The organism is Cohnella sp. LGH (genome assembly GCF_017671885.1).
Taxonomy (GTDB): Bacteria; Bacillota; Bacilli; order Paenibacillales; family Paenibacillaceae; genus Cohnella; species Cohnella phaseoli.
In genome coordinates, this window is the sequence record NZ_CP072117.1 from 3,914,848 (window position 1) to 3,972,518 (window position 57,671).

Here is a 57,671-nt window from a genome sequence, read left to right on the forward strand (position 1 = left end):
ACTGCAGCCATTGCGCCCGCTACCGGCTGCGGCTTGCCGTCCGTCCGCTTGATGCCGTATTGATCGTAGGCGGCAACCGAGGCTCCCTCTGCCGCTGTATAAGCGACGAAGGAGAGCGTATCCTGAGCTACCGATACATCGGTAAACATCTTTTTCCGCGGCTGCGTGTTGATCGCGGCGAAATAATCGTTATAACCCGGATATTTCTCATAAAACTTGTTGCCGAGAGAGTTGGACATCAGATAGATGGTCCCTTTCGGATTGACCGCATTGCCGCTAGCATCGTACGTGATTGAAGATGTCGGGACGACCTGATCGTTATACATCTGGTACGACCTCATATACATATGGTCATGCGCTTCGAACACCATATCGATGCCCATCTCGTCGAAGGCGGTAACTAAATATTTCTTATAAAATTTTACCCGACTGTCTTCATATTGCCCTGAATTGTCCCCTGCCGAATAAGGACCTTTGTGGAACGTCACGAACTTCCACTTCTTGTCGCTTCTGGCCACGGTGTTTTTCATCCACTGCACCTGATCCCAAAATTGCGGATCGACATTAGTGGCGCTGCCGTTGCTGCTCAATTTCCCTTCGAATTGCGAGTTAAAAACGAGGAGCAGCGCATCGCCGTATTCGAACGAATAGACGGAACCGTCATGCGTATTCGCGATCGTCTGCCGCGGCAAATTGAAATGGTTGTAAAAATTATTGTTCGCCGTTGTCGTATCTCCCTGATAATCCAGAACTTCATGCCCGCCGAGCACAGGTACGATCGGTACTTGCAGCAACGAGTTTTGCGCCACACCCAACATCCACTGCCACTGCTCCTCCAGATCGCCGTTGTCGACCAAATCTCCGGCATTAATCAGAAACTTGGGAGATCCGATCGTATTGATCGCTTTAGTGAAAGTGTCCGCCCAGGGCATAAAGCTGGACTCGCTGGAAGCCTGGGAGTCGGAACCGGCGATAAAATGAAACGGTTGATTCACGGCGTGATCCGTCGTGAAGGAACCGATCGGCCCCCATCCGTCCGCGGCACCGTTGCCTACTTGGAACTTATAAGCGGTTCCAGGCGTCAATTGATCCGCAATGACCTTATGACTGACAAAGCTCTTTTTGTTGTTGGAGCTGCGATCGGATTTTGTGACATAGGTTTGAATCGTTTCCGCCGTGCCCTGATAGGTCAACGTTCCCTGCGCCGGAAAAACGTTGCCGACCACTGCCGCAGCTTCCACCACCCGAACGACCGACCCCGTCATCAGATTCGTATACCAGGCGAAGGCAACACTCGTCCGGGGGTCGCCGTTAAACGTCATATTGATCAGCTTAGGCGCGGTGCCGACCGGGCTGTTCGGAAGCGTTGTTGCGCTTATCGAGCTGCTGGCCGCCGAGACGTTGCCTGCCGCATCCTTGGCTTTCACAGTGAACGAATACGACGTGCCGGCAGTTAATCCGCTAACCGTCGCGCTCGTTCCGGCCACGCTTGCGGCCAGCGTAGAGCCGCGGTATACCTCGTATCCCGTTACACCGACGTTGTCGCTCGAAGCGCTCCAGGACAGCGATACGGTAGAAGATGAAGTACCTGTTACGGCGAGATTGCCGGGCACTGTCGGAGCGGTCGTATCGGCCGGCGCGTTTCCTGAAGGCCATACCTCGAATTCGAACAGGGAATAGCCGTAGGACGTGCCTCTCTTCGTGGCGGAAATTCTGACGTGACGCGCGTCTCTTGCCGCAAACGTAATTTCGTCCGTTCCGCCATCGCCGGATGTCGTGCTATAAGCATCCGACCAAGAGCTTCCGTTCGTCGAAGTTTGAATCTTATAGCTCTTGCCGTACGCAGCTTCCCATAAGAGCTTTACCTTGCCGATGCTGTGCACAGCGCCTAGGTCGACCGCGAACCATTGCGTATCTGACCCTTCCACGCTCGCCCAACGAGTCGTACCGTTGCCGTCCACCGCTTTGGCCGCTTCAAACCCCGAGCCTTCGATCGAGCTGGCGGTAGCCGTTTTTCCGAGCGCAAGGTTCACATAAGATGAGCCTTGCAGCGTGGTCGCACTGGCGGCAGCGCTGGCCGTCGATTGATTGTTGGCGGCATCATAAGCGGATACCGCGTAGCTGTAGCTGGTCTGCGGAACAAGCCCGGTATCGCTGAAAGTCGTACCTGTTGCCGTTCCTACCTGCGTCCCATTACGTAAAATTTTGTAGCCGGTCACTCCGACATTGTCTGTCGACGCCGTCCAGCTCAGATTAATCTGCGTACCGGATGCGGCTATCGCCGTCAGCCCGGTCGGCTGCGTCGGCGCCTGGGTATCCGGCGCGCTTGCCGCAATCGGATTCCACCAGTTGCCGGACATGAACAGCATCGTCATCAGATTGTAGGAATCGCTGTAGTAGCCGTCCGTCTGATTGATCATCCAACTCCAACCGGTATTCACCCACGCCTGGTTGCTGCTGCTGGCAGTTCCCGCAGCAATGAACGGAGCTGCGAATACGGCTGCCGGATAACTGGCCGAGCCGGTCACCGTGCCGTTAAGCTTGTAGCCGTCCTTCACATTGTTCGGGTTGCTGCTTGTTTTTCCTTTGATCCACGTAGCAATTTTGTCGACAATCGCCTTCCCGCGCGCGTCTCCGGACACGGCATAATCCATCACGATGCGCAAAGGCATCCGACAGGCGTTGTAGTTGTATTCGTTCGTTTCCAGAAATTCGCCCAAGTAGTCGGACGGAGCCGGCTGCGGCGGGTTCCCGACGACGAAATCCGATATTAGGCCGGTAGTAGAAGAATAGCTGCTGCTGAAGTCGCTATAGACCGTGTACAAGTTGTTGATGACGTTCAGCCAAGTCTGATCGCCCGTCACGGCGTAGAACGCTCGCATATGACCCAGCATCCAGTCCGAAGGCCGAGTATTGAGCGCGGTTTTCGAATCCCAATCGCCCAGATTCAATCGGTTGCCTGTCGTGACATTGCTGGCTTTGATTCCGTTCGTAATCATATTTTGCGCTTCGGCCAAATAATTGATCGTGCCGCTTGAACCCCACTGCCGATCGGCCAAAATCAGCGAGTAAGCAATGTCCATATCTCCGTCCGTTGCCGAAGAATAGTGACCCTGTGCGCCGGCGGCATCCGCGACGATCCAGCCCATCAGATTGGCATTTCTCTTGCTGTGGTACGCTCTGGCCGTCTTGAACAAACCGTCATAAATCGTCTGAGCATTCGGATCGTGTCCGGCCATAAGCACGGTAATAATCATGCCGTAACCTTGCCCCTCCGACGATCCCAGCGCATTGTAGCCTTCCGTAGGTCCCGTTACCCCGCCTTTGACATAATAGCCGCCCGGCAGAGAGCTCAGATTGTTCTTCAAGTAACTGGATTTCCAACTGTTATAATACGATGCGACCGAGGCATTCATTGCCGCCTGCGTCACATTGTTCGGTTTTGTAATGCCCGGATAGTTCACCGCCTGCGGGAAGGGCCGCGACGGGGCCGCCGCGTAGGCCGTATTGGCAGGTGCGAGCGGAGTCAAGCCCAATACGGACACGAACATGGCGAATACCAGCAATGACGATACGATAGACGAGTACTTCCTTTTAGAATTCATCCAAATCTCCTCCCGATTAATTAGATTTGAACATAACGAAACGTAATCGCGGCCTCCTTTCGGAATAATCGTTAAACCGCTCCATCTATAATTAAAGCGCTTTAACCTATAAAAAATGAGCTGCCTCTGCCTGTGCCATCCTGGGACGACCAAATTTCTTCTGCAGGGCAACTCCGCTGATCGCCGCACTCAATCCGTTGCACGCTGTGGATAAAAGGTTGGACAGACGAGTCTCTTAAAATCATCACATAGTTTAATCGCTTTAACTTTATGTCTAAAAAAATATGAAGATTCTTGTATACAACAGAAATAAACCGACGATTACTTTCCAAAAGTTAAAGCACTTTAACTTTCTTTATTATATTGGAAGCATTGTATGGAATGCAACACATTTTTTCTACGGCTGACCAACTGACTTACACATAGCTGACTATATAAGTTGGATTATTGAAGGTGAGTCTATCTCAATCCAAAAGGGATGGTTTTGCCGACTTCTGGCAAAGGTCGAACGTCCGAAAGGGCGCGTAAGGGTCCCGCAGACCGTCCAGCGGTTCAAATCCGATCGCGTAACGGCCTCTCAGACCGCTAGAGGGCGGCATCCGCTCGATTTCGATCATGTAACGGTCTCTCAGACCGTTAGAGGCGCCCATCTGCTCGATTTCGATCGCGTAACGGCCTCTCAGACCGTTAGAGGCGCCCATCTGCTCGATTTCGATCGCGTAACGGCCTCTCAGACCGTAAGAGACGTCCAATTGCTCAAATCCGATCGCGTAACGGCCTCTCAGACCGTTAGAGACGTCCAATTGCTGAAATCCGATCGCGAACGGCCTCTCAGACCGGTTAGAGGCGCCCATCTGCTCGATTTCGATCGCGTAACGGTCTACCAGGCCGTTAGAAGCAGTTAGTTCGAATGGCGTTACATGTTTTTTCGGAAAGCTCGCCTTGCGAATGTTTCCTTGCAAGCGGGGCCTGCACATGAATTGGTCCGTCATAGTTTTTTCACTCTATGCCCTGGCTCATAAAAAAATCCCCGACGGGGTACCCCGCGGAGATTGGATGATCGTATTCTTTGATCGTTAGCGTTGCTTTAGGATTACATCTGCATCTCTTCCGGCTTTTCGAATGTAATCCGACCGAGCTTGCCTGAGCGCAAGTCACGCAGCAGCACCGTTGCCGCCTTCTCGTAATCGACATGGCCGCCGCTGACAATGCAGCCTCTGCGCCTGCCGATGCTTTCCAGCACCTCAACGGCCGCCTGCATATCCGGCAGCTCGGAAGGCAGATCCGTCAAACCGTAGCGCTCTCCGAGTACCTGTCCATATTGCTCGACCAGCACTTTTAGCACAAAACAAGCGACCTCGTCCAGATGAAGAATATCTTCCTTGATCGCTCCCGTCGCGGCCAATCGGTTGCCGACGACAGGATCCTCGAACCTCGGCCACAAAATTCCCGGCGTATCGAGCAGCTCCAGTTCGCCCCCGAAACGAATCCACTGCTGCCCCTTTGTCACCCCGGGCCGGTCTCCGGTTACGGCAATGTTGCGTCCGGCCAGCCGGTTGATCAGCGTTGATTTGCCGACATTCGGAATGCCGACGATCAGGGCGCGAATCGGGCGCGGCTTCATCCCCTTGGCGATCTGACGATCGATCTTCTCCTTCAGCAGCTCTTTCGCCTTACTGGCCAACTCCTTGACTCCCGCCCCCGCATTCGCGTCGATCGCATGCACGGCCAAGCCTTGCTCGCGAAAAAAACGGCTCCATTCCGTCGTTTTCTCAGGATCCGCCAAGTCCGCTTTATTAAGCAGCACGAGTCTTGGCTTCTCGCCTATAATCTCGTCTATCATCGGATTGCGACTGGAGCTTGGAATTCGGGCGTCCAGCAGCTCGAACACGACGTCGATCAGCTTCAGCTTCTCTTCAATCTGCCGCCTCGCTCGGGTCATATGCCCGGGAAACCATTGAATCGTCATGGTGATTCACCTTCCTTACCTATAACAACGGGGCCTTCCCGTCGGTCATCGCGCGATGATCGGGGAATGGCCCCTTGTGTTTGCTATAATCGGTTTAATGCTTGACCAACTTGAAATCTTTGATCGGCCAGAAAATCAAGTCGGCGCGGCCGACAATCCGATCCGTCGGAATATATCCGATCATTCGGCTGTCTTCGCTATTCGAGCGATTATCCCCCATCACGAACACCGTTCCCTCCGGCACGACTCCGTCCGGAAAAGAACCGTTCGGAAAATTGGAGCGCTCTTCGCGATAGCGGTTGTAAAGCTCGCCCTGAGCATGAGCTTCTTCGTAAGCTTCCTGCAAATAAGTTTCGTCAAGCGGTTCTCCGTTTATGTATACCTGATCGCCGTCGACCTTGACCGTCTCGCCAGGCAGCGCGATCACCCGCTTAATAAAATCGCGGCCTTCCTCCGGCACGTGAAACACGATCACTTCTCCGCGCTTCGGTTCGCGTATGTCGTAAATGATTTTGTTGACGATAATCCGTTCGCGGTTCCAAAAGTTAGGCTCCATGGACGGCCCGTCGACGATAAAAGGACTAAGCAGAAACCAGCGGATCACGAGCACCAGAACGCCGGCGATCGCAAGCGCCTTGATCCATTCCACCAGCTCATTCCCCTGGCGCTTCGGCGGCTTCGCGCTTCGGCTGCCCCGGGTCGCCTCGGAAAACGTCTCCGTCTCGCTGCCGGAATGAACAGCGCGGTCATCCGCGGCCGAGTTCGTTCCCAGCTCGGCCGATTCGTTTGGTTTGGAATTGTCATTGTGATCCATTCGTAATCGCCTCTAGCTTTCTGGTAAATATGCAAAAAGGAGGACTTGAACGTCGCCAAGCCCTCCTCTGTCGTCCATTATCGAATTTCTTTAATACGTGCTGCCTTACCGCGCAGGTTGCGCAGGTAGTACAGTTTCGCGCGGCGAACTTTACCGCGGCGAGCCACTTCGATTTTCTCCAGGCGCGGAGAATGTACCGGGAAGGCACGCTCTACGCCTACGCCGTACGAGATTTTGCGAACCGTGAAGGTTTCGCTGATTCCGCCGCCGCGGCGCTTGATTACGACGCCTTCGAACAGCTGAACACGCTCGCGGGAACCCTCGACGACTTTTACGTACACTTTCAGCGTATCGCCAGGACGGAAGCTTGGAATGTCCTTACGCAGCTGCTCTTGCGTGATCGCTTGAATCAGATTGCTCATTTGTGTTCACTCCTTCCCTAACAGACGTTCGTACCCCGCTCCCCGAATACCCTGCATTCGGATCTTGGCGTGCAGAGGACCGTCCTACTCGTTCCATTTTGTCTGTCCGAAGCCGAACGAAGACAAAACAACATTTGAAATTATATCATATTCCCGCCCAAAAATACAACTGTTACGTTCAATTTTCTGCCGAATTTTCCCGCTGCACATGAAGGCCGTCCAACCATATCCGCTCTTCTTTGGTCAACTCGGCCCGGTCCAGCAGCTCCGGTCGGCGAGCGAGCGTTCGCTCCAGCGATTGCCGCCTACGCCACTTCTCGATCTCCGCATGGTGTCCGGACAGCAAAGCGTCGGGAACCTTCCAGCTTCTGAACTCCGCAGGCCGAGTATAGTGCGGATACTCAAGCAGGCCATCGCTAAACGAGTCTGTAACGGCCGACTGTTCGTTGCCGAGCACACCGGGCAGCAGCCGAACGACCGCGTCCGTGACGACCATTGCAGGCAGCTCTCCTCCGGTCAATACGTAATCCCCAACCGACAGCTCGTCCGTCACCAAGTGCTCGCGGATTCGCTCGTCGTAGCCTTCGTAATGACCGCAAATAAAAATCAAGTGCGATTCCTCGGATAGCTCGCGGGCGATCTCCTGCGTGAACGGTCTGCCCTGCGGACACATGAGAATAACGCGCGGCTTGCGCGCTTCTTCTCCGTCTTCCGCCCGCCTTGACCTCTCCAGGACATGCTCCACCGCGCCGAAGATCGGCTCGGCCTTGAGCACCATGCCGCCGCCGCCGCCGTAAGGCATATCGTCTACCGTGTTGTGTTTATTATTGGCGAAGTCGCGAAAATTAAGCGTATTGAGCGACACAATGCCTTTGTCGTGCGCCTTGCCCAAAATGCTTGATCCGAACACGCCCGCGAACATTTCCGGAAAAAGCGTCAATACGTCTATCCGCATCAGAGCAGCCCTTCCATCAGATGCACTTTGATTTTACGCGCGGCAACGTCGACGTCGAGCACAACGTCGTCAATAACCGGCAGCAGCAGCTCCTTGCCCTTGGGCATTTTGACAACCCAAATATCGTTCGCTCCGGGAGACAAAATATCGGTCACCTTGCCCAGCGTCTCGCCTTCTTCCGTGACCACCTCGCAGCCGACGATATCCTGAACGTAATATTCGCCCTCTTCCAGCGGTACGCGCTCGTCCTCGGTTACTTTAAGCTCCCAGCCCTTATATTTTTCGACCTGATTAATATTGTCGAAGCCTTTGATCTTTAAGACGTACATCTTCTTCTGCTCGCGCGCCGAGACGATCTCGATCATGACCGGGTCGCCCGCCTCGGGCGGAATCATCAGCAGCTTGCCGCCTTGCTTAAACCGCACCTCCGGAAAATCGGTCTGGGGCCATATCTTCAGCTCCCCTTTGATTCCATGAGTGTTGACAACTTTTCCGACGTTAAGCAAACGCCCCTCCGACATGCAACTAGCTCCTTCCATTATGCGCCAAAGCTCTCTCTATCATATCGCATTGGCCTCCGAATTCGCAAACATCCGCAGCCGCACGGCTCTCGCATTTTCGTCCTGTTCATGACAAAAGACCGCACCATGCTGACGCACGATACGGCCCTCTTAGCCTATTATTCCGAGACAATATCCACGATGACGCGCCTCCGCTCCTTCACGGCGGCGGATGAGACGACTGTGCGCAGCGCCTTGGCGATGCGCCCCTGCTTGCCGATAACTTTGCCGACATCGTCGGGATGCACGGAAAGCTCGTACACCAGGCCTCTCGCGTCTTCCCTGACCTGTATCTGCACGTCTTCCGGGTGATCCACAAGCGCTCGGGCAATTACCCGAATCAATTGTTCCATGGCTCAGCCCTCCGGTTAGAGACTGCATTGAAATCAAGTATCGCTCATTTCGCCGCAGCTCCTTGGAGACTGCATCGAAATCAAGTATCGTTAATTTCGCCGCAGCTCCTTAGTGACAGGATTACTTCTGGAGCTTGGATTCGTGGAACTTCTTCAAAACGCCGGCTTTGCTGAGCAGGTTGCGAACGGTATCGGACGCTTGTGCGCCGTTTTGCAACCATTTCAACGCTTTTTCTTCGTCGATTTGTACTTGAGCCGGTTGAGCAACCGGATTGTACACGCCGATTTCTTCAATAAAACGACCATCGCGCGGGGAACGGGAATCCGATACGACTACGCGATAGAACGGAGCTTTGTGAGCGCCGATCCGTTTCAAACGAATGCGAACTGCCATGTGACTTTCACCTCCTTGACAAGAGTAGGAATGGGGAATCCTGTTCTCTTTAGAACGGGAACTTCATGTTTTTGCCTTTTCCTCCGAACATGCCTTTGAGCGCCTTCATGCCGCCCTTCGGTCCTTTCGGGCCCATCATGCCGGAAAACTGCTTCATCATCTTCTTCATATCCTCGAACTGCCGGAGCAGCCGATTGACGTCGGCCAGCGTCGTGCCGCTTCCTGCGGCAATCCGCTTGCGGCGGCTGTAGTTGATGATGTCGGGCTTATGCTTCTCCGCCTTCGTCATCGACTTCGCGATCGCTTCCGTGCGGGCGATCTGCTTCTCGTCGATCTTGAAGTTCGGGTTGTTCTTCACCTTGCTCATGCCCGGAAGCATGTCGAGCAGTTGATCGAGCGGTCCGAGCTTGCGCACCTGCTCCATCTGTTCGAGGAAATCGTCGAAGGTGAACTCGGCGGTGCGCATTTTGCGCTCCATCTCGGCCGCCTTATCCTTGTCCATCGTCTCCTGCGCCTTCTCGATCAGCGACAGCATGTCGCCCATGCCGAGAATCCGCGAAGCCATCCGATCCGGGTGGAACGCTTCGAGCTGATCGATCCGCTCTCCCGTCGAAGCAAACTTGATCGGGCAGCCGGTTACCGCTTTGACCGACAGCGCCGCGCCGCCGCGCGTATCGCCGTCGAGCTTCGTCAACACGACCCCGGTCAACGCAAGCTGCTCATGGAAGCTCTTGGCGACGTTGACGGCTTCCTGGCCGGTCATCGCATCGACGACAAGCAGCACTTCGTCCGGCTTAACCGCCGCATGAATGTCCTTGATTTCCTGCATCAGCTCTTCGTCGATCTGCAGACGGCCCGCCGTATCGATCAGAACATAATCGTTGCCTTGATCCTTGGCCAGTTGAACGCCCTGTTTCGCAATCTCGACGGGACTGACTTTGTCGCCCAGCGTGAACACCTGAGCGCCGATCTGTTCGCCAAGCACCTCAAGCTGCTTGATCGCGGCGGGACGATAAATATCTCCCGCGACGAGCAGCGGCTTATGGTTCTGCGATTGCAGCAGTTTCGCCAGTTTGCCTGTCAGCGTCGTTTTACCCGCACCCTGCAGACCGGCCATCAGAATGACCGTCGGAGGCTTGTTCGCCTTCGCCAGCTTCTCCTGCGTGCCGCCCATCAACTCGGTCAATTCCTTGTTGACGATATCGATAATAACCATCGCCGGCGTAAAGCTCTTCTGCACTTCCTGGCCGGTCGCGCGCTCCTTCACCTTGGCGATGAAGTCTTTGACGACCTTGAAGTTTACGTCCGCTTCCAACAGAGCGAGACGCACCTCGCGCATCGCTTCGTTAACGTCGTCCTCCGAAACTTTGCCGCGGCCCTTCAGCTTCCCGAATACGTTCTGCAGTCGGGTTGTCAATCCTTCAAATGCCATCTTCCCATCCCTCCTTCGGAACGGTTATTTTGAGAGGTAGTTCAAAAAGTCCGATTTTGATCACGAAGCGTTTCAAGAAGCGGATTCGACATCGAATCTTGGACTCAGCCGGGTCTTCCGGTACTCACGTAGCTTCCACTACGCTCCGTTCCTCATCACCGGTCTTCGTTCAATCTTCTCGGTGCTGAAAACCGAACTTTTTGAACATGTACTTTTATTGCCTCGGCTATCCGCACTTTACGGATGTGCCAATCATTCCGCGCTTCTCAGCAAAGCTGCGGTGCTTGCGAGAGACTGTCGCCACTCTGTCGGCAATCCGGCAATCTGCTCTTCCAGCAAGTCGATTCCCGCGTTCAGCCGGCTATGTTTTGCCGCAAGTCCAAGCTTCGCCTCGTACTCTTCCAGCACCTGCCCGGCGCGCTTCAAGTGCTCGTAAACCGCCTGTCGGCTGATCCGGAAATCCTCGGCGATCTCGCCCAGTGTATAATCATCGTGGAAATAACATTTCAGGAACGTCTGCTGCTTGTCGGTTAACAAGGGCCCGTAAAAATCATACAACTCATTGATTCGGTTCGTCTTCTCAAGCGCGTTCTCCCCGCTCACAATGGCTGCTCCTCTCATTCCCTGGCCGCGCGATGCGATTTCGTCGTTCGTTAATCCGCATCTCCGTGCTTTCGGTGTCAAGGAAAAAGACTTTACATCTCTAACGCTTCGCCTATCATACCGAAAAGAAAACAGGATGTCAAGGAAAATACCTTAACATCCCTCTCACAGACTTATTTGAATGTTTTACGGCTATTCTTGTGGATTGTCGTCTTCCTTCTCCTCGGTTCCGGCCATGCCCGAGAACAAAGCGTGCACGAACTGATCGGCGTCGAATTCCTGCAGATCGTCCATCTTCTCTCCCAGTCCGACGAACTTGACCGGCAGCTTCAACTCGTTGCGGATCGCAATGACGATGCCGCCCTTGGCCGTTCCATCAAGCTTCGTCAGCACCAATCCGGTTACGCCGCTTTTCTCTCCGAACAGCTTTGCTTGCTGCAGCGCGTTCTGCCCCGTCGTTCCATCCAACACGAGCAGCGTCTCATGCGGAGCGCTCGGAATTTCCCGCTGAATGACGCGGTGAATTTTCGCCAACTCTTCCATCAGGTTATGCTTGTTCTGCAGACGACCGGCCGTGTCGCAGATCAGCACGTCGACATTGCGCCGTTTCGCTTCCTGAACCGCGTCGAACATGACAGCCGCCGGATCAGCGCCCGAGACTTGCTTGATGACGTCTACGCCAACGCGCCCGCCCCACACTTCGAGCTGTTCGATCGCTCCCGCGCGGAACGTGTCGCCTGCGGCTAGCAGCACGTTCTTGCCTTGTTGCTTGTAGCGCCAGGCAAGTTTGCCGATTGTCGTGGTTTTTCCTACTCCATTGACGCCGACGAACAGGATAACCGTAATGCCGTTCGGATTTTCCTTCAGACCGACTTCGTCTCCCGAGCCCCGCAGCATCTCCACAAGCTTCTCGGACAAAATCGGCTGCAGTTGAGCCGGCTCCTCAATTTTGCGCTTCTTCACCTCATCGCGCAGCTCGTCGATCAGCGCCATTACCGTATTCACGCCGACGTCCGCGCCGATCAAAATTTCTTCAAGCTCCTCGAAAAACTCCTCGTCGATTTTTTTACGGCGGCTAAACAGCTCGCCTACCTTACCAACGAGCGCGTCGCGCGTCTTGGCCAGACCGTCGCGGAATTTGCTTGTCACCGCCTCCGTCTTGGACGCAATGCTCTCCTTCAACCTCTTAAAAAAACCCATTCTCGCTCCTCCAACCCTGTTGCAATTGCACGCGAGCACTCCCTTTACGCTGCTTGGGAGTTGCCGACCGTACAATCGCCATCATTTCGACGAACTTATAATCTCGAACGGTCTAGCAGACCGTTACAGCCCTCTTGCGCCACTTTCTAGGTCCGTTAACGGCCAATCAGACCGTTACAGCTCTCACACGGCAATTTCCGCGCCTTCTAACGGTTCCACCAGAACGTTACGCCGTCGCAACCATATCGTCCGTTTCTTCCAAGCGAACCGATACCAGCTTGGATACGCCGCCTTCTTCCATCGTGACCCCGTACAGCACGTCGGCTTCTTCCATCGTGCCTTTACGGTGCGTAACGACGATAAACTGCGTCGAATCGGAAAACTCCCGCATGTACTGCGCATAGCGAGCCACATTGGCCTCGTCCAGCGCCGCTTCGACCTCGTCCAGCACACAGAACGGCACCGGCTTGACGTGCAAAATCGCGAACAGCAAGGCGATCGCGGTTAGCGCCCGTTCGCCGCCCGACAGAAGCTGCAGGTTCGTCAGCTTTTTGCCCGGAGGCTGAGCGACGATGTCAATGCCCGTATCCAGCGGCTTATCCGGCTCGGCCATCACCAAATCCGCCCGGCCGCCGCCGAACATGCGCGAGAATACGACGACAAAATGCTTGCGAATCTCCTCGAACGTCGTGCGGAATCGCTTGGACATCTCTTCGTCCATCTCGCGGATAATGCCGTGCAGCTTCGTCTTCGCTTCAATCAGATCGTTCTCTTGCGCCGATAGGAAGTCGTAACGCTCGGATACGCGTTTGAACTCCTCGATCGCGCCGAGATTCACATCGCCTAGAGACGAAATTTTGCGCTTCATGTCGCGCACCTCGTTCTGGGCGCCCGCGACGTCCTCCGGAACCGGGTAACGCTCCTTCGCCAGCTCGAAGCCGATTTCGTACTCTTCGGTCAGCTTGCGCAGCAGGTTGTCCAGCTCGACGTCCATCCGGTTGACCGCAATCTCCGCCTGACGCAAGCTCTCGTCGACGTTTCGCAGCTTGGCCCGCTGGTCCTTCGTCTCGCCTTCCTTGCGCTCCAGCTCCCGTTGCTTTTCGGCCCGGTCGGCCCGCTTGAACTCGAGATTCTCGGTCAGTTGCTTCTTGCGGATCCGAAGGTCGTTGAGCTTCTCGCGCTGCTCGACCGATTCCTGCTGCGTCCGCTCGGCCTCAGCCTCATTGTGTTCAAGCGACTCTTTAAGCTGCTTGAGTTCGCCCGTCAAGCGACCGAGATCGGACCTATGGCGGGCAAGCTGCTCGCCCAGAGACGCGCGATCCTGCTCCATCCGCGCAATCGCGACCTTCAGCTCGGTCAGCGCCGCTTGCAGCTCTTCCTTCGCGGACGCGCTCTTGCGGCGAAGCTCCTCCGCTTCGCGAATGCGCTCCTGAATGCGCTGCTCCTCACTCGTCAGCGCGGCCAACCGCTTCTCGGCGTCTTCCTTGCTCGCACCCAACGCCCCGGCCTCGGCAGCAAAGGCCGCCTTCTCGCCATCCATCGCCAGGCGCTGTTCCTCCAGCAGCCGCTCTTCCTGCTCAAGCTGCGCGATTTCGGCTGAAACCTGCTGCTCTCTAAGCCGCTCCTGCTCTCCCTGACCGCGCAGCTGCTCGATGTTTTGCGCAACCTGCGCCAATTCTTTCTTCAGGTCGTCTACCGCTGCGCGCGCTTTTTCGCGCGCCTTCTCGGCTTCCCCGATATCGCGTTCCAACTCTTCGAGCTGACGCTGGCGTCCAAGGAGGTTGGCCGACTTCTTCTGCAGGCTGCCCCCGGTCATCGATCCGCCGGCGTTAACGACGTCGCCGTCGCGCGTAACGACGCGATAGCGGTATTGGAGCCTAGAGGCGATGCGGTTCGCCTGCTCCAGCGTCTCCGAGATCAACACGCTGCCGAGCAGGCTGCCGACAATCGCGCCGTACTTCGGATCAAAGCCGACCAACTCGGCGGCAACCCCGATAAAGCCCTCGGCCTGCTCCAGCATCCGGCGATCGCCGTCGGAAATCGATCTTGCCCGAATAACGTCAAGCGGCAGGAAAGTCGCCCGGCCGGATTGGCGCTGCTTCAAGTGGGCGATCGCCGCACGCGAGCTTTTCTCATTCTCCATGACGATATGCTGCAGCGCCGCGCCGAGCGCGGTTTCAATCGCCGTCTCCAAATCTCCCGGCACGCTGACGAGCTCGGCGACTGCGCCATGCACGCCATGCAGAGTGCCGCGCTTCGACGCCTTCAGCACTTCGCGAACGCCGTGCTGGAAGCCGTCATAATCGTTCTGAAGCTCCTTGATCGTATCGCGCCGAGAGACGAGCGCTTCTCTGCGCTGCTCATGACGCCGCACCGAAATCTGATCCTCCTCCAGCTTGCGCTGAAGCTCGGAGGAGCGGGCTCCCTCTGCGACATAACGGTCGCGCGCTTCATGCAGCGAACGGGCGACTTCCGCCAGCTTCTCTTCCAATCGCTCGCGCTTGGCGTCCAGCGCCTCAACTTGCTCGCGCCATTTCGCTTCCTCTTCCGCAATGCGCGTCATCCGCCGCTCCAACACCTCGCGCTGGCCTTCGCCGTAGCGAATGTCGTTGCGCGCCTGCGCCATCGCATTTAACGTGTCGAACAGCTCCGCTTTCAGCCGTTCCTCGACTTCCGTGCTGCCGTCGGCCAGAGCCAATCGGTCCTCTTCCTCCGCCAGCTTGACGAGCGCAGCCTCCAGCTCGCCCTCCAATGCGGCGCGCTTCTCCTTGAGCACGCGCTCCTCTTCCGTAGACAGAGCAAACCGTTCTTCCGCTGTGGCAATCGACTGTCTTAGTCCGTTGCCGGTGCGTTCGAGATGGCCGCGCCGTTCGTTCAGCAATTCGACGTGACCTTCCGTCTTCTCCGTGTCTTCGCTGCAGCGGAGCAGCTCGTCCTGCAGCTTCTCCAACAGCTCCTCGAGCTGAACGAGCGTCTGACGCTCCTCCTCCAAAATCGCATCATGCTTGCTTACGAAAGTGGACAGGCCTGTCTGCTCTTCGCGCAGCGTATTCAACCGCTCGCTCGTCTGCGTCCAGGAGGAGTGCACGCCTTCGATCTGATGAACGTATAAGGCGATTTCCTTATTTTTCAGTTCTTCCTTCAGCGTCTTATAAGTTTCGGCCTTCGCGGCCTGGTCCCTCAGCGGCTCGATCTGCCCGTTTAGCTCGCTGACGAGATCGTGAATCCGCAGCAGATTGTTTTCGGTATCCTCAAGCTTCTTCTGCGCTTCCTTCTTACGGCTCTTATATTTCACAATTCCCGAGGCTTCCTCGAAAATGCCGCGGCGATCCTCCGAGCGCGTACTTAATATCTCCTCGATCCGGCCTTGTCCGATGATCGAATACGCTTCCCGTCCGATCCCCGTATCCATGAACAGCTCGGTAATGTCCTTTAGTCGGCACGGCTGCTTGTTGATCAAGTATTCGCTTTCCCCGTTGCGGTGCACCCGGCGCGTAACCGTTACCTCGCTGAAATCAAGCGGAAGCGCTTTGTCCGCGTTGTCCAGCGTGAGCGACACTTCCCCGAAATTAACGGCCTTACGGGAGTCGCTGCCCGCGAAAATAATATCCTGCATATTGCCGCCCCGCAGCGACTTGGCGCTTTGCTCGCCGAGTACCCAGCGAATACCGTCGGAGATGTTGCTCTTGCCGCTGCCGTTCGGCCCGACGACGGCGGTAATTCCGCGAACGAATTCAAGTTCGGTACGGTCTGCGAACGACTTAAACCCAGTCAGCTCGATTCTTTTCAAAAACATAAGGACGGTTTCTCCTCTCGAGTCGGTAGGTCATCTTGTATTCTGTTTCGCAAACGACGCCAGCGCCTGCGATGCGGCTTGCTGTTCCGCTTCCTTCTTCGAACGGCCGATTCCTTTGCCTAACTGCCGGTCGCCCACCCCGACGACGGCGATAAACTCCTTGTCGTGGGCCGGCCCTTTCTCCTCGACAATGCGATAATCAAGCGCGCCCATTGCCAGCTGCTGCACCTTCTCCTGAAGCTCCGTTTTGTAGTCCTTCATCGGCGCTTGGCCGTTCCGCGACAGCTTCACGAACATATGCCGTTCGAGAAACGCCCGAACGGCCTCCAAGCCTTGATCCAAATACAACGCGCCCAGGAACGCTTCGAAAGCGTCTGCAAGCAGCGACGGTCGGGTACGTCCGCCCGTCTGCTCCTCCCCTTTGCCGAGCAGCACGATCTGCCCGAATTCGAGCGCCTCGGCAAAACGGACGAGCGAAGGCTCGCAGACGATGCTCGCCCGCAAACGAGTCAACTCGCCCTCCGGCGAATCCGGATAGAGCCTGTACAAATATTCGGATACGGTAAGCTGCAGGACGGCGTCTCCGAGAAATTCCAACCGTTCGTTGTCCGGAATACGCGCGCCTCGCTGCTCGTTCACGTAAGAAGTATGCGTAAACGCCTGCTTCAACAGCCCCGGATCGCGGAAAGTCACGTTAATGCGCTGCTGCAATCGTTGAAATCCTTCCTTCATGAACCGTCACCTCAATCGCGCCTCATACACAACCGACGCAGGCGGCTAATGCCGCCTGCGTCGACGTTCACGCGCACTTTTTGAACTTGCTTATTGCCCATCCGGTTAATCTGCGAATTGACGCATAATGATCGTGGCGTTGTGTCCTCCGAAGCCGAAGGAGTTGGACAACGCAACCTGTACGTCCGCATTGCGCGGCTTGTTCGGGACATAGTCCAAATCCAGCTCCGGATCTTGATGATCCAGATTGATCGTCGGAGGAATGACGCCGTTCTTCAACGTCAAGCCGAGAATAACCGCTTCCACGCCGCCCGCCGCGCCGAGCAGATGCCCGGTCATCGACTTGGTTGAGCTGACCGCCAGTTTGTGAGCATGGTCGCCGAACGTCATCTTGATCGCCGTCGTCTCGGACTTGTCTCCGGCTCCCGTCGACGTTCCGTGCGCATTAATGTATTGGATGGACTCGGGCGCGATGCCCGCGTCGTTAAGCGCCTTCTTCATGCAACGAGCCGCTCCGTTCGGATCGGGATCGGTCATATGGTAGGCGTCGCCGCTCATGCCGTAGCCGATAACCTCCGCATAAATGCGGGCGCCTCTTGCTTTCGCATGCTCAAGCGATTCCAGGATTAGTACGCCCGAGCCTTCGCCCATAACGAATCCGTCGCGATCGACGTCGAACGGCCGGCTTGCTTTCTCCGGCTCTTCGTTGCGGGTGCTCATCGCTCTCATCGAGCAGAAGCCTGCCATGCCGATCGGACGAATCGTCGCTTCCGCGCCGCCGCAGATCATCACGTCCGCGTCGCCGCGCTGAATCATCTTAAAGCTGTCGCCAATCGAGTGCGTCCCGGTGGCGCAAGCGGATACAGCTGCGGTGTTAGGTCCCTTCGCTCCCGTGATCATCGAAATTTGGCCGCTGGCCATGTTCGCGATCATCATCGGGATGAAGAACGGGCTTACCCGCCTTGGACCTTTCTCCATCAACAGCGTATGCTGCTCTTCCCAGGTGCCCAGACCACCGATACCAGAGCCTACGATAACGCCTACGCGCTCCGGGTCGGCATTTTCCCCGATCGCCAGTCCCGCGTCCTCGATCGCGAGCTTGCTCGCGGCCACGCCGAACTGTACGAACCGGTCCATTTTCCGGGCTTCTTTCTTATCGATATTATATAAGCCAGGATCGAAATCCTTGATTTCTGCCGCAATCTTAGTCGTATAATCGGTCGTATCGAATGCTTCGATCAGACTGACTCCGGATTTGCCATCGAGCAAGTTGCTCCAGAACGTAGGCAAGTCGGTACCGAGGGACGTGACGACCCCCATTCCTGTAACAACGACGCGCTGTGTCAAATCTATTCACCTCTTCAGGCTATATCATCCGTCGCGCGCGCGGCGCGAATCGGGGTTTAGAATATGCAGAAGTCCCGTCGCAAGTACGGGACCCGTCGATCATTACGCATGAGATTGTATGTATTTAACGACTTCTCCCACCGTTGTGATCTTCTCTGCATCCTCGTCGGAAATCTCCAAATCGAATTCGTCCTCGAGCTCCATAACGAGTTCTACAACATCCAGAGAGTCAGCGCCCAAGTCGTCTTTGAAAGATGCTTCGGGTGTTACCTCTGCCTCTTCTACACCCAGGCGTTCGATAACGATGCGTTTTACGCGATCCAGTACATCGGACATCCGGTTCACCTCCCTTAACGTATTATACGTGAATCATGGACAAAAAGCCATAGAAGGCTTGCATGGGTCTAACCGGCCGAAGAGCCGCTTTTCGTGCCGTTAGGCAGGCGTCGCCACTTCGGCCGAAAATTACATGTACATGCCGCCGTCGACGTGCACCGTCTGCCCCGTCATGTAAGAGGCTGCTTCCGAAGCTAAATAAACGACGATGGAAGCAATGTCTTCCGGACGGCCCATGCGGCCCATCGGAATTTCTCCCAGCAGCTTGTCGCGATACTCCGCGGGAAGCTTGTCCGTCATATCCGATTCAATGAATCCGGGAGCAACCGCGTTAACGGTAATGCCTCTGGACGCAAGCTCCTTAGCCGCGGATTTCGTCAAGCCGATGACGCCGGCTTTGGCTGCGACATAGTTGGCTTGTCCAGGGTTGCCGAGCACGCCGACTACGGACGAGATGTTGATGATGCGGCCGCTGCGCTGCTTCATCATCGGACGAGTCACCGCTTTGATGCCGTTGAACACGCCCTTCAGGTTCGTTTCGATCACTTCGTCGAATTCGGCTTCCTTCATCCGCATAATTAGATTATCACGGGTGATGCCTGCGTTATTCACGAGAATGTCCAACTTGCCGAAAGCTTCGAGCGCGGTCGACACCATCTCGTCGAACTCCGCCGACTTGCCTACGTTCGCTTTGACCATAATCGCCTTGCGCCCGAGCGCTTCGATCGCTTTGACCGTTTCGGCCGCCGCCGCTTCGCTGCCCGCATAGTTGACCGCCACATCGGCTCCGGCCTCCGCCAGAGCGATGGCGATTGCCCGGCCGATTCCGCGCGACGCGCCCGTTACCAGCGCGCTCTTGCCTTGCAGATCCCACATTGCCATTGCCTTTCCGCCTCTCTGCCGTTTGTCGCCTGTTTCGGCGTTTACTCCGCAGCTGCGCTAGCGGCCTCTGCGCTGTTAACCGAGACGATCCGAACGGACTTGTCGATCTTCTTGATCAAGCCCGCCAGCACCGTGCCGGAGCCGATTTCCACGAACGTGTCGACGCCTTGCTCGATCAAATACGCAATCGTGTCTTCCCATTGTACTGGCGACACGACTTGCTTGACAAGCAGCTCGCGAAGCTCCGCTCCGGAAATGACCGGCTTGGCGTGAACGTTCGCGACGACCGGCACGGCCGCATCGCGGAATTCCGCTTGTGCCAGCGCCTCCGCCAGCTTATCGGCTGCCGGCTGCATCAAGGAGGAATGGAACGGACCGCTCACATCAAGCGGAATGACCCGCTTCGCTCCGGCCTCTTTGCCCCGTTCGACGACGGCGGCGACGCCGTCCGCCGACCCGGAGACGACGATCTGACCCGGACAGTTGACGTTGGCCAGCTCTACAATCGTTCCCGCCGCGGTAATATCCGCGCAGAGCGCCTGCAGAGCCGCGCGTTCCGCTCCGAGCACGGCCGCCATCGCGCCCTGACCGCCCGGAACCGCCTGCTCCATATACAGCCCGCGCGCCCGAACAAGCTTGACCGCATCCGAGAATTCAAGTACGCCTGCCGCCACGAGGGCGCTATACTCGCCAAGCGAGTGGCCTGCGACATAATCGGGCTTCAGTCCCCGTTCCTTGTACATTTCCAACAACGCAACGCTTGTAGCGAGCAGCGCAGGCTGCGTATTCGCCGTCTGACGCAGCTCCTCCTCCGGCCCTTCGAAGCTCAGCTTTGAGATCGAATAGCCGAGCGCCTCGTCCGCCCGATCGTAGGTCGCCTTGGCGACCGGGCTGCTCTCATATGCGTCCTTCCCCATGCCGACCGCTTGCGCGCCTTGGCCGGGGAATACGAATGCGATTTTACCCAAGTTCGGTTCCTCCTCTTACCAGTTCAGCACTGCCGCGCCCCAAGTCAAGCCGCCGCCAAAGCCGACGAGCACGATCGTGTCGCCTTCTTTGACGCGACCTTCCTCGACCGCTTCCGCCAGCGCCAGAGGAATTGAGGCCGCCGATACGTTGCCGTACCGATCCAGATTGATCATGGCTTTATCTTCGGATAAGTTCAATCTTTCCAATGCCGATTGAATAATGCGAATGTTGGCTTGATGCGGAACGAGCAAATCGATATCCGCTTTCTCGTACCCCGCAGCAGCAAGCGCCTCTTCGGCGGCGCTGCCCATGACCCGCACGGCGAACTTGAATACGTCGCGTCCGTTCATCTCGATAAAATGGCTGCGGTCCGCAAGCGTTTCTCCGCTGGACGGGCAGCGCGACCCGCCGCCGCGAATGCGGAGCAACTCTCCGCCGGCGCCGTCCGCTCCGAGCTTAAACGATTTGAAGCCTCGGTCCCCCGTTACCGGACCAAGCACAACAGCTCCCGCTCCGTCTCCGAACAATATACAGGTATTGCGATCCTCGTAATCGGTAATGCGGGACAAGCATTCCGCGCCGACAACGAGCACGTGCTTGTACATCCCCATCGAGATAAAACCGGTCGCGTTCGCCAGGCCGTAAATAAAGCCCGAGCAAGCCGCCGACAGATCGAACGCCGCCGCCTTCTTGGCGCCAAGCTTTTCTTGAAGCAGGCAAGCCGTCGAAGGAAAGAACATATCCGGCGTAATCGTCGCCACGATGATCAGATCGAGCTCCTCCGCCGTAATGCCCGCCGCTTCAAGCGCCTTGACGGACGCCTCGTAAGCGAGATCCGAAGTCGCTTGCTCAGGAGCTGCGATCCGGCGCTCGCGGATGCCGGTGCGCGTCACGATCCACTCGTCGTTAGTCTCCACCATCCGCTCCAGCTCAACATTCGTTAACCGGCGCTCGGGAACGTATTTGCCCGTTCCGAGAATGCCTACGGAAACTCCATTCATTGCACTCTCTCACTTTCCGCTGAATTCGTCGGCCAAAGACGCGATCAACTTGTTGCTTATCGCCGTGCGCGTCTGGCGGATCGCCGTTTTCATGGCGCTTGCGTTGGACGACCCGTGCCCTTTGACAACCAGACCGTTGATGCCGAGCAGAGGGGCGCCGTTGTATTCATTGTAATCCATCCGGGTGCGAACGCGACGGAAGCTCGGCTTAAGCGCTCCGGCCGCCAGCTTCGATACGAAGGACGAGGTCAATTCCTCGCGAAGCAGCTTAAAAATCGACTGAGCCGCCCCTTCGATCGCCTTTAGCAAAATGTTGCCCGAGAAGCCGTCGCATATAATGACGTCGCATACGCCCTCCAGCACATCGCGCGCTTCCACATTGCCGACGAAATGAACCGGAGCGTTTTCCAGCAGGGCGTACGCCGCTTTCGTCAGCTCGTTGCCTTTGGCCGCTTCCGTCCCAACGTTCAGCAATCCGACGCGCGGTTTGGCGATGCCGTGCACCTTGCTCCGATACATGCTGCCCATGAGCGCGTATTGAAGCAAATGCTCCGGCTTGGCGTCCATGTTCGCGCCCATATCAAGCGCTAGCAGCCCCTTATTGTCGAGCGTCGGAAAAATCGCGGCCAGCCCCGGTCGTTCAATGCCCTGCATCCGCCCAACGACGAGCAGCCCCGTAGCCATCAGAGCGCCGGTATTGCCGCACGAAATCATGGCGTCCGCGCGGCCTTCCTTGACCATCCGGCCCGCCACAACCATGGAGGAATCCGCTTTGCGACGCACGGCTCGCACCGGCTCGTCATCGCTTCCAATCACTTCGGAAGCAGGTTCTATAGATACATTGTCCGGAATGCCGCTGCCGAGATATGGCCGAATTGCATCCGGATCCCCGACCAGCACCAGATGGACGTCCGGCCACTCGGCCGCGGCAGCCAGAACGCTTTCGACCTGAGCCTGCGGCGCGTGGTCGCCTCCCATCGCATCTATGGCAATCCGCATCATGTACAACTCCTTTAGGATGTCGCTATCTATTCGCCGGCAGATCTGTAAATTATAAAGTTCCCCTGGAACACCATTTCCTCGCCGACATATGTAAACACTTCTACTTTCGCCTTCCCTTTTTGCCCGCCGTGCGACCTGACGTAAGCTTTGGCGATGCATTTTTCTCCGAGCCGCGCGGGCCGGATGAAACGAATGTCCGCCGATGCCGTCAGTGCAATCTCGTCGTTGATGACCGCCACCGCGAGCGAATTGGCTTGCGCGAAGACATGATGTCCCCGAGCGATGCCCGAACGGGAAAAAACGTGCTCCGCCGCGATCTCAAACAGCGAGATGCCGCTCTTGTCGAGCTGCAGATCGAGAATATCGCCGATCACCTCGTGTAAAGGCAAAGAACGAACGGAATCGTAAGAACGTTCCGCCATCAGCTTCAAGCGCTCCCTCAGCTCGGGAATGGCCAATTCCAGACGATCCAGACGGATCGTTTGAATGCTCACTTTAAGCAGGCGCGTCAACTCGCGATCCGTTAGAAACGGATTCTCTTCCAACAGCTTGCTGAGCTGTTGATGGCGCTGCCTTTTGGGAAGCCGCTCCAAGCCTCTCCACTCCCTTCAGCGCTCGATCCTGTTCGCTCGATCCACGCCCATTGTCAATAACTTTAGCGATTATTCATAAACTCACATTTTAATACCTGGTGCCAATATGAGTATAAAGAAAAACGCGCCGGCATGCAACGACCGCAAGTAACGCCAGAGCCGGTCGTTGCCGGCCGAAGCGCTTGCCCGTCGTGATTCCAGACGCGTTTCAAGCTTATTGCTTGATAATTTCACGGGACTTGTACGTACCGCACACTTTACATACGCGGTGCGACACTTTCAATTCTCCACATTGATCGCATTTCACCATACCGGGAACGACCAGTTTAAAGTGGGTCCGGCGTTTGTGTTTGCGGGCTTTCGATGTTTTCGCAAAAGGGACTGCCATGCTGCCACCTCCTTATCAGTCCGAATAAGCTTCGACGGCTTGCGCCGGGCCTACTCTTTCTGAGATTTAAACCAATCCTGAAGCGCAGCCATACGAGGATCGATCTTCTCCGTATTGCAGCCGCACGATTGTTCGTTCAGGTTTGTCCCGCACTCGGGGCACAGCCCTTTGCAGCTCTCACTGCACAGGGGCGCGTAGGGCAATTGGACGACAAACTCCTCCATGACGTAAGGAGCCAGATCGATCCGCTCTTCCGTTACCGGTACGGCTTCTTCAACATCTTCGTTTGCTTCTTCATCCTCTTCCGCCACAATCCGAAACTGTTCCTCGAAAGGAACTCCGACCTTCTCTTCGATCGGCTCCAAGCAGCGCGAACATTGCATGTGCATGTCGCAGCTCATTTGGCCCGTCACTACGATCAAGTCGTCCACGGCTACAGCCGTCAGCTCGTATTCAAGCGGGGAGAGCGGACGGAATTCCGGATGATTCCGGAACAGCTCCGTCAAGTCCAGAGTTCCTTGCAGGCTCACCGGCAGCTTCCGGGACGCCAGCTCTTGCACTTTAAGCAACAATTAGATCACTCCAAACAAACAAAGTTTATTATATCGAGATTTCGGTTCGTTTGTCAACAATTTCTGCGACTTTACAGCTCCGCTTCTCTTTCGTCCCTTGCTCGTGCTATATTGTGGAAAATAAAATTTCATTCCCAGCAAGGAGACGATTATGTCCACGGTCGGCGTTGTCGTAGAATATAATCCGTTGCATAACGGTCATCTCTATCATTTACAGCAATCGAAGAAAATAACGCAAGCGGAAAATATCGTCGCCGTCATGAGCGGCAATTTCCTGCAGCGGGGAGAGCCGGCGTTGGCGGACAAGTGGGCGCGGACGGAAATGGCGCTTCGAGCCGGGTGCGATCTCGTGCTGGAGCTGCCTGTCGCATACAGCTCGCAGCCGGCTCAATGGTTCGCCTACGGAGCCGTATCCGTGCTGGATGCTTCGGGCGTCGTTGACTCGCTCTGCTTCGGCAGCGAGAGCGGAGAACTGGCCTCTCTACAACAGCTGGCCTCCCTGCTGACGGAGGAGCCCGAAAGGTTCGCTACGCTGCTGTCGGAGCTGCTGAAGGCCGGACTCCCTTATCCTTCGGCGTTCTCCTCGGCGGCCGAGGCTTATTTGCAGGAACGCGGCATGGGCGAGCACGCTTATTCTCTCACCCAGCCGAACCATACGCTCGGACTCCATTATTTAATCGCGCTTCGCAAGCTGAATAGTTCTATCGTACCCTATACGCTTCGCCGCGAGAAGTCCGGCTACGGGCAAACCGACATTACCGATGCGAAGATCGCCAGCGCCACCGCCCTGCGCAAGCTGCTGCTCGGCGAATCCGGCTCCCTGGAACAGCTTGCGGCCTACGTGCCCGCTTCTACTTTGGCCATCCTGCGCCGCGAAACGGAAGCCGGCCGGGCGCCCATTCATTGGGATAGCTTCGCTAGACCGCTGTTTCACGAACTGTATCGCCATACCGCAGCAGAGCTGGCCGAGTTCGCCGAAGTCAGCGAAGGACTCGAGCATCGGCTTCGCGGCATTTTGTCCGAGCTGCCCGAGTATTCCGTCGCGGCTCTGCTGGAGGCGCTCAAAACGAAACGCTACACCCGCACGAAGCTGCAACGGACGCTGCTGCGTATCCTGCTCGGCCATCGCAAGGAGCTGCTAAGCCCGGAGCGGCTTGCCGCCGGCGTCGACTATATCCGGGTGCTTGGCTTTACCGAACGCGGCCGGCTTCTGCTCCGCGACATGCGACGGAAAGCAAAAGTCCCCGTCGTCGCCTCCGCCGCCAAGCACGACTCCCCTTATCTGGCCATGGAAGCGCTGGCGACCGGCGCTTACTCCCTCGCCTATCGCAACGCCCAGCCGAGCGACGCTTTGCGCGACTTCACGCTCTCTCCCGTCCGACTGTCGGACAAGATGGTCTAACCCTCCCTCCCGGGGCGTACATTGTAGAGGTAGTTCATCCAGTTGAACACCTGCACGTGCCTGCAACGCATTCGGGAGGCGATAAGCAATGGCCAAGGCCAATCCATCTAACGGCAAACGCGCGATTTTCCTTTCTCTGCTGCTGGGCGCCGCCTCCATGCTCGTCGTGGCCGGAATCGTCCATTCGCCCGGGGAAGCTTTTCGCGCTTCCTTGTCCGGGCTGCAAATTTGGTGGCAGAACGTCTTCCCCGGCCTGCTGCCCCCGCTTATGCTGGCTGAATTGCTCGCCGCCTCGGGCTTGCTTCACGGTATGGCCGCGCTGGCCGAGCCGCTCACGCGCCGCCTGTTCCGACTGCCGGGAGCGGCGGGCTGGGCAATCGCCTTCGGCTGGTCCGCCGGCATTCCCGCAGGAGCGAAGGAAACCGCTCGTCTCCGCGACAATGGAACGATCAGCGACGAGGACGTTGACACTGTCCTGCTCGTCTCGCATGTGCCCAATCCGTTCCTCATCGTGCTTGTTATCGGCTTCGGCTTCCTCAACGCTCCCGCACTCGGCTGGGCGATTGCGCTCGGGCTGTGGCTCGCGGCGATCCTGGCAGGCACTGTTTGGTCGCGCATTGCCAAGCCGCGCGGTCCGCGAGTGCCGGCCCTTCCGGTGACCCAACCCAAAGCGCTGCTGTTGCGGGCCGCGCGCGCTGCAGCCGACGGCCGCAAAGAGGATGGACGCCCGCTGGGCAAGCTGCTCGCCGACTCCGTGACCGGGGCCGTCGGCATGCTGATGACGATCGGCGGCCTGATGATGATGTGCGCCGTCGTGATCCGCCTGCTTGAGCTCTTCCTTCCCGGCAACGATCTGTGGCTCCCGTTCCCCGGTCTATACGAGCTTCATCTAGGCGCCTACGAGACCAGCAAATCCGCCCTTTTCACCTCCGACCCCGCACAGGCCTGCGCGCTGCTTGCCGCTGCGCTCGCCTGGACCGGGTGGAGCGGCCTGCTTCAGGCCAGAGCGGCGTTCGGACTGAACAAGCCCTTCCCTTGGCTGAAAATCATCTCCTCGCGCCTGCTTCACTCGGCCGCGACTCTGCTGGTCGTCTATCCGCTGGCGAAGCTTGTTCTGTCCGAGCCCTTTAAAAAGTGGTTCGCCGAACGCCAGCCCGGTCCCTCTGCCGATGCCGAGGCTTGGTCGACGTTCGCGGGGGTGCTGCCGAACGGCTGGAGCCGTATGTCCGAGAGCATGACGGTTGCGCTCGCCAGCTTCGGTGTATTTCTCCTGCTCGCCCTGCTCGCCGCGCTCATCCGGCCCAAAACGCCGTCCGGCAAAGACGCTCCGGACAAACGTCAACGCTAAAAAGGAGCCTTCCTGCTGCCGCGGGATAGCTCCTTCGGTCGTTTCGCTCCGGTTCACTCGCCTATCGCGCCGTCCGGCGTATCGTATTTGATTTTCAATTCCGCCTCCACGACCGGCGAGACCAAATCGTGAACGGGGCCGTGGAATTTGGCGATTTCCTTGACGATGCTCGAGCTGAGGTAGGAATATTTCGGATTGGTCATCATAAATACCGTCTCGATGCTCTCGTCGAGCTGACGGTTCGTCGAAGCCATCTGCAGCTCGTACTCGAAATCCGTTACGGAACGGATGCCCCGAATAATCACTTTCGCGTGGCGAGATCTCATATAACGAACGAGCAAATCGCGGAAACTGTCGATTTCCACGTTGGGCAAATCCTTCGTCACTTCCGCGAGCAGCGACTTCCTCTCCTGCACGCTGAATAGGGGCGTCTTCGTCGTGTTGTTCAGCACAGCTACGATCAGCCTGTCAAACTGCTTCGCAGCCCGATGAATGATGTCCAGGTGACCAAGCGTCACCGGATCGAAGCTCCCGGGATACACGGCGATGCGATACTCATTTTCCGTTCCGGATGGCTGTCGGTTCATCGTTTGTTCGCCTCCTCCGTCGTTTCCATAGTTGTTCCGGCTGGCGCCTCTTGGTTAGGCTCATAACGGTAGATAGATACGGCGATTTCCCCGTATTTGGCGCACCTCGTACGAATGAAACCTTCGAACGCTTCGGGATAGCTGACATCCGGATGATGCTCGACGACCGCGATGGCCGAATCGGCCGCCAGTCCTCTCTGTGCGATTTCGGTTAAAATAGCGTCGCAATCCTTCATCGCATAAGGAGGGTCCAAAAAAATCAAATCAAACGGGAGCCCCGACTTTTCCAACACCTTTAGCGCTCTTCTCGCATCGTTTCGATATACGGACGCCTTGCCCGCCAGCTTGGTCGACTCCAAATTGCGGCGAACGACGTCTACGCTCTGCGGACTGGAATCGACAAATACGGCGTTTCCCGCACCTCGGCTCAGCGCCTCTATTCCAAGCCCTCCCGAGCCTGCGAACAAGTCGAGCACACGCTCCTCCTCGTCAAAATACGGCCCGATCATGCTGAACAGCGCCTCTTTCACTTTATCCGTCGTCGGACGAGTTCCGTTACCCGGCACCGCTCGCAGCGGATGCCCTTTGGCTTGTCCAGAAATGACGCGCAATATCTTCAACCCCTGCTGTCTTGCGATTATAGGATAGTTAACGGTGTAATGTTACCACAAACTTCCTCGTTGCAAAAGCTCTCTATACTCGGAATGCGGTTATGGCTCGATCAAGTCAGGAACGACTTGTGATGGCAGAAGCGCAAGGTGTAAAATAGGAAAATACGAACTCAACCAGATGACGAAAAAAGTCGATTGCGGCGCACCACTGAAATGTACTTCTTTGAAGGAGTACCCGTTTTAAGTAGTCTTATAACTTGAAGGGGGGGCCAGTAACAATGAGCGAGGAACTTTTACAACAAATTTTGATCGAACTAAAGGATTTAAAAACCGGACAGCAGAACCTCGAAGTCGGTCAGCAAAAGCTCGAAACCAGTCAACAGAAACTCGAAGCTGGGCAGCTAAGACTTGAAGCCAGCCAACAGAACCTTGAAGCCGGGCAGCAAAAACTTGAAGCCAGTCAACAAAAACTCGAGGCCGGGCAGCTAAGACTTGAAACCGAGCAACAGAAACTCGAAGCCGGGCAGCTAAGACTTGAAGCCAGCCAACAGAACCTTGAAGCCGGACAGCTAAGACTTGAAATCGAGCAAAAGAGTATGAAGAACGATATCGCGGATATCAAACAAAACATGGCCACAAAAGAAGACGTTGCTCTCTTACCTTCTATACAACAAGCCGTATCGGAAGCAGGCCAAGCTCTCGCCCGCATAGAAGACGCACAGGAGCGAATTGAGCGCAACCAAATACAGCATGCCAAAATCCTTGAATCGCTCTCCATGCGTTTCTTTGAACATGACAGCGATCTGCGCGAACTAAAGAGGATTAAATAGTCCAAGCATGCCGCCTCATAGGGTGGCTTTTTTTCTTTCCGTGCCTTTTGCGGCTTTGGTGAGCACAAAAAATCGACCCCCGTCTCGCGACGAGGGTCTCATGGGAGAGGAGAAACCGGACGAAGAGCTTATGGGGAAACGTAAGTCTTCTCCGCGGTTGTCCCCGACGCCTCTCAGCGCCGGTAATACCAGTGTGGCCTTTCCGGATGAAAATATACGCAGCAGCGGAAAAAAATATGTTGCAGGCCGGTTCGGAATCCGATTACAAATCCGCTCCGAAAAAATCGCGGATCGACACACTCGCCCAGCTCCCGCTGCCGGGATCCACGATCGTTCCCGCGAAGCCCGGTCTTGCCGGAGGGCCCGGAATCGACGGAGCGGCCGGCTCTCCGCTCATGCCGGGAATCGAAGGCAGCCAACTGCTTGCTGCCCGGGCAAACGCGATAATTCCGCCTTTCCTGTCTCGCAGCACGCCTTTCTCCAGCCAGCCGAGAGGCTGTCCTGTCAGACTGAATACTTGCTTGCTCTGGTGAATCCACCCCAGATTGCGGCCGTATTTGCTGACAAATCGTTCGTTCTCCACTACGATGAAGGACGCTTGTCCATACCGATCGAAGTACCATTCGTTCATTTGCCGGACTCCTTCGTTTTTCCTCAATTATACCACCATATGGACGGCCTTCCATCCCTCTCGCGCATCTTCATCCCAATATGCGTCGCTAAGTGCGGACTGATCAGGCCGATGAAAAAAATCGAGCCGCCAAGCGCTACGCTCGCGCGGCCGCGCGTACTGTACATGAAGCAGCTTGCCGGCAGTCGATAGCCCTCCATCGTTTCCCCAGGGCTCATTGCGATATGACGAATATCGGAAATTTTGACAGCCGTATGATTCCATATCGTCGTGTGTTCGTCCAGCTTCATGCTACCTTCTCTCCTTGTTGTCTGCTCCGTAACGCTCCGCAATTGATAATCATTCTCATTTTAATCCCTATTATACAAATGCCGCCTTCTTTTGTCGATGAGTTAGAAGCTTTGCTTCGCCTCGTCCAATTACAAACAACCCGCATACCTTGACGGCATACGGGTTGTTTGCGATTATGCATCGCCATGCAGACTCAGACCGTTCCCGAGTGGCCTTCCTCCAGCAGCCGAAGCACTTCCCGCTTCAGCTCGACAAACTCGGGCGAGGTCCATACGTCCGCGCGGCGCGGCCGGTCGAAAGGCACGACAAGCTCGCGCAAGACGGTCGCCGGAGCCGGCGACAAAACATAAATGCGGTCCGACAGCACCAACGCCTCCTCGATACTGTGCGTGACGAACAGCACGGAGCGCCGATCCGCCTCCCATAACTCCAGCAACCAGCGCTGCATATCGGCTCTCGTCAAAGCGTCCAGCGCAGCGAACGGCTCGTCCAGACACATGACGTCGCGCTGCATCAGCAGCGCGCGCAGGAAACTGACCCGTTGCTGCATCCCACCGGACAGCACATGCGGATACTCCTTCGCCACATGCCCAAGCTGAATCCGTTCCAGCCACTGAGCCGCCTGCGCCTTCGCCTCCCGCTTCGGCGTTCCGGTGGAAACAAGTGCGAAACGGATGTTATCCTCCACCTTCAGCCAAGGAAACAACGCCGCCTGCTGCGGCATGTAGCTGATCAGCCCCTTCTGTCCGGTACGATCTTCGCCGTCGAACAGAACGCGCCCCTGATCGGGCTTCTCCACGCCGCCGATCATTCGAAACAGCGTCGACTTTCCGCTCCCCGAAGGCCCGATTAACGATACGAACTCGCCCGCGCCCACCGTCAGAGAGATGTCGTTCAGAACGAGATGCCGCTCCTTGCCCCTCATGTAGGACTTGCTGATCCCCTTTAACTCCAGCATGCTGCCGTGGGCGCTCATGGCGACGCCTCCTTCCACTCCGGCTCCGGACGCGGCTTCCAGCGAATAACGAGGCGTTCCGCCAACACGACCAAATAGAAAAATAGCAGGCTCATAACGACAATGCAGACGATCGAGCTGAACACGGCCGCTTGCTGAAAGCCGCTAAACTTCAGCTTCAGATAGAAGCCGATGCCCGTATTCGCTCCGGCTCCCAGCCATTCGGCTACGATTGCCGAGGATACGACGTACGTTGCCGCAATGCGCAAGCCTGAAAAAAGATAAGTCAATGACGCCGGGAACTCCAGCCGCTTTAACCGCTCCCAACGCGACGCCCCGATCATGCCCAAATACTCTCGCAAGTGCGGTTCGGCCTGCCCCAGCCCAACCAAAATCGACAGAGCCACCGGAAAAAAACAGACGAGAATGAGCAAAATCAGCTTAGGCGTCGTTCCGAAGCCCAGCCAAATAATCAGCAAAGGGCCGAGCGCGATCAACGGAACGTTCTGGGACAGCACGAGCAGAGGCGACAGCGCCGTCTTAAACGGCGGGACGATGTGCAGCAGCACGGCCACGGCAATGCCTACCGCCGTGCCAAGCACCAATCCGACGAGAGAAAGACCGAATGTCGCCTGGACGTGCACCCACAGAGTCGCCGCGTCTTCGTACATATTAAGCGCGATGTCGGACGGGGCCGGGAGCGTGTATACCTTGATGTCCAGCGCCATGCACACCGCCTGCCAAACGGCCAGAAACACGACAATCGTTCCGACGGGCAGCGCAATCGCTCTAAATCGCTTATTGCCCATCCGGATATTTCTGCAGCAAGCGCGACATCGAAGCGTTCGCTTTGGCATCCACGACAAGCTTGATTTGCGACATAACAGAGGGACTGCCTCGCTCGATCATAGCTGCGCTCATCTGTTTGACGATATCGAGCAATTGGTCGAGCTCCCCTTCCATTGTCGTTTCCAGCGGCCCTACGCGATAAGGAACGCCGGACGCCTTGATGATGGAGATCGCTTCGTCTACATAAGGAATAACTTCCTCGCCCGGGTTGATTTTCGGAATGATTTGAATGCTGAGCAATGCCTGTGCCATCGTTCGCTCTCTCCTTTTTCTCCATTTCATTAAGTTATTTCCGCGAGCCCGCATTAATTCGACCTATCTATCCGTATTTCCGTTTGTATTTCTCAATCCTGTATTCTCGCTTCCCTGTCCGCCGACTATTTCGGCAGAAATTCCGTCGTAAACATCTCATCGTAGTTCAGTTCCTTCTCCATCAGACCGTTCTCCAGCATCCATTCGCCGTAGCCGGCCCAGATGTCCCGCTTCTGCTCGCCCCAGCGCGGAGCGTCTTCCTTGTATTTCGGGCTGAGCCATTTCTGGCTCGCCTTCACCAGATCCGCGTTGATTTCGGGAACGGCCTTGATCAGCACGTCCGCCGCAGCGTCCGGATTGTCGATCGCATATTGATAGCCTTCGGAGGCTCCGGCGAGAAACGCGCTTACAAGCTCCGGATCTTCCTTAATTACCTTCTCGCTTGTCAGCAGCAGCGGCGTGTAGTAGTCGAGCTGCTTGCTGTAATCGGTCAGATAGACCATGTTGACCGGCTCGCCTCTAAGTTCCGCTTCAATACCCGTCCAGCCGTAGAAAATCCATTCGAAATCGATGCCTTTTTTCGTAGCCGTAAAAAAGTCCGCCGAGCCCGCATTCACGAAGTTCACCTTGTTCACGTCCGCCTGCTGCACCTTCATGATCGATTCGATGACCGCACTTTCTGCCGGCGAGCCCCAGCCGCCGTACGTTTTACCTTCGAAATCCTTCGGCTCCTTGATGTTTTTGTCCACGGGCGAAGCGAAGCCGGACGTATTGTGCTGAATGATCGGCGCGATCGAAACGAGCGGCAAGCCCTGCTCTCTGGCCAAGATCATGCTTTCCTGCGCTCCGACGCCGAACTCGGCCTGGCCGCCAGCGACAAGCGCGCTTGCTCCCGCCTCAGGCGGCAAAACCAGCTCAACCTGCAGGCCGTATTTCTCCCACAACCCCATATCGCGAGCAACGTACAACCCGGTATGGTTCGTATTCGGCGTCCAGTCGAGCACGACCGTCGCCTTCTTCAGCTCCTTTGCCGGAGAAGACGATGCGGACGCACCGCCGGACGGCTCCGCTTCGTTCTTGCCTCCGCAGCCGGACAGCAGCACCGTTCCCGCCAGCAGCGTAAGTCCTAACCCTTTCCATGCCATTCCTTGTTTCTTCATGTCTCTCTCCCACTCTCCTTATCTCTTGCGCGGAAGAGGGTCCCGAACGTATCAAAAAAGCGCCCCCCGATCCGGAGGGCGCCCAATAAGCAAACATGGACAATTTGACACAACGAACTCTCGTCGTGCTCCCGCCTTCCTACGCTGGTACTAACCAGATCAGGTCATAAGGGTCTGCATCTTCGAAGGGATGCACTCTCAGCCGGCCGTCGTCCAGCTCCCCTGGGGCGTATTCGATTGTCAAAAACCCGCAACGCACAATCCCTATTATAGCAAAAGAAGCGCCGTTGTCTATCCCCGATCCCGCAAGCCGACGATTCTTCGCACCTCCGCCAAATATTGCTCATAGTAGGGTTCTTGTTCGTAATGTTTCGTGAACACCGCTTCGAAGCCGTCATAGTTGAAGTCGAGACCTGCCTCCAGCATCATTTCCAGGCGAGGCAGAACAAAGCGGTCGAGCACGATTTTCTTTTCTGCAGCGTACACTTCCTCCGACAATCCCCGGCCCACAAAATGACGCAATATTTCCAGGTAACCGCGAATGGCCGCATCTCCGTAATTGTAGCCGCGCGGAGCGTTAAACTCGTAGCTGAACATCGATAGCTTCAGCAGCGAGAACCGGGGATCCGTCCGCAACAGCTCCAGCAGCCAATAAATGTGGTTCAGGCTCGTGCCGATAAAACGATCCGGCTCAGACAGACTTAGCACGGCTGTGCGCTCAACAACGATTGAAGTAATAAAACCGGAAGCGAGCGACAGCTCGCGCACGAGCGTGTCCATCCCCTCCATCGTCTCCACCGTCCCGTCGTTGCGCAGCACGTCGATGAAGAGAAAGCGAGTTCGCTTATGCAGCAGCGCATATAAAATCGGCTGCACCGCTCCCGGCACGAAATAGTCGTCATCCCCGTGCAGCTTGGCGTATTTGCCTCTGGCAAACTTCAAAATTTCGAGATAGTTGCGCTCTCCGCCGATATTTTCCGGCTGCCGGATCGTCCGCAGCTGCGGATGCTTCATTACATATCGAGCTAGTAACGCGGCGGTTCCGTCGTCCGAAGCGTTGTCGGAGACGCATACCTCAATCAAGCCGTTCATGCTCGTCTGCGGAAGCACAGCCTCAAGGCATTGCTCCAGCTCCTTGGCGCGGTTATAAGTCGGGATGCAGATGGACAGCAGCGGATGCTCCCGCCTTCTGCGCAGAACGTCCGCGACCTCCCGTTCCGATTCGACCGCAATCCAGTCCTCGGCGACCGTATCGAACATCCGCTCGATCCGGGCCGGCACGCCCGACACGACCGAGTAATCCGGCACGTCCGCCCGCACGACGCTGCCCGCTCCGACGACGCAGCCTTTGCCGATCGTTACAGCCCCTTCCACGACGGCATACGGCCCCAAGTAGGTTCCTTCGCCGACGATCAGCTTTTTAGAAAAGCCTCCCGATTCGCGAATCCCCTGCTTATAGACGGGCAAACCCGTCTTCCGGAATTCCGCCTCCGCATCCGACAGTACGACATAGGGCCCGCACCAGACCGAGCTCTCCAGCTCGACGTGATGCTCCGCCGTAACGTTAAGCCCGATATCCGCCTGCACGCCGTCCCCGATAATCAGCTTGGGCCGAATACCGCTGACCGTCGAGGTGACGATCAGCCGGTACCCCGAGCTGATCATCGCCTCTCGTCCGATCGCAATTTCCTCGGCCCCGTAGATCATCCCCGAAGCGTCCAGCCTTGCCCCTTCGCCAAGCGAATACAAATTCGCAGGCCGATGTCCGTTATCCAAGATGATCCCTCCTTACAGCCGACAGTACGAAATCCACGGATCGAACGGAAATCTGCGCAGCTCTGTTGCGCGAATCGGCAGCATCTCCAGCAAAGCCGCAGTCTCCCCCGGGAAAGCTGCGCAATTCAATTCGTCGAAGCAGACAATCGCGCCCTTCGGCATCCGGGGAACAAACAGCTCCAACGCCTTGCGCGTCGGTTCGTACAGGTCAAAGTCCAAATACAGCAGCGCCACCAACAGATGAGGATGCGACTGCAAATACGCCTCCGCCGTCTCCATAAAGTCTCCCTGCACGATTTCCGCGTTCGGAATGTGCGCCAGATGCCTCTCCGCATCGTACTTGGCGATCGACCGGCGAATCTGCTCCGCCGTATCTCCCCTCATGTCACCCGCGACAAAGGTGCGCTCTTCGTCCTCATCCTGCTCTGCCAGCGACGGGAAGCCTTCAAACGTGTCGAAGCCGATAATTTTACGCGTGTGGTTGGAAGGCTCGAAAATATTGGCGAATTGCGCCCAGGAGAAAAATCCCGCTCCGTTGAACACGCCGCACTCCACAATGCTGCCGTTTATGTGGAGCAGCTCGCGGTAAATTTCGTATCGTGCCAGGAAGCGAGCCACGCTCCGCTTCGTCGCAAAACGAGGAAACGCTTCGAGCTTGTTGATCAGCGTCGTCTGCGACGATCGGAAAGCGCGCTCCGCCAAGCGGTGCGCCGTCCGATCCTGCCGGGAATGATGGCGATCGATCGCCGCCATCGGGCGTTTGCGTTCTGGCATCCGGCCATTCCTCCCTTCGCTCATCTTTTGCGGCAAACCGCGATCATGTATGCCGGTCTTGCATTTTTCACTCGGCTTAAGGACGCCGGAGCGTAATACCGGATAATGTCCGGATTAAAGCCCGCCATCGCCGTGTCTCCTCCCACCGCTTCGGCAATGTCCGACCATTCTGGAGCGACGTGGCCGTGGGGGCCGACGAACGTTTGTCCGAACATGCCTTCGATGTCGTAGAGCACCGATAGCTCGCCGATAAACTCGGCTATGCTGTATTCGAAGCAGTGATACGGATTGCGCACCTGCTGACCGAACAGCCGGTCCGGATTCGTCACCTCGCGGTTCGGCGTCGAAATGATCAGCCGTCCGCCCGGTCGCAGCACTCTCGCGGCTTCTCTAAGCCACGCGGCGCCGTCGGGAATATGCTCGATCGTCTCGAACGAGACGACAACGTCGAAAGAAGCGTCGGTGAAGGCCAGCTGCAGCACATTGCCCTGCTGGAAGCTTACGCCGTCCCCTCCGTAATCTCTGCCGGCCAGCATCACCGTCGCCGGATCGATGTCGACGCCGGTGACGCCGACCGCTCCGCCATCCTTCAGTATCCTCGCGCCGTAGCCGGCTCCGCACGCGGCATCCAGCACTTGCTTGCCGCCGCAATAAGCGCGGGCCAGCCGGTAGCGGTACACATGCTCCGCCAGCACGTCAGGATGAGATCCTGCAACCGCTGAACTCAAAACTAATCTCTCCCCCGTAAACGGGACGTCTTCTTGCGCCTTAGGCAAATAGCTCAAATCGTTCACCGTCGCTTCCTTCGAATGAGTCGCAGTCTCTGTCGCAGGCGTTTGCGCGGCAGGCGCAAACACGCCGGACGGCTTAACGCCGGCAACGTCCGGCTGTCCGACCTTTCCGTCCCGCTCGCCGGACGGGCCGCTTCCCGTTGACGTTGTCCGCGCAATTCCGCTGCCTTTAACTGCGCTGGCTACGTAGTAGACGGTCGCATAGTCGTCCCGTCCCGCATCGCCCGCCAGCAGGCATAACGCGTCAATGTCCCGCTTCGCCGCATCCTCCGCGGCAATCGATTCAAGCGCAATGTCCTCGAACCCGGCTTGACGCAGCCTTCGTTCGAACTCCGCCTTGGACAGCATCGCATCGTGAGGAAGGGGATTAAACGGCCTTAAATAAGCTTTGGCGTAATCGACAAACAGCCGATTCGGCGCGCTCGTCGCGACGATGCCGCCGGGCCGCAGCAAGCCGTGGATGTGCCGCAGGACGTCAAGTTTCGCTGGCTCCGACAGAATGTCGTTCAGCACGACCGCATCGAAGCCCTTCGTCCCTGAAGGAGCTTCGATCTCCTCGCTCCTTATCCACACCTTTTCGGCAACGAGCCCGGCGACCTTCGCTGCGGAGGCTTCGCTTTCGAAGCCGAACAGCCGCACGTTGCCATAGCGATTGCGCAGTTCGAGCAGCGTCGCTCCGCAGCCGCAGCCGATTTCTAGTACGCTCATTCCGGGCTTCAGCGCGCGCAGCGGCCGCAGCAGGTCGTTTCGCGCATTTACGGAAATATGCGGATGGAAGCCCCATTTGCGCATAAACGTTTGCTCATTGTCGAGCATGGCTTTGCGGTATGTTTCTTTGACATGCTTGAAGGACACGCTTCCTTCATGATGAATAAACGTGTCACGGCAGAGCAGCAGCCGAAAACCGGCCAATCTTGCGCTCATGCACCAGTCGTCGTCTTCGTAGTTGCCGATTCCGTAGCTCTCGTCCAACGGTCCGGCCGCTTCCCATGCCGAACGCTTAATCATGAGGCAGAAGCCGATCAGCTTCATCCTCTCTTCCCAACGCTCGGCGGAGGAAACGTTATACGTCTCAGCAAAGCGCTGCATCTCATCCAACGTTCGGTAGGACGTCTCGATCATCTGTCCGTAACCGGCGTAGTTCGTCATCGGGCCAACCGCCCCTACCCGCTCATCGCTCTCGATCGCCAGCGTAAGCTGCTCCAGCCAGCGGGGAGTAACGACCGTATCGTTGTTCAGCAGCAGCAAGTAGTCGCCCTTCGCGCTTGCTGCTCCAATATTGCACCCCGCCGGAAATCCAACATTTTTCGCTTGGCGCAGCAGCTTCACGTCCGGCTGCTCCGCCAGCCAGTCAGGCGTGCCGTCGGCGGACGCGTTATCGACGACGATCAGCTCGTAAGCCGAAGCGGGCGTATGCTTGCGAATGCTCGCAATCGCGCGCTTCGTCATCGCCAACTGGTTGAAGGTCACCATAATAATGCTGGTCGTCATGGCGTCTCAGCTCCTCCGATGCCGAGCGCCTGCTCGATTTTGGCTTTGTTTTGCAGCAGGTTCGCATCGTTGGGCAGGTAGGACAGCGCCTTCTCGTTGTGTTCGTAGGCCAGCTCCAGCTCTCCGGTCATTCCGTAACAAATGCACAGCTGAAGATGGGGAAGCCATGTCCAACTGATAAGATGAAGCACGCCGAAATGATGATCCGGCGGACGGTCTTGGGTGAGCGCCAGCTTAAACCAATAGATCGCCTTGGCAAAATCATCTCTTTCCAGGAAACATTGGCCAATCGAGCAGCAGAAGTCCGCGCGTGGAAGCTCGTAAACCATCGACTGCAGCAGCGCCGTCAGCTTCAGATCGAACAAGCCCAATTGATGATAACAGGCGGACAGACGCGCGCACGCGGTCAGATTATCCTCAAAGTAGTCGACAGGCTCGGCAAGAAATCGCCGATACTGCTCCGCTGCTTCGGCAAAACGTCCCGCATCGGAAAGCTCGTTGGCGTAATAAAAAACGTCCCGGCCCGTCACTTCTCCTTCCCGCTGAGCAATCTGCTCGAGAATGCGCAAGTTTCTCCCCGTATTCTCGTGCACCCTGCCATGCGAGACGGCAATGTCGGTCAAATAACAGTTGCCTTCGACAAACAAATATTCATGAATCGGATTATGCCAGCGAAACTGCCTGCTTCGCTTTACGATTCGGTTGCGGCGCGACATCGCCAACGGATTGCCGCAATCGTCGAACGCCAAGTGGTACTCCATAACGACGGAGTCGACCTCTTGATCAAGCTCCTCCTTCAGTTTCTTGAGCTTCTCCCGGTCCTTATCGCGAAAATAATCGTCCGCATCCAACCACATCACGTAGTCTTTAGTTGCGAAGGAGAAAGAATAGTTCCGTGCGTCGGCAAAATGGTCGGTCCATTCATAATCGAAAATACGATCCGTATACCGACCGGCGATCTCCTTCGTTTGATCCGTCGAGCCGGTATCCACGATAACGATCTCGTCGACGAGATCGTGTACGGAATCCAGACAACGTGCCAACACTTCCTCTTCGTTGCGCACGATCATGCACAAACTGATAGTAACCACCTTATCCCTCCTCATCCGACCTCTGTCCCATTTTATGTCGCGTTCGCCTTCTCCGCTTGGACAGGTGGTGGAGGTACAACCGCATCAAAAAAATAAAGGGACTATCCTCCGGGCCATCCTGGATGGCCGGAGGATAGTTCCCTCTAAATGGATAACTCGATTAGCCCGGAGCGCCTTGGGAGGCAATGCCCCAGAATACTTCCGGCCCGACTCGTTCGCCGGTGAACAGCAAGCCGAGCAAGCTTCCGCCGAAAATAAACGAGGAATAGATCGTCTCGGCGGCAGCCGGAGCGAGCAAATCCTGGGCGGTGAAGGCGTACGTATCGGAGAATGCGGAAAGCCGCACATTTTGAACCAGCGTGTAAATGACGTTGGCCGGATTGTACACCGTCGTGCCGCGACAGATTTGAATAGCGAAGGTAGAGCCGAGAAGCAGAGAGCTGACGCCTACCATCCCCGTAAGCGTGATGACTTTGTTCGTGACGTTGTCCGTCTGCAAGCCGATGACGCCGAACAAGGCGGGAGTGGCTGTAATCGCTACGCCCGGCGCGCCGGATACCCCAGAGTTCATCGAACTGCGCAGATCTAAAAATCTACCCATTGTGTCAACCTCCTTCATTGTGAAGTTGGTATAGTGTATGTCCAAACCGAAAGGATGCTTGGACAGACCTCACGGGGCAGTTGTATATTTTGATACGACAAGAGGCAGCCCCTCCGGCCGCGTTGTCCCTGTAGATAGAGACAACTTGGCGGCTGGAGAGACGGCCCCTTCGTCTTTGCGTTATCTGAACATCGTATACAGCTTAAGCAAATGAAGCATGTTGTTGGGATCGATTTTCTGGGAGATGATGAAGTTGACGAGTTGATCCTCCTGCGTCTCGGTAAGCGGCTCATTCAAAATTTTAGCGAACGTCTTTACCCATCTGCGCACTTTGGGACGGTCCTGAAGATCGTATTTCGTCGCGCCTTCCAAATGCCCTTTGATCTTTTCCTTAATGGCGGGATTTTTCATCTTCAGCTTCACTCGCTCGACGAATTCCGTTTTAATGCCAAACTTCTGATAACCCGGGGTCAACGAGGGTCACGCTCCTTCCTGCGGCTGCTCGGTACATCTTATGCCGCAGGCGAACGCACGATGACTCCCCCTAGTCCAGGGGCTCGTCCCGATGCTGCGATTCGCGCGCCAAATAGTCTCTAAGCGATCCGTATCCGGGCGAGGACCAGAACGCCTCGGAGGACGTGAGAGCGGCCGCGTCGTCCCTGGCCTGCTCCAGCACCTCGAAATCGTTAAGCAGGTTAGCCAGACGGAATTCGGGCATCCCGCTTTGCTTCGTTCCGAAAAATTCTCCCGGACCGCGAATTTCCAAATCCCTACGGGAAATTTCGAAGCCGTCGTCCGTCTCCGTCATCGCCCTCATTCTCTCCTGGCCGTTTTCCGACTTTGGATCGGCAATCAGAATGCAGTAGGACTGATGCTCTCCCCGGCCTACCCTGCCTCTAAGCTGGTGAAGCTGGGATAGCCCGAACCGGTCGGCGTCCATTACGATCATTAGCGTGGCGTTGGGCACGTCCACTCCGACCTCGATTACCGTTGTGGAGACGAGTACATGCGTCTTCCCCGCAGCGAACTCCGCCATCGTCTCTTCCTTCTCCGTCGCGGTCATCCGTCCGTGCAGCAATCCGATCGTCAGCTCGGGCAAAGCCTGGGAGAGCTGAATATGCAGATCGATCGCATTTTGAACGTCCAGCTTCTCCGACTCTTCGATTAGTGGGCATATAAAGAACGTCTGCCTGCCTGCGGATGTCTCTTTACGAATAAAGCCAAGCACCCTGTCCATCAGCTCATGCTTCACCGAATACGTCTTGATCGACTTGCGGCCCTTTGGACGCTCTCGCAGGGTCGAAACGTCCATATCGCCGAACACCGTAATCGCCAGCGTCCGCGGAATCGGCGTCGCGGTCATCGTCAGCACGTCGGGGTTCATCCCTTTGCGCCGCAAAATGCTGCGCTGGTTAACGCCGAACCGATGCTGCTCGTCGGTGACGACGAGACCGAGGCTGCGGAAGAACACATCCTCTTGAATTAGCGCATGGGTGCCGACGACGATATCAAGCAGCCCCATTTGCAGCGAAGCAATCAAATCCCGCCGTTTGCGCTCGGTAACACTACCGGTGAGCAAGCCGACCTGTATGCCGTAAGATTCGAACATTTTGCCTAGCGAGCGGGCATGCTGCTCGGCCAAGATTTCCGTCGGCACCATCAGCGCCCCCTGATGCCCGGCACGCACGGTTGCATACAGCGCCACCGCCGCCACGACCGTTTTGCCCGAGCCTACATCTCCTTGCAGCAGCCGATTCATCACGTAAGGCTGTTTCATATCGTGCAATATCTCGTTGATGACCTGCTTCTGCGAGCCGGTCAGCTCGAAGGGCAGTGCCCCAACAAATGTGCGAATTTCGTCGTTGTCGACGGTGTGAACGAGTCCGTCCGATTTTCTCGCATGCATGGCGCGATAGGCTTGCAGCTTTAATTGGAACAGGAACAGCTCCTCGTATACCATCCGGCGCCTGGCTTCCTGTCCGTCCCTCGTATTCTCCGGTCTGTGAATGCCTGCGATTGCGTCCTTGCGAGCCATCAGCCCGTGCTTGTCCGTCAGCTCAGTGGGCAAAATCTCCGGAATGTAATCCCCGAACTGGATCAGAGCCTTCTCGATCAGTCCCCGCATCGCGGCTTGCGTCATATCGCCGCCGACGGAATAGACCGGCTGCAGAGTACCCGTCTTGGCGCCGCCGCGATCCGGAAACTCGGAATCCGCCACCGTTAATTGACGACGACGCTGGTCCCACTTACCGGTCAGTGTAATCTCCCGTTCGAGCGCAAGCTGTTCCTTCAGGAAGCCCCGATTGAACCAGACGGCAGTCACAAGCGTGGCGTCAACCATAACGCGGCAGATGAGACGCGACTTGCCTCCAAACCTTTGTAGGGAAGGCATAGAAGCGATTTTTCCCTGAATCGTAATTCGTTCGCCGTCCTTGACCTCGCGCAGATCGCGAATCCGATAATCCTCGTACCGGAACGGATAATATTCAATCAGATCTCCGACGCTGGAAATGCCCAAGGCGTGGAGCTCACCGGCTTTCCGGGGGCCCACGCCTTGAAGTTTCGTCAGAGGGATTTGGAATAAAGATATCGACATAAGACCAACCTCTTTATCGACTTGCCAGAATTCAGGAATCCAGCGGAAAAATGAATATCCCGATCGTGCCCGGTCCCGCATGCGCGCCGATGACCGGCCCGATCTCCGTCTCTGCGTATTCCTTCACATTAAGTTTGCTTTTGAGCAGCTCGGCCATTTCCTCCGCACCGTCTGTATACCCTGGAGTGGTGGCTACGACCAAGCTCAACGGCCTGGTTTTCAGATCGGATTCCAGCACTTCGGCAATTCGCGCCATCGCTCGCTTCTGTCCTCTCGCCTTATCGAACGGATAGACGACGCCTTCCTTGTCGATAGACAGAATCGGCTTAATGTTCAATAAGGAGCCGAGCACAGCCGACGCTTTCCCGATACGGCCGCCTTTCTGCAAATACTCAAGCGTATCCACGAGAAAATAGAGACGAAGCTCCGAGCGCATCCGCTCGACCTCGGAGAGAATGTCGGCTTTGCTCGCTCCCGCTTGCGCCAGCTCGGCGGCTCTGACGACAATATGACCGTAGCCGAACGAAGCGGATTTCGAATCGACGATCGTCACGGCGGAATCATCGTCCAGCATCGACTTGGCGATCGTCGCCGACTGGTACGTGCCGCTCATCGCGCTGGAGAGCTGGATGGAAATGACCTCATGACCCGCATCGGTCAGCCTTTGGTACACCTCGTGAAAATCAGCCGGCGATGGCTGCGAGGAAGTCGCAAGCTTGCCAAAGCCCGCCAGCTTTTTATAAAATTCGGCTGGCTGAAGCTCAATGTTGTCCAGGTAGCTTTCTTCACCGAAGTTGACCTTCAGAGGCACCATCTCGATGCCAAGCCTCTCTCTTGTCGCACGCGGAATGTCCGCCGTGCTGTCCGTAACCAGAACAACCGATGCCATAGCTCGTCTCCTCCAACCCTACATGAATTTTACGGTTCGACCGCCAACAGATACGGGTACAGCGGCTGGCCGCCTTCATGAATCTCAACCTCTGCATTCGGATACGTCTCGCCGAGCCAGCGGCCAAGCTCCTCGGTCTGCTCGGCGTTGGCCCCCTCCCCAGTCAGCACGGTCAGAATCTCCTCGCCCGTCTCCAGCAAAGCGCCAAGCAGCCCCTTGACCGCCTCAAGCAAGCTTTCGTTCGATACGACGATCTTCTTGTCCTGAATCCCGATGTAATGGCCTTCTTTAATTTGCACGCCGTCCATCTCGGTATCTCTGACCGCCTTCGTGACCGATCCGGTAACGACGCGCTCGAACGCCTTTGTCATTCGATCGATGTTCGTCTGCTCCGGCTCGCTCTCCTGGAACGCCAGCATCGCCGCCATGCCTTGCGGCAGCGTGCGCGTCGGAAGCACGGTTACCGGACGCTCCGCCAGCTCGGCCGCCTGCCTGGCCGCCATCACGATGTTCGGATTGTTCGGCAGCACGATGATGTGGTGCGCAGACAACGAAGCGATGGCGCCGAGCAAATCTTCCGTGCTTGGGTTCATGCTTTGGCCGCCGGACAACACGATGTCGACGCCGAGACTGCGGAACAGCTCCGCGTTGCCGTCGCCGACGCTGACTGCTACAACTCCGTAAGAAGCCAATTCGTAGACGTCCGGATTCGGCTCGCTCTCCGGAGAAGCAGTGACGGCAGGCAAATCCACGACGCCCGGAAGCGCGTAGTCGACCTTCGGCGTCTCCTGCGAGGAAGCGGCCGGCTCGTCATGCTTCTGGGCCAGCAGCTCGCGATGCTGCTCCTGCATGTTTAAAATGTGAATCTGCGTAATTGCGCCGTAGGTAAGCGCCAGATTCAGCACGTCGCCCGGACGCCGCGAATGAACGTGCACCTTCACGATATCGTCGTCCTCGATCAGAATAATCGAGTCGCCGTCCCGCTCAAGCGCCTGTCGGAAAGTACGTTCCGGAAATGGAGCCGACGTCGTGAAGCGCTGAATAAAAAACTCCATATCGTAAGGGAACGCGATGCTTTCGGTCGTAATTTTCGCTTGCGCGGACGATCCCGAAGAGATCGGTCTGCGCTCCGGCGCGGTCGCAGCAGGGACGACCGGAGCAGAACGCATGCCGAGCGAACTCGCTGCCGTTGCTTCTCCGTCCTGTACGCTGCCGCTTAAGTAATCGACAAAGCCCTCGTAAATGTACACAAGTCCCTGTCCGCCGGAATCGACGACGCCGACCTGCTTCAGCACCGGCAGCATGTCCTGCGTACGCGCCAGCGTCTCAAGCGCTTTGGCGTGCACCTCGCGCATAAGCTCGGTCAAGTCCGCCGTTCTCCTTGCCACGGACAAGCCGTGCTTGGCCGCTTCCCGCGCAACCGTAAGAATCGTCCCTTCCACCGGCTTGACTACCGCCTTGTAAGCGGTATCAACTCCCTGTTGCAACGCGCTTGCGAACAGAGGCGCCGTAAGCTCGCGTTGGCCCGAAATTGCGCGCGCAAAACCGCGGAACAATTGCGACAGAATGACGCCCGAATTGCCCCGCGCTCCCATCAGAAGTCCTTTGGACAATACTTCCGCAGCTTTGCCCGCTTCGTCTGACGGCTTATTTTTCAATTCGGCCACTCCGGCCGACATCGTTAAATTCATATTCGTACCCGTATCGCCATCCGGCACGGGAAATACGTTAAGGGCGTTGACGCGCTCCTCGTTGCGGGACAATCGCTCCGCACCGAGCAAGATCATGGCCGCCCATTCACTTCCGTTCAAGAAGCGCTTACTCAATGATGAAATCCCCTTCCCTAAATGAGAGTTCAAAAAGTTCGATTTTCGCGACCGAAATGCGCGATGAACTTTTTGAACGCCCCTTAAAAATAAGCTACTTCAGTACTCGCACTCCTTGAACGTTGACGTTCACCTGATCGACCCGCAGGCCAACGACTTCTTCCAGCACGTATTTCACTTTGGACTGGATGTTGTGGGCGACCTCGGAAATTTTCGTTCCATAGCTAACGATCACATACAAATCCAGGTGAACCTGCTCGCCTTCGTGACGCACTTCCACGCCGCGCGACAGATTTTCCCGCCCGAGCAGCTCCGCGATCCCGTCCTTCAAACCTTTGCGGGACGCCATGCCGACCAGTCCATAACAATCCAATGCCGCCGAACCGGCGACCACGGCGATCACTTGATCCGCCACATCAATTTTTCCGTTCTCCGATGCGAGTTGCAGAGGCATGGAAATTCACTCCTTTACGGCTTATTATGGACTATACCTCATTGTACTATAAAAAAACGGGAGAATGAAGCCGTTCTGTTGCCATTTCTCGCGATTACGCCGCAAAAGCTTGAAATAAGCGCTTTTCTCGTTGCATCCGGATACGCGCTATGCTAATATAGTGAAGTATTTGTATGGACGTGGCAAGGAGGTGTATTTTAATGGCTCGTAAATGCTATATTACAGGGAAAAAGCCAGGTTCGGGCAACCACAAGTCTCACGCGAACAACACTTCCCGCCGTACGTGGGGGGTTAACGTGCAAAAAGTGCGTATTCTGGTGAACGGTAAGCCTAAGCGCGTATTCGTTAGCGCCAAAGCTCTGAAGTCCGGAGCGGTAACCCGCGTGTAAGTCAGACTGATTCAGCCATGAGGAAAAAAACCGTCAGATTCGTCTGACGGTTTTCTTTTTTTTATGCTTGCCTACTACAAGGCGTCAATTTTTGTGAAAAGTATTGAGAATCGCTTTGACGAAGCCACCTAAAAATTTCGGCAGCTTGATGGTGTAAAACTTCATCGTCCCATCCCTCCTCCGCAGGCTGAACCCTCGCAAGCTTCTGTTCTCGCCGAAGCGCGCTACTGATTCCAATGTATGCGGAGGAAGCTTTGTCCTATTCCAGACAATTGTCAGCGCAGAGAAGCGATCGCCGCCGCCCGGTCCGGATGTCCGAATATATACGTGCCCGCCACCAGAGAATTCGCTCCGGCTTCCTTGACAAGCTTCGCGGTGTCGGCATTGATGCCTCCGTCCACCTGAACGTAAATATCGCTTTTGCCATGGCGTTCAAGCATAGCTCGCAGATCGCGCAGCTTAGGCAGCATGGCAGGCAGGAAGCTTTGCCCCCCGAATCCGGGATTGATGGTCATAATAAGAATGAGATCGATCTCGTCAAGCATATATTCCAGCACCGATAATGGCGTGTGCGGATTTAAGGCGACCCCCGCCTTCATGCCCAGCTCCTTCGCCTCCGTCAAAGTGCGGTGCAGATGAACGCAGGCTTCGGGATGCACCGTTACTCGCTCCGCGCCGGCTTTGGCCAATGCGGGAAATAGCGATTGCGGGTTTTCCACCATCAAATGCACGTCGAAAAACATTTTCGTGACCGGTCGAATCATCTCCACAATCGGCGGTCCGAACGTCAAGTTCGGCACGAAATGTCCATCCATAATGTCAATATGTACCCAATCCGCTCCGGCAGCTTCAATGCTGCGAATTTCGTCGCCTAGCTTGGAGAAATCCGAAGCGAGAATGGACGGCGCGATAATCGTCATGTCAGTACCTCCGCTTGTTTTCTTTCCACTCCGTCATAAAAGCGACGTAATTGTCGTATCGGCTAACTGCGATCAAGCCCTGTTCCTTCGCCTCCAGCACCGCGCATTGCGGCTCGTGCGTATGCGTGCAGCCCCGGAATTTGCAGGAGGACGACCTTTCTGCAAACTCACGGAAGCAGGTTCCGATCTCGTCGATGCCGAGCTCGTTGAAATCCAATTGGCTGAAGCCGGGAGTATCGGCCATATAACCGCCTCCTGCAAGCAAAATCAGCTCCACATGCCGCGTCGTATGCTTGCCGCGCCCCAGCTTGTCGCTAATCTCGTTCGTCTCAAGCCGAAGCCCCGGAACTAGCGCGTTGACGAGCGACGACTTGCCGACGCCGGATTGACCCGCAAGCACGTTGATATGTCCGGCCAAGGCCGCTCTCAGTTCGTCAAGGCCTTCGCCCCGATGAGCGCTCGTCTTCAACACCTGATAACCGATCGAGGAGTACAGCGCTTCAGCCTCCGCCACATCGCGAAGAATCCGCTCGCCCTCCTCCCCGTCCGGAATCCGGTCCAGCTTCGTGAAGACGATCAGCGCGTCGAGGCCGACATGCTCGATATGCACGAGAAACTTGTCGAGCAGACCCAGGTTCAGCTCCGGTCTGACTACGGAAAAGACGAGCACGGCCAGATCGGCGTTGGCGACCGGCGGCCTTACAAGCTGCGAGGAGCGCGAATGAATTGCTTCGACCGTTCCCTCCCCGTTGTCCGTCTCGCTGTATGCGACGCGATCCCCAACGAGCGGGGACTCGCCCCGCTTCTTGAAGATGCCCCGACCGCGACACTGCACCGGTTCTCCGCCGTTCTCGTCCTGGACGTAATAATAGCCGCTTAATGCTTTAACGATAATGCCTTCAGGCACTCAGTCACAGCTCCTTTGCGAGTTCCGGAAGGAGAAGTCGAGCCTCGCCTTATGGCGAGACGCCGCCTTCCCCTTCCTCCGGATTGTCCGTGGCGTCTTCTCCGGTAGTCTCTACCGGCGATTCGCTCGGGTCCGAGCTTCCCGAACCGGGCTCCTCCGGCGTTACGGATGCCGGAATATCTCTATCGTCGTAATAGACCGGCTCGGATTTCAAAAATACGCCGTCGCGCATAATCGTGATCAACCCTGTCTTATCCGGAGACAAAATCAGCTTAACCGGGAACGAAGTCGTCGAGCTGATCCGCTTCGACACATTCTCGATATTGTCTCCGGTTGCGTCGGAATACATAATCTTGATGTCGCTCGGCTGCCCTTCCACAGCAGGAGACACGGTTACAGAAAGCCGCTTCTCCAAAGCGTCCGCCGGATATCCGCTGCTCACCCAGATCTGAACTTTGGTTTTCGGAGTCACCATTTCGTCCTTATTGGCAGGGAACTGCTTAAATACTTCACCCTTCGGCGTGCTGTAGCTGGGTTCGCGGAAGACTTCCTGCAGCACCAAGTCCTGCCGTTCAATCATCGCTTTGGCCTCGGCTTCGGTTTTACCGATCAATTCAAGCATCGGGAACGATTCCTCGCCTTTGCTGATGACCAGCGTAATCTTCGTCATTGCCGAGGTCGGATCGAACTTGGCTTCGGCCGGAGGAATCTGGTCGAGTACAGTGCCAGGCTCGCTCTCGTTATACTTTTCGCTTGGAATAATATTGTTCGGATTAACGCCCATCGCCTGAAGCTGCGTAACCGCCGCATCGTACTGCAGTCCGGTAAGCGCCGGCATCGGCGGAAGCTCCTTCGCCTTGCCTACCGTGAGCTGGATCGGAGAGCCCTCCTTGGCTACGATATCCTTCTTCGACTGATCGATGACGATGCCGTCATCCTTCTCGTCCTCGACTTCCTTATAAATCGTCGGATCCACGATCTGGAACCCGGCCTCTGTCAATTTCTCGATCGCCTTCTGCTCTTCGTCGCCTATGACGTTCGGAACCGGGACGTCTTCGTTGGTGACATCCTTGAGCAGAGAGACCGCCCAGATCAGCACGCCGATCAGCACAACAGCGATGACGCCCAGAACGGTCGGCAGCACCCATTTGCGCTTGCGCTCGCCCGTATCGTCATCGTTCCAGCGCTCCTCGGATGGTTTGACCGCCGGAGCTTCGATCGTATTGCGCATGTCCGACCGGATCGCCGGGACGACCTTCGTCTTGTCCTGCTCGTCCTCGTCGTCGCTCTCGTACATCCGCGCCGGCTCGTTCAGTCGCTGCGGCTGCAGACACGTCTCCAGATCCCGCTGCATTTCTTTGGCGGAATTGTAGCGTTCCTGAGGATTTTTGCGCATCGCCCGCAAAATAATGTTTTCCACGCTTTGCGGAATGTGCGGGTTCACCAGGCGCGGCTGCTCGAACGGTTCCTGCAAATGCTTCAGCGCGACGCTGATCGGACTTTCGCCCAAAAACGGAAGTCTTCCGGTCATCATCTGGTACAGCACGATGCCCAGCGAGTAAAGGTCCGACTTCTCCCCGGTCGCAACGCCTTTGGCATGCTCCGGGGAGAAATAGTGCACGGAGCCGATAACGGACCCCGTCTGCGTAATCGTCGAGGAAGTAACGGCTCTGGCGATGCCGAAGTCCGTCACCTTGACGCGTCCGTTGTTTCCGATCAGGATATTGTGAGGTTTAATATCGCGATGAATGATTTGATTATGATGGGCGTGCTCCAAAGCGTCGCAAATTTGCATGGCGATTCTAACCGCCTCGTCGGCTTGCAGGGGAGCCCTCTCGCGAATAATTTCGTTCAGATTGGCTCCGTCGATGAACTCCATCACGATATAATGCGTATCGTCGACTTGTCCGACATCGTAAATGCTGACGATGTTCGGATGGGACAGCGATGCGGCAGCTTGCGCCTCGCGCCGGAATCTCTTCACGAAATCGTCGTCGTGGGTAAATTGCTGTCGCAGCACCTTGACCGCCACGAAGCGGTTGAGCAGCAGATCGCGAGCTTTATAGACGAGAGCCATCCCGCCGCCGCCGACTCGAGCCAGCAGTTCGTAACGGCCGCCTAGCGTATGTCCGATCATGCCGTATCTCCTCCCGCCGCGTATGCCCGTCCGTCGTCCGCGACAAGCACAACCGTAATATTATCGTCTCCGCCTGCCGCCAAGGCCAGCTCGATCAATTCATCGGCCCGCTGCTCCAAACCCGTTCCCGGACGCTCCAGCGCGGCCTGTACCTCCGAATCCTCCACCAGTCCGCTCAAGCCGTCGCTGCAGAGCAGCATAACGTCTCCGTTTTGCCAGTCGATCAGTTGTACGTCCGCATCTACCTCCCGGTCTGTGCCAAGCGCTCTCGTCAGCACGTTGCGGCGCGGATGGTGAGCGGCCTCCTGCGGAGTCAGTTGACCGGATTTGGTCAACTCGTTGACCAGCGTATGGTCTTCCGTCAGCAATTCAAGCTGGCCGCCGCGCAGACGATAAGCGCGGCTGTCGCCGATATGTCCGAGCAAAGCGGCATCTTCCCGAATGAGCGCCATGACGACGGTCGTACCCATGTTGTGATATCGATCGTTGAGCGAAGCTGTGTCGAACACGACTTTGTTGGCCTGCTTCACAATCCCGCTAAGTTTAGTTGCGGCGTCGGCGACCGACGTCGTATGCCCCCACGCCTGCAGCGACTGCACAAGGCTGTCCACGGCGAGCGAGCTGGCCACGTCGCCCGCGCGATGGCCGCCCATTCCGTCGGCGACGATCGCCGCGGTCCATCCGTCCGCAAGCGCGCCGCTCCAGGCCTGGTCTTCATTGACTTGCCGGACTTTGCCGACATGGCTTCGCAATACCGTTAACATTCCCGCATCACCCCGTCGTCGTTTCCATGTGCTTCGCCCGCAGTTGACCGCACGCCGCCGCAATATCGTGGCCCTGCTCCCTGCGGATCGTTACGTTTACGTTGTTCTTCTGCAGCACTCGCTGAAACTCGAAAATATCGTCTCTCGGCGTTCTGACATAGTTTCGTTCCGGCACGTAGTTGACGGGAATCAGGTTGACGTGGCACAGCATATCCTTCAGCACTTCTCCGAGCTCCTCGGCATGCTCCGGCCGATCGTTCATTCCGCCGATCAGCGCGTATTCGAACGTAATTCTTCGGCCTGTTTTCTCAATATAATATTTGCAGGCATCGATAACGTCCGCGAACGGATATCTGCGGTTAACCGGCATCAGCTTGGAGCGCAGCGCATCGTTCGGAGCATGGATGGAAATCGCCAGATTGATCTGTGTATTCTCGTCCGCGAACCGAATCATGTTCGGCACGATGCCGCTCGTCGACACCGTAATATGTCTGGCTCCGATGTTAAGCCCTTTCGGATGAATCATCGTTCTCAGGAAGCTCATCGTCGCGTCGTAATTTTCGAACGGTTCGCCGATCCCCATAATAACGATGCTCGACACCCTCTCGTTCAGAGGATCGAGAATTTGCTGGGCCTTAACGACTTGAGCGATAATTTCTCCCGCCGTCAGGCTCCGCTTCAGACCGCCCAGCGTCGAAGCGCAGAACGTGCAGCCGATTCGGCAGCCGACCTGCGTCGTTACGCAAACGCTGTTGCCATAGTTATGCCGCATAATTACCGTTTCAATCGCATGATTATCCTGCAGTCCGAACAGGAACTTGACCGTGCCGTCCTTGGACTCGAACTTGGCGATCTCCGTCAGCGTCACGAATCGAAAGCTCGCGTTCAGCTTATCTCTAAGCGGCTTCGGCAAATTCGTCATTTCGTCGAAAGAGTTTACTCTCTTTACGTACAACCAGTCGAAGACTTGCCCTGCCCGAAATGCGGGCTCCCCCTGCTCCTTGATCCATTCCTGGATTTGCTCCAACGAGAAATCGTAAATAAACGGGTTGAGCTGCTCTAGCTCTATATTTTTCTTCTGCTTGTTTTCTTTCTCCAACTTCGTCACCACCATTCGTTCATTTTATCATAAAATTATCCGTTTTGCTTCCGCAGCCGCGCGATGAAAAAGCCGTCGCTTCCGAACATGTCGGGAAGCAGCTGCAACATGCCGGAGAAAGGCTCGGTAAGGCGCCCCGCCTCGCGAACAGGTTTAAGCGTTTCCTCAGGCCAGCCTTCGGGATCGAGAGAGAACGCCGGATGGCGCTCCAGAAACAGGAGAATCGCGTCTCCGTTCTCCTCCGAGGCGATCGTGCACGTGCTGTAGACGAGCGTTCCGCCCGGTTTGACCAGCGCTTGGGCCCGGTCGAGCAGGCGGACTTGCAATTCCGCCAGAGCGGCGATATCCGCAACGGTCTTGTTCCATTTGATTTCCGGCTTTCGGCGAATAACTCCGAGTCCGGAGCAGGGAGCATCAAGCAGCACGACGTCGAACGATTCCGGCGTCAGCTTGTCGGCCAGTTCCAGCGCATCCCCGGTCATCGTCCGCACGCTGGCGAGGTCAAGACGTTCGGCCTGCTGCTTGATCAGCTCCTCCTTGTGAGGATGAACGTCGTTGGCGACGACGATTCCTTCGTCTTTCATCTTCTCCGCAAGATGCGTCGTCTTGCCTCCCGGCGCGGCGCAGCAGTCGAGCACCTTCATGCCCGGACGCGGATCGGCGACGGAAGCGACAAGCATCGAGCTCTCGTCCTGCACGGTAAAACAGCCTTGCTTGTACCACTCCGTATGCACCAGATTGCCGGAACGCACCGCAACAATTCCTTCCGAAGCCAGCCGCGAAGGTGCAGCCTCGATTCCAGCCTCCGCCATTTTCGCAAGAATCTCATCGCGCGTCGTCTTAAGCGGATTGATACGCGCCGAGACGTGCGGCGGTTCGTTGTTCGCGGCGCACATCCGCTCGGTCGCCGCTTCGCCGAACTCGGCCAACCAGCGCTCCACCAACCAAAGCGGATGACTGTGCTCAAGCGAGATCCGCTCCGCGGTTTTCAAGCCCTGGGGCAGCGAACCTGCGAAGCCTTCCCGCTGTACGGCGCGCAGTACGCCGTTTACGAGCCCGCCGATGCCGCCGTGTCCGCGTTTCTTCGCGATCGTGACCGCTTCGTCGACTACCGCATGGGCAGGCACGCGAGTCAGCCAGCGCAGCTGATAGTAGCTCATTCTTAACAACGCGCGCACCCACGGCACTATTTTCTTAGGCCAGCCCTTCACCCGGCTCTGCAAAGCATAATCAATCGTATTGAGCCGTTGAATCGTCCCGTATACCAGCTCGGTCGCCAGCCCCGCATCAGGGCGCGACAATCCCGCCGCCTGAAGCGCCTGATTCAGCTCAAGCCCGCTGTATGCGCCCCGCGTCTCCACATTATGCAGCACGCTCATCGCCACCTCGCGAGCTCCCTGCGGCTTGCCTCCAGGCATTCGAATCGTCTTTGTCATTATTCGCATCCTCATCTTACCTGATTTCTTAATACACGCTTTAGTCGAAATAGTTGCGTTTACCGCTACACAAATGAGACCGTTACACCTACATTTTCCCCACACATGCTGCCTCTTACGGTCTCTCAGACCGTTACACCTACATCTTCCCCACGCAAGCTGCCTCTTACGGTCTCTCAGACCGTTACACCTACATTTTCTCCACGCACGCTGCCTCTTACGGTCTCGCAGACCGTTACACCTACATTTTCTCCACGCACGCTACCTCTTACGGTCTCTCAGACCGTTACACTTACATTTTCTCCACGCACGCTACCTCTTACGGTCTCTCAGACCGTTACACCTACATTTTCCCCACGCATGCTGCCTCTTACGGTCTCGTAGACCGTTACACCTACATTTTCCCCACACATGCTACCTCTTACGGTCTCGTAGACCGTTACACCTACATTTTTCCCACACATGCTACCTCTTACGGTCTCGTAGACCGTTACACCTACATTTTTCCCACGAACGTCGTCTCTTACGGTCTCTCAGACCGTTAAACGCCCACCAAATGCCAAATCATCAAAAAAAGCCCGGGATTACCCGAGCGTCTTGCCGGGAGCCAGACGGGCTCCTTTAGCGAACTCCGCTGCTTTCAGCGCTTTTTTGCCGGCAGGCTGAACGTCCGTTAGTACGATGCTACCGTCTCCAGTCCGCACGCGAATACCGAACGCACCAGTCTCCAGTACGGCTCCCGGAGCATACTCAGTCCACTCGGAACGCAACTCGGCGTCCGACGGCGACGGAATGGCGCAGCCCCACACTTTAAACACTTCGCCGTCCAAAAAGGTAAAGCCTCCGGCCATCGGGTTCAGCCCTCGCACTCGATCGAAAATCCGACGCGAGCTCTGCGACCAATCGAGCTTTTCGTCCTCTCGCGACAAATTCGGCGCATAGGTCGAATCTTCGTCGATTTGCGGCGTACGCCCGGCTGTGCCGTCCGCGATCCGCGGCAACCACTCGAGCAGCAGCTTGGAACCCGCCTCGCTCAGCTTCTCGAACATCGTGCCAGCCGTATCTTCGTCCGTAATCGGCACCTCGACTTTGGCGATCATATCTCCGGTGTCGAGCCCTTCCGCCATATACATCAGCGTCACGCCCGTCACCTTCTCGCCGTCGATGATCGAACGTTGGATCGGCGCTCCTCCCCGGTAACGCGGGAGCAGCGAGCCGTGCACGTTGATGCATCCAAGACGCGGCAAAGCAAGCACCGACTTCGGCAAAATTTGTCCGTAAGCAGCCGTTACGATTACATCTGGAGCGACTTCCGATACCGCGGCTACTCCCTCGGGCGAGCGCAGCTTCTCCGGCTGCAGCACCGGCAGACCTCGTTCCGTCGCGAACACTTTGACCGGCGACGGGGTCAGCTCTCTTTTTCGGCCTTTAGGACGATCCGGCTGTGTGACAACCGCCGCGACCTCGTGTCCGCGCTCAAGCAGCGCCTCAAGGGAAGGCACCGCGAATTGCGGCGTCCCCATAAACAAAATCTTCATCTTAATCTCCATCCTGCTCCTGATCTTCCGGTTTGCGAGCCTCGTACACGGATTCCGCAGAGTCGATGAACAGCACGCCGTTCAGGTGATCGACTTCATGCTGAAACGCCCTGGACAAAAACTCCGTGCTATCATATTCAATCGGCTTGCCGTAGCGGTCCAGTCCTCGGATCACGATCCGATTCGCCCGGCGAACGTCTCCCTGCAGCCCTGGAATGCTTAAGCAGCCTTCGGGACCGAGCTGTTCGCCTTCTGAGACGACGATCTCGGGGTTCACCATCTCGATGAGCTCGTGTTCGTCTCCGACGTCAACGACGATGATGCGCTTCGAAATGCCGATCTGCGGGGCCGCGAGCCCAACGCCGTCGGCGTCGTACATCGTATCCGCCATGTCGTCCAGCAGCTTGTGCAGATTGGCATTGAATTTCGTCACTTCCTGCGCTCTTTCCCGGAGCACGGGGTCGGGGTGTTTCACGATTAATCGAATGGACATAACGGCACCCTTCCTTTTCGTTACAGACGTTGTGTTTCCAATTCAAGTTCAACATGTTGGATGAAGCTCTGGGACTGAGGAACGGAGCGTAGGCAAAACCTACGTGAGTACCGCAAGGCCCGGCTGAATGCAAGATTCGACGTCGAATCCGCATCTTCGCACCGGCTTCGTGATCAAAACCGGACTTTTTGAACTTCCCTTCCAATCAGGTTCAAAAAGTTCGGTTTTCAGCACCGAGAAGGTTGCATGAAGCTAGGGACTGAGGAGCGGAGCGTAGGCAAAACCTACGTGAGTACCGCAAGGCCCGGCTGAATGCAAGATTCGACGTCGAATACGCATCTTCGCACCCGCTTCGTGATCAAAACCGGACTTTTTGAACTTCCCTTCCAATCAGGTTCAAAAAGTTCGGTTTTCAGCACCGAGAAGGTTGCATGAAGCTAGGGACTGAGGAACGGAGCGTAGGCAAAACCTACGTGAGTACCGCAAGGCCCGGCTGAATGCAAGATTCGACGTCGAATCCGCATCTTCGCACCGGCTTCGTGATCAAAACCGGACTTTTTGAACTACCTCTCAAAGCATCATTTGCGGATCTACGTCGACGCTGACTTGCACGCCACCCTTCTTCACCGCATCCGCCAAGTCTCCGAGAGTCTCCGAGACGAGACGGCTCGCATTCATGTCTCCCCGATATTTTACCATACATTGAAACCTGTAGCGATCTTTCAATCTCGCAATCGGAGAAGCGACCGGCCCAAGCACCTCCATCGCCGCCGCGCCACCTAAGTCGAAATCCCTACGAATGCCCAGCGAATCGGCCTTGCCACGGAGTGCGGATGCAAATTGCTGGCCGATTGACAACAGCATCGGAACCGATTCGTGGGAAAAGGTGACGGAGATCAAGCGGCCATAGGGAGGATACCCAAGCTGGTTGCGCAGCACAAGCGCCCGTTCCGCGAATCCGAGATAGTCATGCTCTTGAGCGAATGTGATCGATTCGTGCTCGGGGTCATAGGTTTGGATGATAACTTCGCCCGGAAGCTCGTGGCGTCCGGCTCGACCGGCGACCTGCGTCAGCAATTGGAAGGTGCGCTCGGAAGCGCGGAAATCCGGCAGTCGCAGCGCAGCGTCCGCAGCCAGCACCCCGACAAGTGTAACGTATGGAAAATCAAGCCCCTTCGCCACCATCTGCGTGCCGAGCAGCACGTCGGCGCGGCGCTCGCGGAATTCGGACAGCCAGCGCTCGTGAGAGCCTTTTTCCGTCGTCGTGTCCACATCCATCCGAATGACGCGGATGCCCGGGAACGTCGCGGCCAGCGCCTCTTCCACCTTCTGCGTACCCGTTCCGAAAAAGCGGATATGAGGACTCTCGCAGCTCGGGCAAACTTTCGGCTCTGTCTCCGAGTAGCCGCAGTAATGGCAGCGCAGGTTTTGTGAGCCGCGATGATAGGTCAGCGCGATTTCGCAATGCGGACACGCCGCCGTATAGCCGCAGGAACGGCACATGACGAACGTGGCGTATCCTCTGCGGTTCAGCAGCAGCACCATCTGCTCCTGCTTTTCCAATCGACTGCGGATAGCGTCGGCCAGCATTCGGCTGAACATCGCCCGATTGCCCAGCTTCAGCTCCTCGCGCATGTCGACGATATGGACGCGTGGCAGCGGCCGATTCGCTACGCGCTCCGGCAACGCGATATAGCCCGTCTCTCCCAGCTTCGTCTCTCTTCCTTCATATACGGCCGCTTCATAGGTTTCGAGAGCGGGAGTCGCAGAGCCGAGCACGACGACTGCGCCATGGCCCTTGGCTCGCTCGATCGCGACGTCTCGAGCGTGGTATTTCGGACTTTCCTCCTGCTTATAGGAAGTCTCGTGCTCCTCATCAATAACAATTAGTCCGAGGCTCGCAAAAGGGGCAAAAATCGCCGATCGAGCCCCTACGGCCACTTGCGCCCTGCCTTCGCGGATTTTGCGCCACTCGTCGTAGCGCTCCCCATGAGAGAGGCGGCTGTGCAGCACGGCCACTCTAGCGCCAAAACGGCTCTTAAACCGCTCGACCATTTGCGGGGTAAGCGAAATTTCCGGCACGAGTACGATCGCCTCGCGCCGCGAATCGAGGCAGCGCTGAATAGCCTGCAAATAAATTTCCGTTTTGCCGCTTCCCGTCACGCCATGCAGCAAAAACGTCCTGCTTACCCGTGCGTCAAGCGCCTCGCGAATCGGAGCCAAAGCCGTTTCCTGCTTCGGCGTCAGCCGCATCGGCGAACTGACCGGAAAATCCCTGTCCGCATAGGGGTCCCGATCCTCCGTCACCGGCCTGATCTCGACCAGCCCCCGATCCTCCAGCGAACGGATCGTACCGGACGTCGTCGCCAGCGTTTCCGCCAGCTTCGCCAAAGGAATAGGCTCGTTATGCTCCGCTAAATACGCCGCAACCTCGCGCTGCTTGCCCGCTCGCGCCGGAATTGCCCCCGCCGCCTCCAGCAGGCGCTCCGTCTCGACCGGAAACACCGTCAGCACCGTCTTGACCGACACCTGGTCCTCCACGCGCTGCCTTTCCTCCAGCCGCCCTTCCCGCAGCCACAGCTTCAGCAGCGCTCCCTGATCGGGATACTGCTGAAGCAACGTAGCCAGCTTTAGCGGCTTGCCTTTGCGCAAAGCGAGCAAGAGACCGCCGCTCAGGGCGATCTCCGCATCGGACCAGACCGCTCCCGCGGCCTGCTGCACATATTTCTCTGCTCGCCCCTTAAGAGCGGCGGGCAGCATCGCCTGCAGCGCGACGGTGAGCGGACACAGCCATCTGCGGCTGATCCATTCCCCTAAGGCGACCAGTTCCGCGGATAACGGAGGCATTGCGTCGAGCA

At 56.7% G+C, this 57,671-nt stretch carries 55 protein-coding genes, 1 pseudogene and 1 riboswitch (2 of these 57 only partly in view); of the genes and pseudogenes, 4 read left to right on the top strand and 52 right to left on the bottom strand.

Annotated elements, in window-relative coordinates; translation table 11 throughout:
* The 24 genes and pseudogenes from J4772_RS16795 to J4772_RS16905 form a co-directional block, all read right to left on the bottom strand.
* Window positions 1-2,360 carry the 5' portion of a discoidin domain-containing protein gene (locus tag J4772_RS16795; protein WP_371822903.1) on the bottom strand. Its footprint begins 946 nt before the window's first position, so only the first 2,360 of its 3,306 coding nucleotides appear in the window; it begins with the start codon at window positions 2,358-2,360; its stop codon lies beyond the left edge, outside the window.
* A pseudogene (locus J4772_RS37565) lies at window positions 2,334-3,605 on the bottom strand (glycosyl hydrolase family 8); the annotation flags it as partial. The gene J4772_RS16795 and the pseudogene J4772_RS37565, both read right to left, overlap by 27 nt.
* A 464-nt stretch (window positions 3,606-4,069) precedes the next feature.
* The gene (locus J4772_RS16800) at window positions 4,070-4,597 is read right to left on the bottom strand and encodes a hypothetical protein (protein ID WP_209076276.1); all 528 of its coding nucleotides are present in this window, start codon (window positions 4,595-4,597) and stop codon (window positions 4,070-4,072) included.
* A gap of 101 nt (window positions 4,598-4,698) precedes the next feature.
* On the bottom strand, window positions 4,699-5,574 hold the full coding sequence (ylqF, locus tag J4772_RS16805; RefSeq protein WP_209076278.1) for a ribosome biogenesis GTPase YlqF: 876 nt from the start codon (window positions 5,572-5,574) through the stop codon (window positions 4,699-4,701).
* A gap of 94 nt (window positions 5,575-5,668) precedes the next feature.
* Window positions 5,669-6,388, bottom strand: coding sequence for a signal peptidase I (gene lepB / locus J4772_RS16810; RefSeq protein WP_116059488.1), 720 nt, complete (start codon window positions 6,386-6,388; stop codon window positions 5,669-5,671).
* 77 nt (window positions 6,389-6,465) lie between these two features.
* Window positions 6,466-6,810 (bottom strand): 50S ribosomal protein L19, encoded by a 345-nt coding sequence (gene rplS / locus J4772_RS16815; RefSeq protein ID WP_116059487.1) that lies wholly within the window; start codon window positions 6,808-6,810, stop codon window positions 6,466-6,468.
* Between the two features lie 178 nt (window positions 6,811-6,988).
* The gene (gene trmD / locus J4772_RS16820) at window positions 6,989-7,765 is read right to left on the bottom strand and encodes a tRNA (guanosine(37)-N1)-methyltransferase TrmD (RefSeq protein ID WP_209076280.1); all 777 of its coding nucleotides are present in this window, start codon (window positions 7,763-7,765) and stop codon (window positions 6,989-6,991) included.
* Entirely contained in the window at window positions 7,765-8,286 is a 522-nt protein-coding gene (gene rimM, locus J4772_RS16825) for a ribosome maturation factor RimM (protein ID WP_116059485.1), read from the bottom strand. The genes trmD and rimM overlap by 1 nt, the downstream gene beginning before the upstream one ends.
* Before the next feature lie 158 nt (window positions 8,287-8,444).
* Window positions 8,445-8,678: a KH domain-containing protein gene (locus J4772_RS16830; protein WP_116059484.1), complete on the bottom strand. Its 234-nt coding sequence runs from the start codon at window positions 8,676-8,678 to the stop codon at window positions 8,445-8,447.
* Window positions 8,679-8,799: 121 nt separating this feature from the next.
* Window positions 8,800-9,072 (bottom strand): 30S ribosomal protein S16, encoded by a 273-nt coding sequence (gene rpsP, locus J4772_RS16835; protein ID WP_094050759.1) that lies wholly within the window; start codon window positions 9,070-9,072, stop codon window positions 8,800-8,802.
* 49 nt (window positions 9,073-9,121) lie between these two features.
* Complete coding sequence (gene ffh, locus J4772_RS16840; protein WP_116059483.1) at window positions 9,122-10,504, bottom strand: signal recognition particle protein; 1,383 nt, start codon at window positions 10,502-10,504, stop codon at window positions 9,122-9,124.
* Window positions 10,505-10,756: 252 nt separating this feature from the next.
* Window positions 10,757-11,107: a YlxM family DNA-binding protein gene (gene ylxM, locus J4772_RS16845; protein ID WP_116059482.1), complete on the bottom strand. Its 351-nt coding sequence runs from the start codon at window positions 11,105-11,107 to the stop codon at window positions 10,757-10,759.
* Between the two features lie 192 nt (window positions 11,108-11,299).
* On the bottom strand, window positions 11,300-12,307 hold the full coding sequence (gene ftsY / locus J4772_RS16850; protein ID WP_209076283.1) for a signal recognition particle-docking protein FtsY: 1,008 nt from the start codon (window positions 12,305-12,307) through the stop codon (window positions 11,300-11,302).
* Between the two features lie 226 nt (window positions 12,308-12,533).
* Entirely contained in the window at window positions 12,534-16,103 is a 3,570-nt protein-coding gene (gene smc / locus J4772_RS16855; RefSeq protein ID WP_116059480.1) for a chromosome segregation protein SMC, read from the bottom strand.
* A gap of 30 nt (window positions 16,104-16,133) precedes the next feature.
* Complete coding sequence (gene rnc, locus J4772_RS16860; RefSeq protein ID WP_116059479.1) at window positions 16,134-16,835, bottom strand: ribonuclease III; 702 nt, start codon at window positions 16,833-16,835, stop codon at window positions 16,134-16,136.
* Between the two features lie 105 nt (window positions 16,836-16,940).
* Entirely contained in the window at window positions 16,941-18,182 is a 1,242-nt protein-coding gene (gene fabF, locus J4772_RS16865; RefSeq protein ID WP_209076284.1) for a beta-ketoacyl-ACP synthase II, read from the bottom strand.
* 102 nt (window positions 18,183-18,284) lie between these two features.
* The gene (locus J4772_RS16870) at window positions 18,285-18,518 is read right to left on the bottom strand and encodes an acyl carrier protein (RefSeq protein ID WP_094050752.1); all 234 of its coding nucleotides are present in this window, start codon (window positions 18,516-18,518) and stop codon (window positions 18,285-18,287) included.
* A 129-nt stretch (window positions 18,519-18,647) separates the two neighbouring features.
* Entirely contained in the window at window positions 18,648-19,394 is a 747-nt protein-coding gene (fabG, locus tag J4772_RS16875) for a 3-oxoacyl-[acyl-carrier-protein] reductase (protein ID WP_116059714.1), read from the bottom strand.
* A 47-nt stretch (window positions 19,395-19,441) separates the two neighbouring features.
* Complete coding sequence (fabD, locus tag J4772_RS16880; RefSeq protein WP_209076287.1) at window positions 19,442-20,368, bottom strand: ACP S-malonyltransferase; 927 nt, start codon at window positions 20,366-20,368, stop codon at window positions 19,442-19,444.
* Between the two features lie 15 nt (window positions 20,369-20,383).
* Window positions 20,384-21,370 (bottom strand): beta-ketoacyl-ACP synthase III, encoded by a 987-nt coding sequence (locus J4772_RS16885; protein ID WP_209076289.1) that lies wholly within the window; start codon window positions 21,368-21,370, stop codon window positions 20,384-20,386.
* 9 nt (window positions 21,371-21,379) lie between these two features.
* Window positions 21,380-22,369, bottom strand: a complete 990-nt coding sequence (gene plsX, locus J4772_RS16890) for a phosphate acyltransferase PlsX (RefSeq protein ID WP_209077211.1) — start codon at window positions 22,367-22,369, stop codon at window positions 21,380-21,382.
* A 29-nt stretch (window positions 22,370-22,398) separates the two neighbouring features.
* Complete coding sequence (fapR, locus tag J4772_RS16895; protein WP_116059474.1) at window positions 22,399-22,965, bottom strand: transcription factor FapR; 567 nt, start codon at window positions 22,963-22,965, stop codon at window positions 22,399-22,401.
* A 214-nt stretch (window positions 22,966-23,179) separates the two neighbouring features.
* Window positions 23,180-23,353, bottom strand: a complete 174-nt coding sequence (rpmF, locus tag J4772_RS16900) for a 50S ribosomal protein L32 (protein ID WP_094050747.1) — start codon at window positions 23,351-23,353, stop codon at window positions 23,180-23,182.
* Between the two features lie 50 nt (window positions 23,354-23,403).
* Entirely contained in the window at window positions 23,404-23,913 is a 510-nt protein-coding gene (locus tag J4772_RS16905; protein WP_247741193.1) for a YceD family protein, read from the bottom strand.
* 163 nt (window positions 23,914-24,076) lie between these two features.
* Between J4772_RS16905 and J4772_RS16910 the strand changes: the two genes are divergently transcribed.
* Together J4772_RS16910 and J4772_RS16915 are read left to right on the top strand one after the other, a co-directional pair.
* A complete protein-coding gene (locus J4772_RS16910) occupies window positions 24,077-25,327 on the top strand; it encodes a nucleotidyltransferase (RefSeq protein WP_209076293.1) in 1,251 nt (416 codons plus the stop codon).
* A gap of 88 nt (window positions 25,328-25,415) precedes the next feature.
* Window positions 25,416-26,675, top strand: coding sequence for a hypothetical protein (locus J4772_RS16915; protein ID WP_209076295.1), 1,260 nt, complete (start codon window positions 25,416-25,418; stop codon window positions 26,673-26,675).
* Between the two features lie 53 nt (window positions 26,676-26,728).
* Here the strand turns inward: J4772_RS16915 and coaD are convergent, their stop codons facing one another.
* Together coaD and rsmD are read right to left on the bottom strand one after the other, a co-directional pair.
* Entirely contained in the window at window positions 26,729-27,262 is a 534-nt protein-coding gene (gene coaD / locus J4772_RS16920) for a pantetheine-phosphate adenylyltransferase (RefSeq protein ID WP_116059470.1), read from the bottom strand.
* Window positions 27,259-27,876: a 16S rRNA (guanine(966)-N(2))-methyltransferase RsmD gene (gene rsmD / locus J4772_RS16925; protein WP_256442736.1), complete on the bottom strand. Its 618-nt coding sequence runs from the start codon at window positions 27,874-27,876 to the stop codon at window positions 27,259-27,261. Before rsmD ends, coaD begins: the two co-directional genes overlap by 4 nt.
* 275 nt (window positions 27,877-28,151) lie before the next feature.
* Between rsmD and J4772_RS16930 the strand changes: the two genes are divergently transcribed.
* Window positions 28,152-28,703 (top strand): hypothetical protein, encoded by a 552-nt coding sequence (locus J4772_RS16930; protein WP_209076298.1) that lies wholly within the window; start codon window positions 28,152-28,154, stop codon window positions 28,701-28,703.
* A 262-nt stretch (window positions 28,704-28,965) separates the two neighbouring features.
* Here J4772_RS16930 and J4772_RS16935 read toward each other — a convergent pair whose 3' ends face one another.
* From J4772_RS16935 to J4772_RS17010, 16 genes are all read right to left on the bottom strand, one after another.
* On the bottom strand, window positions 28,966-29,334 hold the full coding sequence (locus tag J4772_RS16935) for a 4-fold beta flower protein (RefSeq protein WP_181917496.1): 369 nt from the start codon (window positions 29,332-29,334) through the stop codon (window positions 28,966-28,968).
* Window positions 29,335-29,357: 23 nt separating this feature from the next.
* Entirely contained in the window at window positions 29,358-29,624 is a 267-nt protein-coding gene (locus tag J4772_RS16940) for a hypothetical protein (RefSeq protein ID WP_209076300.1), read from the bottom strand.
* Between the two features lie 194 nt (window positions 29,625-29,818).
* Complete coding sequence (locus J4772_RS16945; protein ID WP_209076301.1) at window positions 29,819-30,601, bottom strand: ABC transporter ATP-binding protein; 783 nt, start codon at window positions 30,599-30,601, stop codon at window positions 29,819-29,821.
* Window positions 30,598-31,389 carry an ABC transporter permease gene (locus J4772_RS16950; RefSeq protein WP_116059455.1) on the bottom strand — a complete coding sequence of 264 codons (792 nt, stop codon included), beginning with the start codon at window positions 31,387-31,389 and terminating at the stop codon, window positions 30,598-30,600. The genes J4772_RS16945 and J4772_RS16950 overlap by 4 nt, the downstream gene beginning before the upstream one ends.
* Window positions 31,379-31,681 (bottom strand): thiamine-binding protein, encoded by a 303-nt coding sequence (locus J4772_RS16955; protein WP_116059454.1) that lies wholly within the window; start codon window positions 31,679-31,681, stop codon window positions 31,379-31,381. The genes J4772_RS16950 and J4772_RS16955 overlap by 11 nt, the downstream gene beginning before the upstream one ends.
* 125 nt (window positions 31,682-31,806) lie before the next feature.
* Window positions 31,807-32,841, bottom strand: coding sequence for an ABC transporter substrate-binding protein (locus tag J4772_RS16960; RefSeq protein ID WP_209076303.1), 1,035 nt, complete (start codon window positions 32,839-32,841; stop codon window positions 31,807-31,809).
* Between the two features lie 118 nt (window positions 32,842-32,959).
* Window positions 32,960-33,075: riboswitch (TPP riboswitch) on the bottom strand.
* Window positions 33,076-33,132: 57 nt separating this feature from the next.
* Window positions 33,133-34,617: a glycosyltransferase gene (locus J4772_RS16965; protein ID WP_209076305.1), complete on the bottom strand. Its 1,485-nt coding sequence runs from the start codon at window positions 34,615-34,617 to the stop codon at window positions 33,133-33,135.
* Between the two features lie 12 nt (window positions 34,618-34,629).
* The gene (locus J4772_RS16970) at window positions 34,630-35,391 is read right to left on the bottom strand and encodes a class I SAM-dependent methyltransferase (protein WP_209076307.1); all 762 of its coding nucleotides are present in this window, start codon (window positions 35,389-35,391) and stop codon (window positions 34,630-34,632) included.
* A gap of 20 nt (window positions 35,392-35,411) precedes the next feature.
* Entirely contained in the window at window positions 35,412-37,673 is a 2,262-nt protein-coding gene (locus J4772_RS16975) for a methyltransferase domain-containing protein (protein ID WP_209076309.1), read from the bottom strand.
* Window positions 37,670-38,764 carry a glycosyltransferase gene (locus tag J4772_RS16980; RefSeq protein ID WP_209076311.1) on the bottom strand — a complete coding sequence of 365 codons (1,095 nt, stop codon included), beginning with the start codon at window positions 38,762-38,764 and terminating at the stop codon, window positions 37,670-37,672. The genes J4772_RS16975 and J4772_RS16980 overlap by 4 nt, the downstream gene beginning before the upstream one ends.
* 160 nt (window positions 38,765-38,924) lie before the next feature.
* On the bottom strand, window positions 38,925-39,365 hold the full coding sequence (locus J4772_RS16985; protein ID WP_116059449.1) for a hypothetical protein: 441 nt from the start codon (window positions 39,363-39,365) through the stop codon (window positions 38,925-38,927).
* Between the two features lie 180 nt (window positions 39,366-39,545).
* Window positions 39,546-39,839, bottom strand: coding sequence for a stage VI sporulation protein F (locus tag J4772_RS16990; protein ID WP_256442722.1), 294 nt, complete (start codon window positions 39,837-39,839; stop codon window positions 39,546-39,548).
* Between the two features lie 70 nt (window positions 39,840-39,909).
* Window positions 39,910-41,961 (bottom strand): ATP-dependent DNA helicase RecG, encoded by a 2,052-nt coding sequence (gene recG / locus J4772_RS16995; RefSeq protein WP_209076313.1) that lies wholly within the window; start codon window positions 41,959-41,961, stop codon window positions 39,910-39,912.
* A 31-nt stretch (window positions 41,962-41,992) separates the two neighbouring features.
* Window positions 41,993-42,850 carry a DegV family protein gene (locus J4772_RS17000; protein ID WP_209076315.1) on the bottom strand — a complete coding sequence of 286 codons (858 nt, stop codon included), beginning with the start codon at window positions 42,848-42,850 and terminating at the stop codon, window positions 41,993-41,995.
* 29 nt (window positions 42,851-42,879) lie between these two features.
* Entirely contained in the window at window positions 42,880-44,676 is a 1,797-nt protein-coding gene (locus tag J4772_RS17005) for a DAK2 domain-containing protein (RefSeq protein WP_209076317.1), read from the bottom strand.
* A 94-nt stretch (window positions 44,677-44,770) separates the two neighbouring features.
* Window positions 44,771-45,130 (bottom strand): Asp23/Gls24 family envelope stress response protein, encoded by a 360-nt coding sequence (locus J4772_RS17010; protein WP_116059445.1) that lies wholly within the window; start codon window positions 45,128-45,130, stop codon window positions 44,771-44,773.
* Window positions 45,131-45,330: 200 nt separating this feature from the next.
* Here J4772_RS17010 and rpmB point away from each other — a divergent pair, with 200 nt between their 5' ends.
* Window positions 45,331-45,519 carry a 50S ribosomal protein L28 gene (rpmB, locus tag J4772_RS17015; protein ID WP_116059444.1) on the top strand — a complete coding sequence of 63 codons (189 nt, stop codon included), beginning with the start codon at window positions 45,331-45,333 and terminating at the stop codon, window positions 45,517-45,519.
* Between the two features lie 84 nt (window positions 45,520-45,603).
* Here the strand turns inward: rpmB and spoVM are convergent, their stop codons facing one another.
* The 10 genes from spoVM to priA form a co-directional block, all read right to left on the bottom strand.
* The gene (gene spoVM, locus J4772_RS17020; protein WP_041064529.1) at window positions 45,604-45,684 is read right to left on the bottom strand and encodes a stage V sporulation protein SpoVM; all 81 of its coding nucleotides are present in this window, start codon (window positions 45,682-45,684) and stop codon (window positions 45,604-45,606) included.
* Window positions 45,685-45,794: 110 nt separating this feature from the next.
* Window positions 45,795-46,439, bottom strand: coding sequence for a ribulose-phosphate 3-epimerase (rpe, locus tag J4772_RS17025; protein WP_116059443.1), 645 nt, complete (start codon window positions 46,437-46,439; stop codon window positions 45,795-45,797).
* A gap of 1 nt (window position 46,440) precedes the next feature.
* Window positions 46,441-47,346 (bottom strand): ribosome small subunit-dependent GTPase A, encoded by a 906-nt coding sequence (rsgA, locus tag J4772_RS17030; RefSeq protein ID WP_116059442.1) that lies wholly within the window; start codon window positions 47,344-47,346, stop codon window positions 46,441-46,443.
* Between the two features lie 49 nt (window positions 47,347-47,395).
* On the bottom strand, window positions 47,396-49,483 hold the full coding sequence (pknB, locus tag J4772_RS17035; protein WP_209076318.1) for a Stk1 family PASTA domain-containing Ser/Thr kinase: 2,088 nt from the start codon (window positions 49,481-49,483) through the stop codon (window positions 47,396-47,398).
* Window positions 49,480-50,247 carry a Stp1/IreP family PP2C-type Ser/Thr phosphatase gene (locus J4772_RS17040; protein ID WP_209076320.1) on the bottom strand — a complete coding sequence of 256 codons (768 nt, stop codon included), beginning with the start codon at window positions 50,245-50,247 and terminating at the stop codon, window positions 49,480-49,482. Before J4772_RS17040 ends, pknB begins: the two co-directional genes overlap by 4 nt.
* Window positions 50,248-50,254: 7 nt before the next feature.
* Entirely contained in the window at window positions 50,255-51,355 is a 1,101-nt protein-coding gene (gene rlmN / locus J4772_RS17045) for a dual-specificity RNA methyltransferase RlmN (protein ID WP_209077213.1), read from the bottom strand.
* A gap of 26 nt (window positions 51,356-51,381) precedes the next feature.
* Window positions 51,382-52,782, bottom strand: coding sequence for a 16S rRNA (cytosine(967)-C(5))-methyltransferase RsmB (gene rsmB, locus J4772_RS17050; protein WP_209076321.1), 1,401 nt, complete (start codon window positions 52,780-52,782; stop codon window positions 51,382-51,384).
* A gap of 584 nt (window positions 52,783-53,366) precedes the next feature.
* Complete coding sequence (fmt, locus tag J4772_RS17055; protein WP_209076323.1) at window positions 53,367-54,320, bottom strand: methionyl-tRNA formyltransferase; 954 nt, start codon at window positions 54,318-54,320, stop codon at window positions 53,367-53,369.
* A 1-nt stretch (window position 54,321) separates the two neighbouring features.
* Window positions 54,322-54,813 carry a peptide deformylase gene (gene def, locus J4772_RS17060; protein WP_116059436.1) on the bottom strand — a complete coding sequence of 164 codons (492 nt, stop codon included), beginning with the start codon at window positions 54,811-54,813 and terminating at the stop codon, window positions 54,322-54,324.
* Between the two features lie 570 nt (window positions 54,814-55,383).
* Window positions 55,384-57,671 carry the 3' portion of a primosomal protein N' gene (gene priA / locus J4772_RS17065; protein WP_209076324.1) on the bottom strand. It continues 208 nt past the right edge of the window, so 2,288 of the gene's 2,496 nt are visible here — the last part of the coding sequence; its start codon lies beyond the right edge, outside the window; the stop codon is at window positions 55,384-55,386.

Coding starts and splice junctions, on each gene's coding strand:
- pknB (WP_209076318.1), bottom strand. CDS start 49,483: ATGATCGGACATACGCTAGGCGGCCGTTACGAACTGCTGGCTCGAGTC.
- def (WP_116059436.1), bottom strand. CDS start 54,813: ATGTCCATTCGATTAATCGTGAAACACCCCGACCCCGTGCTCCGGGAA.
- J4772_RS16870 (WP_094050752.1), bottom strand. CDS start 18,518: ATGTCCGATGTACTGGATCGCGTAAAACGCATCGTTATCGAACGCCTG.
- rpmB (WP_116059444.1), top strand. CDS start 45,331: ATGGCTCGTAAATGCTATATTACAGGGAAAAAGCCAGGTTCGGGCAAC.
- J4772_RS16970 (WP_209076307.1), bottom strand. CDS start 35,391: ATGCCAGAACGCAAACGCCCGATGGCGGCGATCGATCGCCATCATTCC.
- rpmF (WP_094050747.1), bottom strand. CDS start 23,353: ATGGCAGTCCCTTTTGCGAAAACATCGAAAGCCCGCAAACACAAACGC.
- J4772_RS16945 (WP_209076301.1), bottom strand. CDS start 30,601: ATGAGCGCCCACGGCAGCATGCTGGAGTTAAAGGGGATCAGCAAGTCC.
- coaD (WP_116059470.1), bottom strand. CDS start 27,262: ATGAACCGACAGCCATCCGGAACGGAAAATGAGTATCGCATCGCCGTG.
- J4772_RS16985 (WP_116059449.1), bottom strand. CDS start 39,365: ATGGGTAGATTTTTAGATCTGCGCAGTTCGATGAACTCTGGGGTATCC.
- J4772_RS17010 (WP_116059445.1), bottom strand. CDS start 45,130: ATGCCTCTGCAACTCGCATCGGAGAACGGAAAAATTGATGTGGCGGAT.
- J4772_RS16930 (WP_209076298.1), top strand. CDS start 28,152: ATGAGCGAGGAACTTTTACAACAAATTTTGATCGAACTAAAGGATTTA.
- rimM (WP_116059485.1), bottom strand. CDS start 8,286: ATGTCGGAGGGGCGTTTGCTTAACGTCGGAAAAGTTGTCAACACTCAT.
- lepB (WP_116059488.1), bottom strand. CDS start 6,388: ATGGATCACAATGACAATTCCAAACCAAACGAATCGGCCGAGCTGGGA.
- recG (WP_209076313.1), bottom strand. CDS start 41,961: ATGTCGATATCTTTATTCCAAATCCCTCTGACGAAACTTCAAGGCGTG.
- J4772_RS16940 (WP_209076300.1), bottom strand. CDS start 29,624: ATGAAGCTGGACGAACACACGACGATATGGAATCATACGGCTGTCAAA.
- J4772_RS16955 (WP_116059454.1), bottom strand. CDS start 31,681: ATGGCACAGGCATTGCTCAGCATTCAAATCATTCCGAAAATCAACCCG.
- fmt (WP_209076323.1), bottom strand. CDS start 54,320: ATGAAGATTTTGTTTATGGGGACGCCGCAATTCGCGGTGCCTTCCCTT.
- J4772_RS16975 (WP_209076309.1), bottom strand. CDS start 37,673: ATGACGACCAGCATTATTATGGTGACCTTCAACCAGTTGGCGATGACG.
- ylqF (WP_209076278.1), bottom strand. CDS start 5,574: ATGACGATTCAATGGTTTCCCGGGCATATGACCCGAGCGAGGCGGCAG.
- rpe (WP_116059443.1), bottom strand. CDS start 46,439: ATGACGATTATCGCGCCGTCCATTCTCGCTTCGGATTTCTCCAAGCTA.
- J4772_RS16885 (WP_209076289.1), bottom strand. CDS start 21,370: ATGAATGGAGTTTCCGTAGGCATTCTCGGAACGGGCAAATACGTTCCC.
- J4772_RS17040 (WP_209076320.1), bottom strand. CDS start 50,247: ATGTTAACGGTATTGCGAAGCCATGTCGGCAAAGTCCGGCAAGTCAAT.
- rsmB (WP_209076321.1), bottom strand. CDS start 52,782: ATGACAAAGACGATTCGAATGCCTGGAGGCAAGCCGCAGGGAGCTCGC.
- J4772_RS16935 (WP_181917496.1), bottom strand. CDS start 29,334: ATGAACGAATGGTACTTCGATCGGTATGGACAAGCGTCCTTCATCGTA.
- ftsY (WP_209076283.1), bottom strand. CDS start 12,307: ATGGGTTTTTTTAAGAGGTTGAAGGAGAGCATTGCGTCCAAGACGGAG.
- J4772_RS16830 (WP_116059484.1), bottom strand. CDS start 8,678: ATGGAACAATTGATTCGGGTAATTGCCCGAGCGCTTGTGGATCACCCG.
- rplS (WP_116059487.1), bottom strand. CDS start 6,810: ATGAGCAATCTGATTCAAGCGATCACGCAAGAGCAGCTGCGTAAGGAC.
- plsX (WP_209077211.1), bottom strand. CDS start 22,369: ATGCGGATTGCCATAGATGCGATGGGAGGCGACCACGCGCCGCAGGCT.
- J4772_RS17000 (WP_209076315.1), bottom strand. CDS start 42,850: ATGGCATCGGTTGTTCTGGTTACGGACAGCACGGCGGACATTCCGCGT.
- J4772_RS16915 (WP_209076295.1), top strand. CDS start 25,416: ATGGCCAAGGCCAATCCATCTAACGGCAAACGCGCGATTTTCCTTTCT.
- trmD (WP_209076280.1), bottom strand. CDS start 7,765: ATGCGGATAGACGTATTGACGCTTTTTCCGGAAATGTTCGCGGGCGTG.
- fabG (WP_116059714.1), bottom strand. CDS start 19,394: ATGTGGGATCTGCAAGGCAAGAGCGCGCTGGTAACGGGCGCGTCGCGC.
- smc (WP_116059480.1), bottom strand. CDS start 16,103: ATGTTTTTGAAAAGAATCGAGCTGACTGGGTTTAAGTCGTTCGCAGAC.
- ffh (WP_116059483.1), bottom strand. CDS start 10,504: ATGGCATTTGAAGGATTGACAACCCGACTGCAGAACGTATTCGGGAAG.
- J4772_RS16950 (WP_116059455.1), bottom strand. CDS start 31,389: ATGGGCAATAAGCGATTTAGAGCGATTGCGCTGCCCGTCGGAACGATT.
- J4772_RS16800 (WP_209076276.1), bottom strand. CDS start 4,597: ATGACGGACCAATTCATGTGCAGGCCCCGCTTGCAAGGAAACATTCGC.
- J4772_RS16910 (WP_209076293.1), top strand. CDS start 24,077: ATGTCCACGGTCGGCGTTGTCGTAGAATATAATCCGTTGCATAACGGT.
- J4772_RS16960 (WP_209076303.1), bottom strand. CDS start 32,841: ATGAAGAAACAAGGAATGGCATGGAAAGGGTTAGGACTTACGCTGCTG.
- spoVM (WP_041064529.1), bottom strand. CDS start 45,684: ATGAAGTTTTACACCATCAAGCTGCCGAAATTTTTAGGTGGCTTCGTC.
- rpsP (WP_094050759.1), bottom strand. CDS start 9,072: ATGGCAGTTCGCATTCGTTTGAAACGGATCGGCGCTCACAAAGCTCCG.
- rnc (WP_116059479.1), bottom strand. CDS start 16,835: ATGAAGGAAGGATTTCAACGATTGCAGCAGCGCATTAACGTGACTTTC.